Source organism: Arthrobacter sp. TB 23 (assembly GCF_000294595.1).
In the GTDB taxonomy this organism is placed as follows: domain Bacteria; phylum Actinomycetota; class Actinomycetes; order Actinomycetales; family Micrococcaceae; genus Arthrobacter_D.
Map to the genome: position 1 here is coordinate 1 of NZ_ALPM01000070.1, position 49,351 is coordinate 49,351.

At 62.2% G+C, this 49,351-nt stretch carries 47 protein-coding genes, 1 other RNA gene and 1 riboswitch; of the genes, 35 read left to right on the forward strand and 13 right to left on the reverse strand.

Features of this window, described 5'->3' with window-relative positions; all coding sequences use genetic code 11:
• Window positions 1-64: 64 nt before the first annotated feature.
• Window positions 65-313: a WhiB family transcriptional regulator gene (locus tag B384_RS20170; RefSeq protein ID WP_019483052.1), complete on the reverse strand. Its 249-nt coding sequence runs from the start codon at window positions 311-313 to the stop codon at window positions 65-67.
• Between the two features lie 423 nt (window positions 314-736).
• Between B384_RS20170 and B384_RS0110395 the strand changes: the two genes are divergently transcribed.
• The gene (locus tag B384_RS0110395) at window positions 737-1,177 is read left to right on the forward strand and encodes a hypothetical protein (protein WP_019483053.1); all 441 of its coding nucleotides are present in this window, start codon (window positions 737-739) and stop codon (window positions 1,175-1,177) included.
• Here the strand turns inward: B384_RS0110395 and B384_RS0110400 are convergent.
• Window positions 1,174-5,145, reverse strand: coding sequence for an FtsK/SpoIIIE domain-containing protein (locus B384_RS0110400; RefSeq protein WP_019483054.1), 3,972 nt, complete (start codon window positions 5,143-5,145; stop codon window positions 1,174-1,176). The genes B384_RS0110395 and B384_RS0110400 overlap by 4 nt on opposite strands.
• A 191-nt stretch (window positions 5,146-5,336) precedes the next feature.
• On the opposite strand from B384_RS0110400, the gene B384_RS0110405 reads away from it, so the two are divergent.
• From B384_RS0110405 to B384_RS0110445, 9 genes are all read left to right on the forward strand, one after another.
• Window positions 5,337-6,626 carry a nucleotide sugar dehydrogenase gene (locus B384_RS0110405; protein ID WP_019483055.1) on the forward strand — a complete coding sequence of 430 codons (1,290 nt, stop codon included), beginning with the start codon at window positions 5,337-5,339 and terminating at the stop codon, window positions 6,624-6,626.
• 39 nt (window positions 6,627-6,665) lie between these two features.
• Window positions 6,666-7,316: an acyltransferase gene (locus tag B384_RS18575; protein ID WP_019483056.1), complete on the forward strand. Its 651-nt coding sequence runs from the start codon at window positions 6,666-6,668 to the stop codon at window positions 7,314-7,316.
• Window positions 7,313-8,413 (forward strand): DegT/DnrJ/EryC1/StrS family aminotransferase, encoded by a 1,101-nt coding sequence (locus B384_RS0110415; protein WP_019483057.1) that lies wholly within the window; start codon window positions 7,313-7,315, stop codon window positions 8,411-8,413. The genes B384_RS18575 and B384_RS0110415 overlap by 4 nt, the downstream gene beginning before the upstream one ends.
• A gap of 2 nt (window positions 8,414-8,415) precedes the next feature.
• Entirely contained in the window at window positions 8,416-9,402 is a 987-nt protein-coding gene (locus B384_RS0110420; protein ID WP_019483058.1) for a Gfo/Idh/MocA family protein, read from the forward strand.
• A 2-nt stretch (window positions 9,403-9,404) separates the two neighbouring features.
• Window positions 9,405-10,547 carry a glycosyltransferase family 4 protein gene (locus tag B384_RS0110425; protein WP_026041111.1) on the forward strand — a complete coding sequence of 381 codons (1,143 nt, stop codon included), beginning with the start codon at window positions 9,405-9,407 and terminating at the stop codon, window positions 10,545-10,547.
• A 144-nt stretch (window positions 10,548-10,691) separates the two neighbouring features.
• Window positions 10,692-11,879: a UDP-galactopyranose mutase gene (gene glf, locus B384_RS0110430; RefSeq protein WP_019483060.1), complete on the forward strand. Its 1,188-nt coding sequence runs from the start codon at window positions 10,692-10,694 to the stop codon at window positions 11,877-11,879.
• Entirely contained in the window at window positions 11,876-13,876 is a 2,001-nt protein-coding gene (locus tag B384_RS0110435) for a glycosyltransferase (RefSeq protein WP_019483061.1), read from the forward strand. Before glf ends, B384_RS0110435 begins: the two co-directional genes overlap by 4 nt.
• A 3-nt stretch (window positions 13,877-13,879) precedes the next feature.
• Window positions 13,880-14,770: an ABC transporter permease gene (locus tag B384_RS0110440; RefSeq protein WP_019483062.1), complete on the forward strand. Its 891-nt coding sequence runs from the start codon at window positions 13,880-13,882 to the stop codon at window positions 14,768-14,770.
• Window positions 14,771-14,772: 2 nt separating this feature from the next.
• On the forward strand, window positions 14,773-15,498 hold the full coding sequence (locus B384_RS0110445) for an ABC transporter ATP-binding protein (RefSeq protein ID WP_019483063.1): 726 nt from the start codon (window positions 14,773-14,775) through the stop codon (window positions 15,496-15,498).
• Between the two features lie 10 nt (window positions 15,499-15,508).
• On the opposite strand, the gene B384_RS0110450 is transcribed toward B384_RS0110445, so the two are convergent.
• Window positions 15,509-17,470, reverse strand: a complete 1,962-nt coding sequence (locus B384_RS0110450; RefSeq protein WP_019483064.1) for a DUF6541 family protein — start codon at window positions 17,468-17,470, stop codon at window positions 15,509-15,511.
• Between the two features lie 22 nt (window positions 17,471-17,492).
• Window positions 17,493-18,647 (reverse strand): glycosyltransferase, encoded by a 1,155-nt coding sequence (locus B384_RS0110455; protein WP_019483065.1) that lies wholly within the window; start codon window positions 18,645-18,647, stop codon window positions 17,493-17,495.
• A 107-nt stretch (window positions 18,648-18,754) separates the two neighbouring features.
• Between B384_RS0110455 and B384_RS0110460 the strand changes: the two genes are divergently transcribed.
• The 4 genes from B384_RS0110460 to B384_RS0110475 all read left to right on the forward strand — a co-directional run bounded on the left by B384_RS0110460 (window position 18,755) and on the right by B384_RS0110475 (window position 22,880).
• Window positions 18,755-19,420 carry a glycosyltransferase family 2 protein gene (locus tag B384_RS0110460; protein ID WP_237715291.1) on the forward strand — a complete coding sequence of 222 codons (666 nt, stop codon included), beginning with the start codon at window positions 18,755-18,757 and terminating at the stop codon, window positions 19,418-19,420.
• A 5-nt stretch (window positions 19,421-19,425) separates the two neighbouring features.
• Window positions 19,426-19,833 (forward strand): DUF2304 domain-containing protein, encoded by a 408-nt coding sequence (locus B384_RS18580; protein ID WP_019483067.1) that lies wholly within the window; start codon window positions 19,426-19,428, stop codon window positions 19,831-19,833.
• Between the two features lie 232 nt (window positions 19,834-20,065).
• Window positions 20,066-21,646, forward strand: coding sequence for an ABC transporter ATP-binding protein (locus B384_RS0110470; protein WP_237715292.1), 1,581 nt, complete (start codon window positions 20,066-20,068; stop codon window positions 21,644-21,646).
• A gap of 49 nt (window positions 21,647-21,695) precedes the next feature.
• Window positions 21,696-22,880, forward strand: coding sequence for a hypothetical protein (locus B384_RS0110475; RefSeq protein WP_019483069.1), 1,185 nt, complete (start codon window positions 21,696-21,698; stop codon window positions 22,878-22,880).
• Window positions 22,881-22,968: 88 nt separating this feature from the next.
• Here B384_RS0110475 and B384_RS19740 read toward each other — a convergent pair whose 3' ends face one another.
• Window positions 22,969-24,921, reverse strand: a complete 1,953-nt coding sequence (locus tag B384_RS19740) for a GH25 family lysozyme (protein ID WP_019483070.1) — start codon at window positions 24,919-24,921, stop codon at window positions 22,969-22,971.
• A gap of 247 nt (window positions 24,922-25,168) precedes the next feature.
• Between B384_RS19740 and B384_RS0110485 the strand changes: the two genes are divergently transcribed.
• The 8 genes from B384_RS0110485 to B384_RS0110520 all read left to right on the forward strand — a co-directional run bounded on the left by B384_RS0110485 (window position 25,169) and on the right by B384_RS0110520 (window position 31,444).
• On the forward strand, window positions 25,169-26,395 hold the full coding sequence (locus tag B384_RS0110485; RefSeq protein WP_019483071.1) for a CpaF family protein: 1,227 nt from the start codon (window positions 25,169-25,171) through the stop codon (window positions 26,393-26,395).
• Window positions 26,392-27,249 (forward strand): type II secretion system F family protein, encoded by an 858-nt coding sequence (locus tag B384_RS0110490; RefSeq protein WP_019483072.1) that lies wholly within the window; start codon window positions 26,392-26,394, stop codon window positions 27,247-27,249. Before B384_RS0110485 ends, B384_RS0110490 begins: the two co-directional genes overlap by 4 nt.
• Entirely contained in the window at window positions 27,246-28,187 is a 942-nt protein-coding gene (locus B384_RS0110495) for a type II secretion system F family protein (protein WP_019483073.1), read from the forward strand. Before B384_RS0110490 ends, B384_RS0110495 begins: the two co-directional genes overlap by 4 nt.
• Before the next feature lie 83 nt (window positions 28,188-28,270).
• Entirely contained in the window at window positions 28,271-28,462 is a 192-nt protein-coding gene (locus tag B384_RS0110500; protein WP_237715293.1) for a hypothetical protein, read from the forward strand.
• Window positions 28,434-28,883, forward strand: a complete 450-nt coding sequence (locus B384_RS0110505; protein ID WP_026041115.1) for a TadE family protein — start codon at window positions 28,434-28,436, stop codon at window positions 28,881-28,883. The genes B384_RS0110500 and B384_RS0110505 overlap by 29 nt, the downstream gene beginning before the upstream one ends.
• Window positions 28,849-29,292, forward strand: coding sequence for a TadE/TadG family type IV pilus assembly protein (locus B384_RS0110510; protein ID WP_019483076.1), 444 nt, complete (start codon window positions 28,849-28,851; stop codon window positions 29,290-29,292). The genes B384_RS0110505 and B384_RS0110510 overlap by 35 nt, the downstream gene beginning before the upstream one ends.
• On the forward strand, window positions 29,289-29,765 hold the full coding sequence (locus B384_RS0110515) for a pilus assembly protein TadG-related protein (protein ID WP_019483077.1): 477 nt from the start codon (window positions 29,289-29,291) through the stop codon (window positions 29,763-29,765). Before B384_RS0110510 ends, B384_RS0110515 begins: the two co-directional genes overlap by 4 nt.
• A gap of 89 nt (window positions 29,766-29,854) precedes the next feature.
• Entirely contained in the window at window positions 29,855-31,444 is a 1,590-nt protein-coding gene (locus tag B384_RS0110520; RefSeq protein ID WP_035766995.1) for an FG-GAP-like repeat-containing protein, read from the forward strand.
• A 41-nt stretch (window positions 31,445-31,485) separates the two neighbouring features.
• Here the strand turns inward: B384_RS0110520 and B384_RS0110525 are convergent, their stop codons facing one another.
• Window positions 31,486-32,526 carry an NAD(P)-binding domain-containing protein gene (locus B384_RS0110525; RefSeq protein WP_019483078.1) on the reverse strand — a complete coding sequence of 347 codons (1,041 nt, stop codon included), beginning with the start codon at window positions 32,524-32,526 and terminating at the stop codon, window positions 31,486-31,488.
• A 221-nt stretch (window positions 32,527-32,747) separates the two neighbouring features.
• Between B384_RS0110525 and B384_RS0110530 the strand changes: the two genes are divergently transcribed.
• From B384_RS0110530 to B384_RS0110575, 11 genes are all read left to right on the forward strand, one after another.
• On the forward strand, window positions 32,748-33,878 hold the full coding sequence (locus tag B384_RS0110530) for a carboxylate-amine ligase (RefSeq protein ID WP_019483079.1): 1,131 nt from the start codon (window positions 32,748-32,750) through the stop codon (window positions 33,876-33,878).
• Between the two features lie 57 nt (window positions 33,879-33,935).
• On the forward strand, window positions 33,936-35,054 hold the full coding sequence (gene prfB / locus B384_RS0110535; RefSeq protein WP_019483080.1) for a peptide chain release factor 2: 1,119 nt from the start codon (window positions 33,936-33,938) through the stop codon (window positions 35,052-35,054).
• A gap of 159 nt (window positions 35,055-35,213) precedes the next feature.
• A complete protein-coding gene (gene ftsE, locus B384_RS18590) occupies window positions 35,214-35,918 on the forward strand; it encodes a cell division ATP-binding protein FtsE (protein WP_019483081.1) in 705 nt (234 codons plus the stop codon).
• Complete coding sequence (gene ftsX / locus B384_RS0110545; RefSeq protein WP_019483082.1) at window positions 35,915-36,829, forward strand: permease-like cell division protein FtsX; 915 nt, start codon at window positions 35,915-35,917, stop codon at window positions 36,827-36,829. The genes ftsE and ftsX overlap by 4 nt, the downstream gene beginning before the upstream one ends.
• Before the next feature lie 28 nt (window positions 36,830-36,857).
• On the forward strand, window positions 36,858-38,369 hold the full coding sequence (locus B384_RS0110550) for a M23 family metallopeptidase (protein ID WP_019483083.1): 1,512 nt from the start codon (window positions 36,858-36,860) through the stop codon (window positions 38,367-38,369).
• Between the two features lie 87 nt (window positions 38,370-38,456).
• Window positions 38,457-38,930 carry an SsrA-binding protein SmpB gene (smpB, locus tag B384_RS0110555; protein WP_024476764.1) on the forward strand — a complete coding sequence of 158 codons (474 nt, stop codon included), beginning with the start codon at window positions 38,457-38,459 and terminating at the stop codon, window positions 38,928-38,930.
• Between the two features lie 3 nt (window positions 38,931-38,933).
• Window positions 38,934-39,305, forward strand: coding sequence for a hypothetical protein (locus B384_RS0110560; RefSeq protein WP_019483085.1), 372 nt, complete (start codon window positions 38,934-38,936; stop codon window positions 39,303-39,305).
• A gap of 101 nt (window positions 39,306-39,406) precedes the next feature.
• Window positions 39,407-39,777, forward strand: a transfer-messenger RNA (tmRNA) gene (ssrA, locus tag B384_RS20175).
• Window positions 39,778-39,881: 104 nt separating this feature from the next.
• Window positions 39,882-40,106 carry a hypothetical protein gene (locus B384_RS0110565; RefSeq protein WP_019483086.1) on the forward strand — a complete coding sequence of 75 codons (225 nt, stop codon included), beginning with the start codon at window positions 39,882-39,884 and terminating at the stop codon, window positions 40,104-40,106.
• 4 nt (window positions 40,107-40,110) lie between these two features.
• Window positions 40,111-41,838: an alpha-glucosidase gene (locus tag B384_RS0110570; RefSeq protein WP_019483087.1), complete on the forward strand. Its 1,728-nt coding sequence runs from the start codon at window positions 40,111-40,113 to the stop codon at window positions 41,836-41,838.
• A 22-nt stretch (window positions 41,839-41,860) separates the two neighbouring features.
• On the forward strand, window positions 41,861-42,352 hold the full coding sequence (locus B384_RS0110575) for a YdeI/OmpD-associated family protein (RefSeq protein ID WP_019483088.1): 492 nt from the start codon (window positions 41,861-41,863) through the stop codon (window positions 42,350-42,352).
• Here the strand turns inward: B384_RS0110575 and B384_RS0110580 are convergent.
• Complete coding sequence (locus B384_RS0110580; protein ID WP_019483089.1) at window positions 42,349-43,449, reverse strand: carboxylate-amine ligase; 1,101 nt, start codon at window positions 43,447-43,449, stop codon at window positions 42,349-42,351. The genes B384_RS0110575 and B384_RS0110580 overlap by 4 nt on opposite strands.
• Window positions 43,450-43,582: 133 nt before the next feature.
• Window positions 43,583-43,654: riboswitch (Fluoride riboswitch) on the forward strand.
• A 23-nt stretch (window positions 43,655-43,677) separates the two neighbouring features.
• Here B384_RS0110580 and B384_RS18595 point away from each other — a divergent pair.
• On the forward strand, window positions 43,678-44,169 hold the full coding sequence (locus tag B384_RS18595; RefSeq protein ID WP_019483090.1) for a fluoride efflux transporter FluC: 492 nt from the start codon (window positions 43,678-43,680) through the stop codon (window positions 44,167-44,169).
• On the forward strand, window positions 44,166-44,552 hold the full coding sequence (crcB, locus tag B384_RS0110590; RefSeq protein WP_019483091.1) for a fluoride efflux transporter CrcB: 387 nt from the start codon (window positions 44,166-44,168) through the stop codon (window positions 44,550-44,552). The genes B384_RS18595 and crcB overlap by 4 nt, the downstream gene beginning before the upstream one ends.
• On the opposite strand, the gene B384_RS0110595 is transcribed toward crcB, so the two are convergent.
• From B384_RS0110595 to B384_RS0110620, 6 genes are all read right to left on the reverse strand, one after another.
• Entirely contained in the window at window positions 44,549-45,289 is a 741-nt protein-coding gene (locus B384_RS0110595) for a metal-dependent transcriptional regulator (RefSeq protein ID WP_035766998.1), read from the reverse strand. The two genes, crcB and B384_RS0110595, sit on opposite strands and share 4 nt — an antisense overlap.
• Before the next feature lies 1 nt (window position 45,290).
• Entirely contained in the window at window positions 45,291-46,220 is a 930-nt protein-coding gene (locus B384_RS0110600) for a metal ABC transporter permease (RefSeq protein ID WP_019483093.1), read from the reverse strand.
• 8 nt (window positions 46,221-46,228) lie between these two features.
• The gene (locus tag B384_RS0110605; protein ID WP_019483094.1) at window positions 46,229-47,038 is read right to left on the reverse strand and encodes a metal ABC transporter ATP-binding protein; all 810 of its coding nucleotides are present in this window, start codon (window positions 47,036-47,038) and stop codon (window positions 46,229-46,231) included.
• Window positions 47,035-47,943 (reverse strand): metal ABC transporter solute-binding protein, Zn/Mn family, encoded by a 909-nt coding sequence (locus B384_RS0110610; RefSeq protein ID WP_019483095.1) that lies wholly within the window; start codon window positions 47,941-47,943, stop codon window positions 47,035-47,037. Before B384_RS0110610 ends, B384_RS0110605 begins: the two co-directional genes overlap by 4 nt.
• 49 nt (window positions 47,944-47,992) lie before the next feature.
• Entirely contained in the window at window positions 47,993-48,541 is a 549-nt protein-coding gene (locus B384_RS18600) for a class I SAM-dependent methyltransferase (RefSeq protein ID WP_337459702.1), read from the reverse strand.
• A 297-nt stretch (window positions 48,542-48,838) separates the two neighbouring features.
• Window positions 48,839-49,351 (reverse strand): aminotransferase class V-fold PLP-dependent enzyme (locus tag B384_RS0110620; protein ID WP_035767000.1); only part of this gene is annotated, 513 nt, incomplete at its 5' end.

Sequence of the window (49,351 nt, forward strand, 5' to 3'; positions counted from 1 at the left end):
CCCCGGGGGTGGCGATCCGTTCCTATTACCTAATGCTGGTCAGCGTTCGTGGCCCCGACGGCAGTTAGGACGCGCGACGAGCCCGGGCGGCGCGACGTTTGAGAGCGCGGCGCTCATCTTCACTCAGTCCACCCCAAACACCGGCATCCTGTCCCGATTCGATAGCCCACTGAAGGCAGGTGTCAACCACCTGACAACGACGGCAAACGCTTTTGGCTTCTTCGATCTGAAGAAGGGCAGGCCCAGTATTTCCGACCGGGAAGAACAGCTCCGGGTCCTTGTCCAGACATGCAGCGCGGCTACGCCAATCCATGTACGATCACTTTCTCCTTCGGCGATCCGTGTTTGTGAAAACATTCACGAATGGCCACATAGTAAAGGGGCCAGTACGGCCCCCGGTTGCTTCTTCCTCAAGGCTGTCACGTTAAATCGAAGCAAACAAGAGGAAACAAGCGGTAAATTGTGCAATGTGGTGAGTTATACATCACAGCCATTAGCAGCTGGCACGGAAATCAATGCGTCGCTTTGATTCGACTATGTCGGGTGGCCGCCTCCGTGTCAAGACCTCGGATGCTCGGCAGGATCATCATGACTAGGCTTGAGAAACCACAAGCTTCGACGGCTGGACCAAAGAATTAGGGTGCAGAAATCGTCATGGCGATTGACTAGATGATATGGATACGTTTATGCAGAAATTGCAGCTAAAACGAACGACTTTCCCTCGGGTGACACCCTGATGGCGGGCGAAACTGGCGAGGCAACACCCGAACCTCTTCCCACCGGTGCTCGTCCGGCCGGAGCTAAAGTTATTGCTGCGATTCTGTTGGTGGAGGCGCTCGGACTGCTCGCCGCCGCTGGGTGGTACCTGTACGGGCTCCTCACCAGCACACCCACCTCGCTCGGCGGGGCAGTCTTCACCATGGTATTCCTCGTGGTGCTCGCGATCTGGCTACTGGCGGTCAGCTACAACCTCCTCCGCGGGTACCGCTGGACTAGATCCGCTGCGCTGGTGTTCCAACTCTTCATGATCGTGATCGCCATACCCACGCTGTCAGCCGGCGTCGTGATTGTGGGTGTGGCCCTGTTGCTACCGGCGGCGGCCGTCGTGCTGCTCCTGTTCACCAAACCAGTTGTCGCCCACACCACGCGTACGGCAGACAGCCCCAAGGTCCTTTAATCAGGGGGGAGCGCAACCTGGACCTCAAGTGGGTCACCGTGGCCCAGCTGAAACCCACGCCCCGGGGTGGGGCAATCATCACAGTCCAGTCGTACGCCGAAAAAATCTCCATCAGATGGTTGACGGGGGGAAAGGACCATTCCCGCCCGTGTCGATCGTGCCTGGGCTGCCAACGGGATTCTGGTGACCGCAGGGCCGTTCAGGGCCGTAAGAATGAGCCGATAGCCCGCCGCGACCAGCACAGCGAGATGGCGGTGCGTCTCGGGTGCGAGCCGATCGGCGTCATCAATCAGGAGAAGAGCATCGGATGGCTCATCACCGGCACGGTGGGCCAGGGCCAGGTCCCTCCAGAAGGAGTCCGGCTCGGCCTGCGAGCCCGGGCCCAGACATACCGTGCCGGTGGGTACCGACGCCGCGATGCGCTGGAGGAGGGTGGTGCGCCCTGAACCTGCGCTGCCCAGGACAAGGAACACCGAACCCCTCGTCGGCTCAAGGTAAACCACTCCCAGCTCGTCGCCGCCGACGCCGATTGGTACGCGCAGCGGACCCCCAACCGGGGCCCTGAACAGGTCGCCGGACGCGCGGATTACCGAGGGAATGGGCAGCACCCGGAAGGGCTGCGTCGTCGGCTGTGGCCCGGTGGCAGGGTTGACGGCGGGTCCGGTTATTCGTCCGAGGGCCACCTGTCCCAGGGCGCCCGCTGTGGTCCCGATCGGCCCCTGAGCCAGGCAGCGCCCTGGTAGATCTTCCGTCGGCGAATGGGCTGGCCACGTCAGAATCGTTTCTCGGCCCGCGCCCAGAGGAAAATACAATCGATTGGGAATTTGAGTAAAAAACTGGGAAGTTGTCAGCTCACGTCCGCCGGCAGCCACCAGGGTGATGCCAGCAGCGAGACCGTCCCGGGCAATGTCCTGCAGAAGTCCTTCGGCCCAAGCCCAACGACTGTTTCGGAGCGCTCCCGCCCAGCGACCCCACCCGGAAATCACCACAACCAGCCCAGGGTTGGGGGGAGTGCCGTCGTCGGACCCGGGGGAACGCGAAAGCCGGGTGATGACCTGCTCGGATATCAGCTTCAGAACGCGTGCAGCTCGCTTGAGCTCCTGCGGGCCGACATGCGCGCCTACCTGGGGCGCCGGGGCCGCCCACCCGAGGCTCCCATCGCCGTCCAGAAGATACAGGTGATGATCCGGTACCCGGTGCACCAGCTGATCCACGAGGTGTACCAGGGCATCGGTGGTCCCGCCAGGCGGGTAGCCGACCAATGCGAGATGTGATTGCTCAACAGGGGACCACAGGAGTTGACGTTGGGACTGCTGCTCCGGTAGATCGAGCAACCCCAACGGGACGGTGCCCGGGGGGCTGGGCGGGTCGGGAAGTGGTGGCACTATTGCGGGTAGCTCTGGCAGGACCGGATAGTGCAGCGGAGCGCCCGGTTTCATGGCCGTGGCAGCAGCCAGCACAGTCACCAGCCGTGTGGCCAGCTCGGGAGCTATGGGTGTGGGAATCACCGTCCGCTGGCCCTGCACCGGGGTGGGGCTTGCGGCCTCTGGCTGCCGGAGGTAGCTGGCCAGGGCGACAACTCCAGCGCCGGTCGCACCCTCGTTTCCGGGCGCTCCTGTTGATGCAGTCTGAAATTCGATCGGGTTCCCGGACCCCACTTTTAGAAGGGCTCGTCCCGGTGCATCCACTGGGATGGCGGCTGCTGCCGTGGATCCGATGAGATCGTGAGACTCAAGCGCTGATCCGACCCGGAGCGCCATGGTGGCGGTCACGTTGGCCCTGATATCCGGCGACAGGGCACCTTGAGGGCGTTGGGTTGCCATGATCAGGTGAATGCCCAGCGACCGCCCGAGGGTGGCAACGCGCATCAAATCTCCCATCGCACCGGGAACATCTTCCACGAGCATTCGAAACTCATCGATGACCAGAACCAGGCGGGGGAGCACTGGTCTGTCGGGGTCCGGCCACTCGCGGATATCACCGACGAGATACCGTGCGAAGAGTTGCTCCCGTCGCCTGATCTCTGCCAGCAAGGACTTGAGGGCCCGCGCCACTGCGGCCGCCGACAGATCGGTCAGCAGGCCCACGGCATGCGGCAGGTCGGAGAGTATCCGCAGCGCGGCACCACCCTTGAAGTCAATGAAGAGAAAGTTCACGTCGCTGGGACTGTGGTGGAGCGCAATGGAAAGAACCAGGGATCTGAGGAGCTCTGATTTTCCCGACCCCGTAGTCCCCGCAATGAGCAAGTGTGGTCCGTCCGAGACCAGGTCAAAGATCAGTGCACCCGCAGGGCTGGGGCCAATCGGCGCGGCGAGGCCCGGCCCGGGCCTGGCCCAGGTGCGGATCACCTGCTCGGGCGCGGTCGGTACGAGAAGGGCGAGGCTGGTCCGGCCAAACGGGATTGGGAACTCTTGGCCGATACCAGCCACTGCCGCAGGACAATCAGCGAACCCCCGGATCGCCCGCGCGCGGGCAAGCCTGCCGAACGACCGGTTACCCACCAGATCCGGGCGGAAACTGCTCGGATATCCTTCGGCCAGCAGATCGGCTTGACCGCAGCGAAGATCAATGCGCATCCCAGACCCGTCCGGCCCCGGGGGTAACTCCTCCCCAGGGCCGACCCCAAACCTGAAAATCGCAGCCAACCGTCCCCTCGGCGGATTCCAGAGGGCGCTCGATCCGAACAACAACACCGGTACCGGGAATTCGGCCCGGGAAAGTTCGGCGAGCGCCGTGTCCGTATCAGCCAGCACAATCCCAGGGAGAAAGCGTGCGTCCACCGGCAGTTCAACGTCGGTTCCAACACAGATCGCGGCACCGGGCGAATGGCTTAGCTGAAGCAGCAGAGATCGAGCCAGTCCCAGCAGGTGGAGTCCGGACCCCGAAATGCTGATCTCCGGCACAGGAAATGCTGTTCCATTCGAAGCTAGTTCAATAACCACCGGAACATCAGTCAAAAGCGGAGGAGCCCAAAATCCGCCAGCCGGCTTGACCACCAGGTTCGCGTGCTGGGTCCCCTCCCCAATCCTGACGAAAACCGGGATTCCGTCCATTCCGCGGCGTACTGCCTGATCGGGACAGGTTGATGCGACGGCCTGTAAGGCCAGCCAGCCGACGTCGCACACGGCCCGCCGTCGATCTCGGTCCTCCTCGGCTGCCCGGGCTAGGGCGGCAGCGAAACCACGGCGTGCACGGCGGCGCGCCACCAGCGGAGCCAAGCCGACCCCGGCCGACAACACGCTGAAGCCCAGAAAAAGCCACATCCCGGTGGTCAGGGCTAAACCGATTCCCAGAGCGAGCGGAACGAGGGCGGCAGCCACCATCGCCGGGTTTGCGGTGACAGAGCTCGGGCGCGCTACCTCGAGGGGCTCTGAAAGATGGGGAACCGGCTCGCCCGGCGGGGGCTGATCTACCAGTGAGAGACGGCAACGGCTACCCCCTAGTCTGATCCTGGATGTGACCGAGACAGTAGCTTCACTTACCAGCGAATCATCAACCCAGGTCCCATTGCCTGAGGAGACGTCCCGCAGTAGGACACGATTCCGTTCGACGGTCAGCAGCGCGTGGACCCGCGACACTTCAGGATCGTCAAGGACAATGTCAGTTCCCGAGCGTCCGACCGAGTACGTACCGCGGGTTAGCCCTACCAGCTGGCCAGCATCCGGCCCGGAACAGACGACAAAGACCAGGTGTGGCGGTAATGTTCCGCCCCGGGGCCGGTCCGGGCAGGGGACCGTGCCGCCTGCCACGACCACCGCCCCAGTCACCAGGGGTGCCACGCCGAGACTCAGATCCTCCAGCGACTGACCCGCGACGGTGCACGCACCAGTGTTGTAACCAGCGAACAGAGCATCTCGGAGCGCCAGGGCCGACCTAATCAGCGAGGTGTCAACGACCAGCTCAATCGTCCTGCCTTGTGGTGGCGCCGAAGGGCAGGGCGCCCAAACCAGTGTGAGGTGAAGCAGCATAGGCCCGGACCTTCGGCGGAATCCAACGATTTCTGTCACCGACGCTATCGGCCCAGGGCAGGCCGGGCGGCCTGACGAGGCGAAAAGTGGACAAACGCAGATCAGGCGTTTTTCCCTGTGTGCCTATAGGCTTGACTACTGGGTCCGGCTGGACATGTTCTTTACCTGCCACTAGAGAAGGTCATTGTTTCGTGAAGATTGCTGTTATTGCGCTTGGGAAAATCGGGCTTCCGCTCGCCGTGCAGTTCGCGTCCAAGGGCCACGAGGTGGTCGGCGTGGATGTGAACGCTCAGGTAGTTGGGTTGGTGAACCAGGCGGTTGAGCCGTTCCCGGGCGAAGCCCATTTGCAGGAGAAGCTTTCGGAGTTGGTTCCGGCGGGGAAGTTGCGGGCTACCACTGATTACGCGGATGCGGTGCCTGGTGCTGATGCTGTGGTGTTGGTGGTCCCGTTGTTTGTTGATGAGGATGCGAAGCCTGATTTCGGTTGGATGGATGCGGCGACGAATGAGCTGGCGAAGCATTTGACGCCTGGCACGTTGGTGTCGTTTGAGACGACTCTTCCGGTGGGTACGACCCGGACGCGGTGGAAGCCGATGCTTGAGGCTGGTTCAGGTTTGGTCGAGGGCGTGGATTTCCATTTGGTGTTCTCCCCAGAGCGGGTGCTGACTGGTCGGGTGTTCGAGGATTTGAGGAAGTACCCGAAGCTGGTGGGTGGGTTGTCCCCGGCCGGCGCGGCGACGGCTGTTGAGTTTTATGAGGCTGTCCTTGACTTTGATGACCGTCCCGATTTGCCTCGGGGGAATGGCGTCTGGGATTTGGGTTCCGCTGAAGCGTCGGAGCTGTCGAAGCTGGCTGAGACCACGTACCGGGATGTGAATATCGGGTTGGCCAATCAGTTTGCCCGGTTCGCGGCGACGACCGGGATTGATATTTATCAGGTGATCGATGCGTCGAACTCGCAGCCGTATAGCCACATCCATCAGCCAGGTATCGCGGTGGGCGGTCACTGCATTCCGGTGTATCCGCGGTTGTATCTGTGGAATGACCCTGACGCGACGGTGGTCCGTGCCGCGCGTGAGGCTAATGCTGGTATGCCGGATTACACGATTGGGCTTCTGGAGGGCGCGTATGGCGACCTTCAGGGTGCACGGGTGGTGGTGCTTGGCGCCGCGTACCGCGGTGAAGTGAAGGAGACAGCGTTTTCCGGGGTGTTCGCTGCCGTTGATGCGCTCAAGGCCCGTGGAGCTACCGCGTTGGTGCATGATCCGATGTACACGGATGAGGAACTTCAGCGTCTGGGTTTCGAGGCGTACCACCTGGGTGAGCCGATCGATGCCGCCGTGGTGCAGGCCAACCATAAGTCGTATGCGTCGTTGGGCCCGGCTGATCTTCCTGGGGTGAAGGCATTCATTGATGGGCGTCGGGTGAGTTCGGCTGAGCACTGGGACGGTGTGCTGTACCGGGTCATCGGCAAGGCCTGATCCTTTGCGACACGCGCTTCATAACGGAAGAAGGACTCGATGAGTTTCATAGCTGACGGCGCTGATGTGTCCGCCCAGGCCACCCTGGGTGAGGGCACCAAGGTGTGGCACCTGGCGCAGGTACGTGAGGACGCGGTCCTGGGGGAGAACTGCATCGTGGGCCGGGGCGCGTATATCGGAACCGGTGTCCAGGTTGGCGCGAATTCGAAAATCCAGAACTACGCGCTCGTCTACGAGCCGGCGTCGTTGGGTCATGGGGTGTTCATCGGCCCGGCGGTGGTGCTGACCAATGACACATATCCGCGGTCGGTGTCGCCGGATGGTGAACTCAAGAGCGCCCACGACTGGACACCGGTCGGCGTCACCATCGGCGACGGCGCGTCGATTGGCGCCCGCGCCGTCTGTGTGGCACCGGTGACGATCGGTGAGTGGGCCACTGTGGCCGCAGGCGCCGTCGTGACCAAGGATGTTCCGGCATATGCCCTGATGGTGGGGGTCCCGGCGAAACGGGTCGGCTGGGTCGGTAAGGCCGGCCACCCGCTGCGCAACGAAGCGGGTACCTGGGTGTGCCCGGCCACCGGAGAAAAGTACGAAGAAACCACAGCAGCAGTGGGTTCAACAGTAGTGGGTTCAACAGCAGCGGGTTCAACAGCGAGTTCAATACTGAAACCAGTAGGGGTAGAGGCATGAGTAAAGGGTTCATTCCGGCAGCGAAGCCGATTGTAGGGGACGACGAGCGGGCAGCGGTGGATGCGGTACTGCTTTCAGGGATGCTCGCGCAGGGCGCCGAGGTGGCGTCCTTCGAGACCGAGTTCTCCGACGTCCTGTTAGACGGTCGGGCGGCTGTGGCAGTGAATTCCGGGACGTCCGGGCTGCACCTGGGATTGTTGGCTGCGGGGGTGGGCCCGGGGGATGAGGTGATTGTGCCGTCCTTCACATTCGCCGCGACCGCCAACTCGGTGGCCCTGACCGGTGCGACACCGGTCTTCGCTGATATTGAACTGGATCATTACTGCCTGGACATTGCCCACGTGGAGTCGCTGATCACCGACCGCACCAAGGGCATCATGCCGGTGCACCTGTACGGGCACCCCGCAAATATCGTTCAGTTCCGGGCCCTGGCCGATAAGCATTCAATCGGTTTGTTCGAAGACGCGGCGCAGGCTCATGGTGCGGGCCTGGACGGCCGGAAAGTGGGCACGTTCGGTGACTTCGCGATGTTCTCGCTGTATCCGACGAAAAACATGACCTCGGGTGAGGGTGGCATGGTGTCCACCGGCGACGCGACCATCGAACGGAACCTGAGGTTGCTGCGTAACCAGGGGATGGAACGCCAGTATGAGAACGAGCTGGTGGGCTTCAACGCCCGGATGACCAACCTGCATGCTGCAATCGGGCGGGTCCAGTTGACCAAGGTGATGGGTTGGACGGCTCAGCGCAAAGCTAATGCCGCGTTCCTGGATGCGAATCTCACCGGGGTCGCCACCCCTGCCGTGGCTCCGGGAGCCGAGCACGTCTACCACCAGTACACGGTGCGGGTCGATGGCGGCGCTGCTGCCCGGGACAAGCTCGCCTCCGCGTTGAAGGAGGACTACCAGATCGGTTCGGGAGTGTATTACCCGATCCCGAACCACCGTCTGCCGTCCTTCATGCGTGAAGAGGACCTGCCCAACACGGAGATCGCGGCCCAGGAAGTGCTATCCCTGCCGGTGCACCCGTCGCTGGACCAGGAAGACCTGGAACGCATCGTTGAAGCGGTCAACGCGTTGACCACGGCAGGAGCCTGAGCATGGTTGATCTGAAAGTCGGTTTGATCGGGCTCGGCATGATGGGACGCCATCACGCCCGGGTGATCCGGGAAGTTGAAGGCCTCGAACTCGTCGCTGTCGCTGATGCGTTCGGTGACCCGCACGGTGTCGCCGGGTCCCTGCCGGTCTGCGGCTCGGTCGAAGAGCTCATCAACCAGGGCATCGACATGGCTGTGTGCGCGGTCCCGACTGGTCTCCATGAGGAAGTCGGGTTGGCGTTGGCGGCCGCGGGCATCCACACCATGGTCGAGAAGCCCATCGCGTCGACCATCGACGGCGGGCAACGCCTCGTGGACGCGTTTGAAGAGCGCAATCTGGTCGGAGCGGTCGGCCACATCGAGCGGTTCAACCCTGCGTTGCAGTCACTGCGGGCCAGGATTGAGAACGGCGACCTGGGGGAGGTCTACCAGATCGCCACCCGCCGTCAGGGCCCGTTCCCGTCCCGCATCGCCGATGTCGGCGTCGTGAAGGACCTCGGCACCCACGACATTGATCTGACCGCCTGGCTCGCGCAGTCACCCTTCGCATCAGTCTCCGCGCTGACCAGCACCCGATCCGGTCGCCCGCACGAGGACATGGTCACCGCGTCGTGCCAGCTGAAAAACGGCGTGATCACCTCCCACCTGGTGAACTGGCTCTCCCCGATGAAGGAACGCCTCACCGTGGTCACGGGGGAAAAGGGAGCGTTCGTCGCTGATACCCTCACCGCCGACCTGACATTCTTCGAAAACGGCACCATCAACACCGAATGGGAAGCCGTTTCCAACTTCAGGGGAGTCTCCGAAGGCAACATCACCCGCCTCGCCCTGACCAAACGCGAACCCCTCAGATCCGAACACGAGGCCTTCAGGGACGCCGTGCTGGGCACCTCCAACAACATCGTCACCATGCGCGAAGGACTCAACACCCTCCGTGTAGCAGAGGCCATCATCGAATCGGCCACCACCGGCACAACGATAAAGCTCTAGGTATGCCGCTTAGAGTCCTTGTCGCAACGCGTATCTATGCCCCGGAGACGGGTGCTGCCGCTTTTCGGCTGGCGGCAATGGTCAAAGCACTGGAAGGCCGGGGACATCGAGTAACCGTGCTGACGACGTCAGCGCCCGGGTCGCGAAAATCCTCGCCGACCGTCCGGCGGTGGCCGGTCCTGCGTGATAAGTCTGGGGCGGTGCGCGGCTATGTCCAGTACGCCAGCTTCGACATTCCGCTGTTCTTCCGACTGCTTACTGCACCGGCCTTTGACCTCATTGTGGTGGAGCCCCCGCCCACCACCGGTGTGGTGGTCAGAATTGCCGCCGCACTACGCCGGCGCCCTTTTGTCTACTTCGCCGCCGATGTCAGTTCGGTAGCCGCGGAAGGTATTGGCGTGTCGCCGGCAGTGGTGCGGGTCCTCCGCGCCGTTGAGCGCTGGACCCTGTCAGGGGCCCGAAGGATCCTCACTGTGTCCGAGGGAGTCTCTACGGCAGTTGCCTCCCTGATTGGTCCATCGGACCGGATTATCAATGTGGGGACGGGCGTCGACACGGAGCAGTTCACCAGCGACGGACCAACCGGCACTGACAAGGGCAGGTACTTCGTCTATGCAGGAACCATGTCCGAGATCCAGGGCGCCGGTGTTTTCGTTGATGGGTTCATCGCGATCGCCAAGGAGTTCCCTGACGTTCGGCTCGTGATGCTGGGACAGGGAGTTGAAGGTGATGCTCTCCGTGAGCGTGCCCAGGCGGCTGCCGCGCCGATCGAATTCAGAGGGAACGTCGACGGCGGTCAGGTGTCGGCAGCGCTTAGGGGCAGCGTTGCCGGGCTCGCTTCGGTGAGACCGTCTCGAGGGTACGATTTCGCGTTCGCCACCAAGGCGCTAGTCAGCTTAAGCTGCGGTACGCCGGTCATCTACGCGGGAGTTGGACCGCTGAAGGACATCATCGCCGACGAGGGACTCGGCGTGAGCGTCGAATGGGATGCCGCTGAGGTGGCTGCTGCGATGAGGGCGGCTCTAACCTGGCCGCAGGACCCCGCCGAACGGCAGCGCATTTCACAATGGGTTGAGGAAAACTACTCGTTGACCGGCGTGGGCGCGAAGGCCGCGGCTGTCATCGAGGTCGCCGCCCGCGACTGACCGGGCTCGGCTGGATGGCGACACGATGGCTGCTCTGCCCTGTCCCACGTTGCCCAAATACAGGGCGCAACCCGATTCTCCGGTAATCTTGTGCAGGCAGAGCGCTGAGTAGCCGGCGCTGCCCCCAACAATTCAGGAGTGTTTGTGAACGTTGACCTCGTTGTCGTAGGGTCGGGCTTTTTCGGCCTGACCATTGCTGAACGGGCGGCCACCGAGCTCGGCCTGAAGGTAGCGGTCATTGACCGTCGCCACCATATTGGCGGTAACGCCTACAGCGAGAAGGAAGCGCAAACGGGTATTGAGGTCCACCGTTACGGTGCACACCTTTTTCACACCTCCAACGAGCGGGTCTGGGACTACGTGAGCCGGTTCACCGAGTTCACCAACTATGTCCACAAGGTGTACTCGAGCCATCAGGGCGAGGTCTACCCAATGCCCATTAACCTGGGCACGATCAACCAATTCTTCAGGTCTTCATACGGGCCAGCCGAAGCGAGGGCATTGATTCAGGAGCAGGCTGGGGAACTGGCGGGGACCGACCCGCAGAACCTTAACGACAAGGGCATCCAGCTCATTGGTCGTCCGCTTTACGAGGCGTTCATCAAGCACTACACAGGCAAACAATGGCAGACCGATCCCCGGGACCTGCCCGCCGAGATCATCTCCCGGCTCCCGGTCCGCTACACCTACGACAACCGGTACTTCAACGACAAGTACGAGGGCCTGCCCGTAGACGGGTACACGGCCTGGATCGAACGGATGGCAGACCATCCCAACATTCAGGTGCAGCTCAACACCGACTTCTTCGATGACAATCACGAGTTCTCCCGGGCAGCCACCCTGGGCCAGGTTCCAGTGATCTATACCGGGCCGGTCGACCGCTATTTCGACTACGCCGAAGGCGACCTGTCGTGGCGAACCATCGACTTGGAAGAAGAAGTTCTCCCGATCGAAGACTTCCAGGGCTGCTCAGTGATGAACTACCCGGATGAAGACATCGCCTACACCCGGATCCATGAGTTCCGCCATTTCCACCCCGAGCGGGACTACACCAAGGACGCGACTGTCATCATGCGCGAGTTCTCCCGGTTTGCGCAGAAAGACGACGAGCCGTACTACCCAGTGAACACCAGCGATGACCGCGCCAAGCTGAGCGCCTACCGCGACCTCGCCAAGGGTGAGAAATCGGTGCTGTTCGGTGGCCGGCTGGGCACCTACAAGTACCTTGACATGCACATGGCAATCGGCTCAGCGCTGTCCATGTACGACAACAAACTCAAGCCGCACTTCACGGGCGGCACCAAGCTCGAAAGCGGAGGGGTAGACGCATGAGCGATGCCGTCATCACAACCACCGACGAAGCCGGGGAACCCCGCTGGCAAACCCTGCAGCGCGTCGTCCTGCCCAACCAGAGTGACCTGGATACCGCTTCGCTCTACATGGATACGGGAAGTGCGCTCAGCGTGCAGCTCAACACCATGGACGGCAGCGTGTCGCCCCAGGGCGGCGGATCGGCGCGCAGCGGCGATGCGAAGGAAATTCACGCCGAGGACTTCAAGTCCCGCCGCTCAACACTGGTGAGGTCCGGGGAGCGTGTCTCTTTCGGCACTTACTTCAACGCCTTCCCCGCCAGCTACTGGCGGCGCTGGACCACAGTCCAGTCGGTACGACTCAGCGTCGCCACTACCGGCGATGGCGGAATCAGCGTCTACAAATCCAACGCGCGTGGTTCCCTCCAGCACGTGGAAACCAAACGGGTCACCGACACGTCAGTGACGACATTCGAGCTGTCCCTTGCCCCCTTCGGAGACGGAGGATGGTACTGGTTTGACCTCGTGGCCGGGTCCGGCAGTTTGGTCCTGGACGAAGCCGAGTGGCAGGCACCGCATTCAGTCGGAACCCAGGGCTCGATCACCCTTGAGATCACCACGCTGAACAAACCTGACTTCTGTCTCAATAACCTCTCGATCCTGGCAGACCACCCCGAGTCGTTGGCACCCCTCAAGGAAATTCTGGTAGTCGACCAGGGGACCCAGAAGGTTGCAGATCAGCCTGGTTTCGCCGAGGTAGAGGCAGCCCTCCGGGGGAAACTGCGAATCATTAACCAGGCCAACCTGGGCGGCTCAGGCGGTTTTGCCCGTGGCATGTACGAGGCGGTGGAGAACGGTAGCGATTACGCCCTGCTGCTTGACGACGACGTTGTCATTGAGCCTGAAAGCATTGCTCGGTTGCTGACGTTTGCCGATCATTGCAAAACCCCGACCATCGTCGGCGGGCACATGTTCGACCTTTACAACCGGACCGTTCTCCACACTTTTGGTGAGACGGTGAACCCGTGGCGGTTCCAGCCGGACCAGCCAGTGGAAGGGCAGGTTCTGGGTCATGACTTTGTTCGCTCCAACCTCCGTCATACGCCCTGGCTCCATCGTCGGGTCGATGTGGACTACAACGGCTGGTGGATGTGCCTGATCCCAACAACAGTCATCCGCGACATTGGCCTCTCGCTGCCAGTGTTCATCAAGTGGGACGACGCCGAGTACGGCCTGCGTGCCAAGGCCGCCGGTTACCCGACGGTGTCCATGCCTGGTTCAGCGGTGTGGCATGTGTCATGGATCGACAAGGATGACCTAGTGGGCTGGCAGGCCTACTTCCACACCCGCAACCGGATGATCGCCGCGCTAATCCACAGCCCGTATGAGCATGGCGGACGCGTGGTACGCGAATCCGGGTACATGGACATCAAGCACCTGATCTCCATGCAGTACTACACGGCGCGAGGCAGGATCATGGCTCTCCAGGACATCCTGAAGGGACCGGAGCAGCTCCACGAGGTGCTCCCAACCAAGCTCACCGACATCCGGGGGATGTCCAAAGACTTCCCCGATTCCCAGTTCAAAACTGACCCCGATGCCTTCCCGGGCGCGCGGATGGACAAGCCACCGAGGCAAGGGCAGGGCTTCCAGGCTCCCTCCTACGCAACGCTGGTGCCCTGGGCGGCGAAGACGATCGTCCGCCAACTGAGTAAGCCGGTGCAGGACTCAAGCCGGGAGCGGCCGCAGGCTTTCGTGGCGCACCAGGACAACAAGTGGTGGCGGATGTCGCAGTACGACAGCGCCGTTGTCTCAAACGCCGAAGGCAGCGGAGCGTCCTGGTACCAGAGGGATCCCAAAAAGCTACGGGCCATGCTCACTGAAGCGGGTCGGCTGAACGCGGAGATCCTTCGGAGCTGGCCCCAGTTAAGCGCCAGGTACAAGGCAGCTGCCGAGGAGATCACATCCTTCGAGGCCTGGAAAAAGACCTTCGAAGAAAACTCCGAGAAGAGCGGATAGCGGTTGAGCACCAGCGAACTCACCACGCCCGGTCTGGGTGCTGGTCTCCGCGACGTCCTGCGGTCCCGCTTCCTTCTGAAGCTTCTGGTCGCCAAGGAACTGAAGGTCAGATACCGTGGCTCCGTATTGGGGATCCTCTGGTCGTACGTCAAGCCAGGAGTGCAGTTCCTGGTGTTCTGGTTTGCGCTAGGGGTTTTCCTTGGGATGAACCGCAACACCGAGAATTATGCCATTTACCTGTTCTCGGGCATCGTGCTGATCAACTTCTTCAATGAGGCGCTGGGCAACGCCTCCCGGTCAGTGGTGGGCAACGGCGGATTGATCAAGAAGATCTACCTTCCCCGCGAACTGTTCCCGGTAGCGTCGGTCTGGGTGTCGGCGGTGCATTTCCTTCCGCAACTGCTGGTGCTGCTGGTGGCCTGCCTGTTCGCTGGCTGGACCCCGGGCTTCTTCCAGCTTTTTGCTGCGGTGGTTGGTTTCACCATTGTCGCGTTGCTGGCCACCGGTCTGGGATTGTTCTTCGGTGCCGCCAATGTGTACTTCAGGGACAGCGAGAACTTCGTCGACATGCTCCTGATGATCGCCACCTGGGCGTCACCCGTGCTCTACACCTGGACCATGGTCCGGGATGGCCTGGCAACGGCATTCTCGGCAGGAACGGCGTCGGTGCTGCTCGTGATCTATCAGGCTAATCCGTTGACCATTGCAGTTGAACTGTTTCACTTTGCCTTCTGGCTTCCCACCACATCAGAGATCACCGATCCGTTGATTGCTGCACCGCCGAACCTGCTCGACATGTGGCTCCCGATCGGACTGGGGACTGCCCTTCTGGTGACCATTTTCGGCCAATGGACCTTCCGGCGGCTTGAGGGCCGCTTCGCCCAGGAGTTGTGACAATGACGACTGCAATTGAAGTACGCGGCATTTCCAAACAGTTCGTGTTGCGGCACACCCGCTCCATCAAGGAGGCGTTCGTCTGGCTGGTCAAGGGACGGAAGGGCGACCTGTCCCAGAAGTTTCACGCCCTCGACGACGTTTCGCTCGAGGTGCTCCAGGGCGAGTCCGTCGCCCTGTTGGGGCTTAACGGCTCAGGCAAATCGACGCTGCTGAAGCACATCTCCGGGGTCATGCTCCCGGACAGCGGCACGGTGCGGACCAGAGGCCGGGTAGCAGGGCTGATCGAGGTCGGCGCCGGATTCCACCCCGATCTCAGCGGCCGTGACAACGTTTACCTCAACGGCGCTATCCTCGGGATGACCGAGGAGCAGATCGACGACCTCTTCGACTTGATAGTCGACTTTTCGGAAATTGGTCAGTTCATCGACACCGAGGTGAAGTTTTACTCCTCAGGCATGTACCTTCGCCTTGCCTTCTCTGTCGCAGTGCACACCAATCCTGAAGTCTTCCTTGTCGACGAAATTCTGGCGGTCGGGGATGAGCCATTCCAGAAGAAGTGTATTGCGAAGATTATGGAGCTCGCTGAGGCAGGCAAAACACTGGTTGTCGTCAGCCATGACCTGGATCTGGTGGCGCAGGTCTGCGAGCGGGGAGTGCTGCTTGAACACGGACGAATCGTGATGGATGCGCCCGTTGCTGATGTGGTGTCGAGGATGCGCAACTGAGCCGGATGTCCTAGCGGCAGGCGGTGATTTCGTAGAGCCTTGCTGGTCCCTCGCGGTCGATTAGTTCTACCCCCGGGGCATTGGCGAGGTTGTCCAAGCCTGGGTAGGGGTGCGATCCATCGTGCAGCTCGTCATCGCCGAAGTCCAACGCATAGAACGCCCCCAGCTCTTGAACGGCCGGACACACCTCCGGAGAAGTGGCTGCCTCATCCAACCGGTTCATAAGCAGTTCCGCATCTCCTGTAGCTCGGCTCGACGCGTGGGTAAGAAGCACGTTCCGGTCCCCCAGGGCGTACGCCAGAGAAGCCCCGGTCCAGGGGTTTCCAACCACGAGGGCGTCCTCGGGAACTGACTGGTGCAGCCGTTCGATGAGTGCGAGTTCATCGCTGGTGATCAGCTCCGAGGTGCGGTCCAGGACGTACTCCCCGCGGGCCTTGGCCTGGGCATTCTCAACTGCCTGTCCCTGGCCGAGAAACCCGATCGCGGTGCACCCGATGATGATGATCGCCCAACTGGCTAACTGTTGGATCCGCCAGTTGGTCGTCCGGCGAACGAACGCCGAAAGAATGGCAGCCCCGCCCAACACTGCGAGGGGGATAGCAGCTACCGGCAGAAGGGCAGCCAATCGGTTGCTGTCGTTGTACCAGAGACCGGTGAAGAAATGACGGAGTTCGCCTTGTTCGACGCTGGACACGTTGACATACAGCAGGGCGCTGGTGACATAGATCCCGAGCACCCACCAGTACTTCCGGGCGTTAATGGTGGCCGCTAGCCCCACCAGGGTCAGTACGAGCATGATCCAGTTGATTTCACCGCGCATCGGCGCAATGGCGAGAGCTTCGCCGACGGCGTGAGTGGTGCTCAGGAACGGCGCCCAGAGGGAATTCTGCAGTGACGGGCGGAAGGATATCCAGAAATAGTAGGTGAACCCCAGATAGGCGATAAACAGTGCGGGGGGTGCGATGTGCCGATACCACGGTGCACCCTGGCGGACCAGCTGCCGGGTAGTGCGCCACAGCACCAGGGCGGCGAGCGGTACGACGAACAGGAAGAGAGCGATCATGGTGCTCGGGTGAGCGAGAGCAATAGCCGGCAAGACTGCGAGGAGGCCCATTCCGGCAAGTAATCGGCCGTTCAACGGGTCCTGGACTGCCCCCAGCATCATGCCGGCGAGCCCTATTCCCACCGGAAGAAGGGCGATAGACAGCAAATAGGGGTAGAGAACGCCGAAATCCACCATCAGGTAAGGGAACGTAGGGTAAGCCGCTGCCAGGGCGCCGGTGAGCAAGATCGGGAGGGGCTTCATGCCGGCGATCCGGGTCACCATGAACAGTGCTGACAGGGGCCAGACAACGGCGCCGATGGCGATATTTGCTGCGTTTACTGCCACAGCAATCGACGCGCCCGTAGTCAGGGCCACCAGGGAGATCAGGTTATGCCATGCCGCGGGGTAAAAGCTAAGCCCAGTGCCCCCGTTGGTGAGGTTGCCTAGCGTTAGGGAGGATCCCGACCCCGTATCAAGAATGTACCGAAGTGCGTTCAGATGGAAAATGTTGTCATAGGACTGCGAGATGTTTTCCGGGGCAATGAACATCTGGGTGAAGCGCACCCCAATGATGACTGCGGGAACGAGGACGGCCACAGAGCACAGGGCGCCGGTGATCACTCCGGGGCGGGTTGGCCGATAAATGACCATTAACGACTCACCGCGGTAACGCTGCCAAAGGAACCGGGTCAGGAGACCGCCAGCGGCGGTCAGAACTGTCATACCGATCAGCACGGCCGGTGACCAAGTGATGGAAAGGAAGGGAGCGAGGATTGCGCCGACCGATGCCAGGGACACGGAGATGGGGGCCGCGAGAGCCACCGAGGTGAACCCGCGGGCACCGCAGGCCCTCGCCACCAGGAACCCTGGCACCATCAGGATGACGAGAGTCATCAGGATGATCGGGGCTGCCTGCCACCAACTCATCGGTACTTCACCTTTTCCTGGGTCATCGCGCCTGGGGCCGCGAGGCTGTAAGCCGCTGCACCATGGCCCGAATCACTGCTTCGTCTGTTGCGCTGCTCAACTCCGGAGCCGCAGAGTGGGCGTTCCGCTTGTACTGGTTGACTTCCCGCTCTGTGAGCGCGGACAAGGTCCGGGTCAAGTCTTCGGCCGTGAAGCCCTGCGTTACTGCCCCGAGCTGATGGTCCTCGATTAGTTTAGACGTCTCCGGTGATGGGCTGAAAACGATGGCGAGGCGCGCCTGGACAAAGTCGAAGAATTTGTTGGGGAGCATGAAAGCGTGGTTGGTGGTTCGGGGTGGCAGGCTGAACACCCCGACGTCGTACCCGTTGAGGGTGGCAGGCAGGGCGTCCGGAGCAACAGCATCGTGAAAAATGATCCGGTCCTGAGTTCCGGCGGCCGCGCGAAGCGTCTCCCAATATTTTCCGCCGTCGCGAGCCTTCACCAGGTAAAGGTCAAGGCTGAACCGGTCATCAAGGGCTTTGACTGCCTCGATCATCGCCTCAAGGTTCCGGCCGGGCACCGCTGCTCCGCTGTGGACCAGGCGGATTTTGCCGGGCACCATTTCCGACGGTTCCAGGTGACGCAGAGGACCGGAGTTGCGCACCACCTCGACGTCGCATCCGAACCGTTCACGGTAGAGGCGGGCGATCGAGTCGTTGACGGTAATCACCCCGGCTGAGCGCGGCAGATACGTCCGGCACACCCACGTCATGTAGGGCTTCACCAGAAGCTTCCAGGAAAGCACGTGGGATCTCTCCTCTGGTGCCCACTCATGCATGTCCCCGAGGACCGGCGCGCCGCCTGCAACAAGGTGGGCCAGCGGCAAGGCGCGCGCCTCGTTTGCGACCACCAGATCGAACTGCAGATTGCCGATTAGATCGCGGGCTTGCTGAACTGCTGGCGCCTGTAAGCCGGCCGCGGTGAAACGTCGCAGGGCGAGTCCAAGTACTCCCGGGATGGTCTGTGGCAGGGACGGAAGTGCCGAGTCGACCTCTAGATGAGTCGTCGACCCGGGGGGCGCCGAGCCGTAGCTGACCGTTGTTACGGAACCGGACGCCGCAAGCGTCTGAACCTGCCGCAGAACCCTGGAATCAGCGTTGATGTCCGAGAAAGAGATGCAGAGGATACGGAGGGTCATGACCGCAAGCCTAACGGTTCGACCTTGGTTAGCTGCCCCGGAAGGCGGCGTACCCTCGCCGGTGAGGCTGAGGATCTGGCTAAGGAAGGTATGGAATACTTACCTCTGTGAGTCGCTCCTGGGTCGTCATACCAATGTATAACGAAGCCACCGTTGTAGGTGGCGTTATCAAAGGACTCCTCCCATATTTTCCCCACGTTGTCTGCATCGATGATGGCAGCACTGATGGGTCACCTGAAGCCGCAGCGGCGGCGGGCGCCGTCGTCGTCCGCCACCCCTTCAACCTGGGTCAGGGCGCCGCCCTCCAGACCGGCCTTGAGTACGCGTTGCAGGATCCCGCACTCGACGCGGTCATCACGTTCGACGCCGATAACCAGCACCGGGTGCAGGACGCGCAGGAAATGCTCGCCAGGGTCCACTCGGGGGAGCTCGAAGTAGTGCTTGGATCACGGTTCCTGGACGGCCGCACCAAGATCTCGCCGCTCAAACGGCTGGTGTTGCGCACTGTGGCGTTCCAGTCGAGGATGTCAACGGGCCTTGAGCTCACCGACGCCCATAACGGTCTCCGTGTGATCAATGCCGAAGTGGCCCGCAGGATCCACCTGAAACAAAACCGGATGGCCCACGCCTCCGAACTCATCCACCAGCTGGCTGAAATCAAGCCACGGCTGGCAGAACATCCAGTTGAGATCATTTATACGGACTATTCCAAAGCCAAAGGCCAGTCCTTACTCAACGGTGTCAACATACTTGCCGATCTCTTCTTCAGGTGAACCCAATGCTCTTTATTGTTCAGATTGTCTTAGTCCTTGCTGTGATCCTCGGCTCACTGGTGCTGATGCGCGGCGGCGCCAATGCCAGTCACTTGGCGATCCGCAGGATCCTGCTGCTGGGCTTCGCCTTTGTTGCAGCGCTGTCCATTTTCCTGCCCGAGTTGCTGACCGGTGTTGCGAACCTTTTTGGTATCGGGCGCGGTACCGACCTTGTCCTGTACGGATTCATCGTCTGTTTCATGGTCTTCATGGCATCGTCCGCCCAGCGGAACCGCCACATGGAAGAGTCACTCACCAGACTCGCCCGGCGGGTTGCGCTGGATGAAACGCCGAAAGTCTGGGAGTCGGAGACGGGAAAGCCAGGCTTGCCTGGAGCCCAGTCAGACGATCCTCCGCGGACCCAACTAAGCTAATCTTGCGGGAGCCATGAAATCACTTATCAGTATTAATCGTCAGCTTTTGGCGGTTTTGCCTCCCAGCGCACGCCGGTTCCTCCTCCGTTACGCGATCCTTTCTTCGCTGCTGTCACTCATCGATGTGGTGGCTCTCGGGCTCCTTGCCATCGTCATGTCGAGCATCATTACCGGCACTCCGGTTGACCTGGGGCCGCTCGGCCGAATTGAGGAGGTCAGCCACTACATTGCCGTGCTCGCTACCTTCTGCACTTTGGTAATTATCAAGAGCGGACTGAATATCGCCCTCCTGCGCTATGCGACGTCGCGATTCGCATCCCACGAGGTAGCCATCGGTGACCGGCTTCTTGCCGCCTACATGCGCGCCCCTTGGGTGGATCGCCTCAAGCGAAACTCCGCCGAGCTGGTTCGATCGGTCGATTCAGGCGTTTCGATCACCGTCTCCGGTGTCTTGATGCCTTCGATGGGCTTGGCCGGCGAGATTGTGTCGGTGATTGCGGTAATCAGCGTGCTGCTCGTGAGTAACTGGATCACCGCCGTCACTGCGATCATCTACCTTGGCCTCATAGCTCTTGTCTTGGCCCGGGTGATATCTGGCCGGGCGGTTGCCAACGGCCGCCGCAACAGGCAGTTCTCTTTTAGGACGGTCCGCCTCCTGACTGAAGCGGTCGGTGCTCTGAAGGAAGTCACCCTGCGCGGCTCGTCGCCGGACGTCGAGAGGGCTGTTCACAACAACCGTATTCATTCGTCGAAGGCCAGGGCGTTGGCCATCTTCCTCGGACAGGTTCCTCGCTTCATCCTGGAAGCCGGTCTGATCGGCGGTTTCATGCTGGTTGGCGCGGTGGGCATGCTGACTAGCCCGGCCAGCGTCGATCCTGTGACCAATGCCTTGGCGGCGATCGCACTGTTCGGCGTCGCGGGATTCAGGATTATTCCATCACTTACGCGGTTTCAGGCGATCATGTCGATGGTGCACTCGAGTTCGCCGTTTGCTGAGCAAGTGCTGTCTGATATCAAGGAAGCAGAAGCCAGCGCGAAGGATCAGGAAGAGGAAGACCAGTCGGAACTCCCGCAGGGGGTCCCCGATGTGGTGCTTACCGATGTTTCGTTCACCTACCCCGGAGCCGAAGCCCCCGCGTTGAGTGGGGTCAATATGACAATTCCCTCCGGTGCGCGCATCGCCGTCGTCGGGTCCTCCGGTGCTGGAAAGTCAACCTTGATCGACCTGTTATTGGGTCTTTTGCTACCTAGCTCCGGGCAGGTATTGGTTGGAGGCGTGCCGATGCGCGAGGTGTTGCACTCCTGGCGCTCTCGTGTGGGTTACGTACCGCAGGAGGTTTCACTTTTTGACGCGTCAATCGCCCAAAACGTTGCGCTGACGTGGGATCCCGATCAGGTGGACGAGGACAGGGTTCGGCGGGCGCTGGAACGGGCGCAATTGCTCGAAACTGTAGAGAAGCGTCCTGACGGAATCCTGGGGACCGTTGGCGAACGCGGCATGGCGCTGTCAGGCGGTCAACGGCAACGGTTGGGGATTGCACGCGGGCTCTACGCCGATCCGGCGGTGCTGGTGATGGATGAAGCTACGAGCGCTCTCGACACGGCAACCGAGGCCGCCGTCACACAGGCGGTCCGCAATCTGGCTGGCAGCGTCACGACGATCACGGTCGCGCATCGGTTGTCCACCATCAGAGACAGCGACGTGATTTTCTTTTTCGCCGACGGCAGGTTGGCTGCCCAGGGAACCTTTGCCGAAGTCATCGCGCAGATGCCAGATTTTGCCGAGCAAGCCGCCCTGGCCGGACTGACGTAGCCGCTAGCCATCAACCTTTTTTCAACACACTGAACTCTGGAGTAGAACCATGACCGATGGAACCTTTCCCGGCGGCCGTCCCCGTATTCTCGTTCTTTCCTTCTCGCCCATCCACCGGGATCCACGAGTCCTACGACAGATCCAGTTTTTCAGCCAGTTCGCAGACGTCCTTTCGTGCGGGTACGGAGCCGCTCCGGAAGGGGTGGTCGAGCACATCGAGATTCCGATCGAATTCAAACCGTGGCGCCCAGACTTCAAAAGCGCCGCTGCCCTCCTGGCAGCACGCTTCTATGAGCGACTGTATTTCGATTCCGACCGGGTGAAGCATGTTCTCAGGAACATTCCTGCGGGCAGCATGGACGTGATCGTCGCAAACGACGCGCTTGCGGTACCCGCCGCTGTGGCGCTGCGCCCGCGCAAAGGTATCCACGCGGACCTACATGAGTACGCACCACGCCAAGGGGAGGACAAGCTGCAATGGAGACTGCTGGTCGCTCCGTTTATGGACTGGGCCTGCCGTAAGTACGTCACCAAAGCAGACTCCGTCTCGACGGTAGCCAAAGGAATTGCCGAGGAGTACGCCCGGGTCTACGGCATCGCTGAACCATCAGTTGTCCCGAATGCGGCGTGGTACCAGCCCACCCTTGCGCCAACACCCGTCGGGGCACCTCTCCGATTGGTACACACCGGTGTCGCCGGTCGTGGTCGGAAAATCGAAGTGATGCTTGACGCCGTCGCTCGCGCCAATGAGCTCCAGCCCGGCACCGCCACCCTCGATTTGTTCCTGGTAGCAGGAGAGCAGAGCTACATTGACGAGTTGACCGTAAAGGCAGACGCAGTCGCTGACGGTGCCGTCAACGTTCTGCCTCCCGTGAGTTTCAGTCAGATAGTTCCGTTGCTGCATGGGTACGACATCGGCATCTTCCTCTGCCCGCCCAGTACATTTAACCTGCTACACGCGCTGCCAAACAAGCTATTCGAGTTTGTGCAGGCACGGTTGGGAATCCTAATTGGTCCGTCGCCTGAAATGGTGCAGGTTGTCGAGAAGCACGATCTGGGGTGGGTGGCCAATGGGTTCGACGCCGAATCGTCTGCCCGCTTGCTCATCGGTCTGACCCCCGAGCAGGTTGCAGCCAAGAAGCGGGCGTCCGACAAAGCGGCAGAGTCACTCAGTGCGGAGAATGCCGCAAGCATCTGGATAGCAGCGGTAGAGAAGCTGATCAGCTCACGCTAGGGGCGGTCAGGGCTCTCGGCGTAGCCCTCCACGGCCAGCTCGCGAAAGGACAGGGCCGCGCTGGTCGTGGAGGGCAGGTTCCCGTGAATTAGTTCATTCTCACGCCAGCGGTGATGAAGTTGGACCACCCGTGACCGACCTGAGTGGAGCCTCCCCACTTTCCACCCGTAAGGACCGGGTAGTAGAACAGCTTGCCGTCATCGCGTTTCGCCACGATGCCTTTCGAGCCATTTCCCCAGAAATCCATTGTTGGGCTTAGCGTCACCATAGATCCCCAGCGCCAGCCAACAACTGGCCTGGAGACCGGAGCGAATCGCCCTGATCCAGATCCCTTATAGAGCACCAGCTGGGACTTGCTATCGCGGGCGAGTAGGTCCTGGTTGCCATCTCCGTCGTAGTCAATCATGACAATTGGCATGTTCTTGAAACCGTGCCCGATCTGAACCGGAGCGTTCAGGGCACCGTTACCAGTTTGGGTCCAGTGATGAATTGTTCCATCTGTCCGGATGCCCACCACCGATGGCCTGGATCCCCGTGTCCATTCGCCTGTGGTGATTCGCATGCTGTCCCAACCCGATGACGCGAGGACCTGCACGGGACTGAACCCGCCAGTGCGCTTGCCGAGGTAGACGCTCAACCGTCCGTTGGTCCACTGGGCAAGAATGTCCAGAACGCCGTCGTCATTCCAGTCGACTGTATGAATTGATCGAGTGCCTCCCCAGGCATGGCCAATCTGCTTCCGCGCACCATACTTGCCGCTGCCAGTCCCTGGATAGTTCCATAGGCGCCCGGCTGCGTCGATCGTCACCATATCTGACGTGGAATTGATCGATGGGCGCGATGTGGGTGCTGGTGCTGGTGCCGGGGCGGCGAGCGGTGTCGAGTTGCGGGTGAAGCTCGCAAGGGCCGAGGCGCTGCCGTTCCAGACGTTCCAGTCGCCGACCACTGGTCCCTCGCTGGTGTACTGCCAGAGGCTGTATTTGTTCCAGCCGGAGGGGAGGGTGCCCGCGCCCACATTGTTGTAGGAGGCGATGTGCAGCGGATGGTCCGTGAAGGCGGTGGAATTCCCGGTGCAGCGGTTCCACCAGTCGGTGGTGGTGTAGATCATGGGTACGCGACCGGTGCGGTCCAGCATGGTGTTCGAGAAGTCCCGGATCCAGTTGACCATCGCGGTGGTGCTCATGTTGTAGCAGGAGTTGCCGAGCGAGGAATAGGGGTTGTACTCGACGTCGAGCAGCGGGGGAAGGGTCTTGCCGTCGGCCGACCAACCGCCACCGTTGTTAATGAAGTAGTTGGCCTGCGCGGCTCCCGAGGAGATGCTTGGAATGGCGAAGTGGTAGGCGCCGCGGACCATGCCAGCGCTTGCCGAACCCGTGTACTGCTGGCTGTAGTAGGGGTTCTTGTAACTCGTCGCCTCGGTGGCCTTGGTGTAGGCGAACCGGGAACCCTGATTCCACGCCGCCGACCAGTTGACGTTGCCCTGGTAGCTGCTGACGTCAACGCCCAGTGTGCCTTGGGGGCGCCACAGGTTCACTGCCGCAGGATCGGTAGCTGCTGCAGGCGCGTCCGACAACGTTGACTGGTTCTGAAGCTCCCGGGCGGTTGGGATCTGCGGATCACCGGACTCGGCGATCCGCTCAGCGCCTTGCCCCAGGCTCGCACCATGGGGACCGATCAGTTTCGCAAGTGCTTCAGGATCCGCGGCTAATTCGGCAGCGGTAAGTTCTTCAGGTGCCACCTCGGCGGGCGCCACCTCTTCAGGTGCAACCTCGGCGGGCGCCACCTCAGCGGGCACCGGAGTCTCAGCCGCCGGATCAACGATCTGAGGGTCGACGATCTCCGGCTCGGCAGGAGCCGGCGTCGTGGGGCCATCAGGAGGACCAGCAGGTGTCGATTCGGGTGGCGTTGCGTCAGCCGGCGCCGAAATGGTCGGTTCTGGTGGGACGGGTTGCGGGGTGGCGATGGCTGGCACCGACCCAGCAGCTAGCGCTGCGGTAAGGAATACGGCGGCAAGGACAGTAGAGGCGCGAGAGTGGTTCACAGAAAAGTCTCCGAGTAATGCGAGCCCGAGGCGAGAGAGGGCGTCGTCCCCTCGAGGATAGCCCAATGTGACTGATGTGACTACAGATGCAGCTGTGATGGCAAGGGTGATCGTTATCCACAGCGTCCGACCAGGGGGTGGGCGAAGCCCCCTGTTTCCCCTATCCTGTAGTGCATTCACCGGTTACACCCACGGTCTCGGGCGTTCCGGCCCCAGAGGCCGGGCTGCCCTGTTTCAAGGGACTCCTATGGACGCCGTACGCATTATCGAGGATGAGGTTCGTGAGCTCATCCGCCGTCGTGGGCTAGACCCGGCCCGGCAGAGTGATGAGGTGTTGCGCCTGGTGCAGGCCGCCGTTGACGATTACGACGAGCGCACCATGCTCGGTACACTCCCACAACTCGGGCAGCGCGACGTGGCGCAGAAGTTCGTGTTCGACGCCGTCGCCGGTTTTGGCGCCTTGCAGCCGTTCTTCGATGACCCGACAGTCGAAGAGGTCTGGATCAACTCACCTACCGAGATTTTCGTTGCACGGTCCGGTGAATCAGAGTTGACCTCGCTGGTTTTGAGCGAGCAGCAAATCCACGACCTGGTCGAACGCATGCTCAAATCATCGGGCAGACGGCTCGACCTATCCTCTCCGTTTGTGGATGCGGCACTGCCTGATGGATCACGCCTCCATGTGGTCATCCCGGATGTGACGCGCCGTCATTGGTCAGTCAATATTCGAAAGTTCATTGCCAAAGCGACCCGGCTGGAACACCTCGTCGGGTTGGGGACCCTGTCTCCGCAAGCTGCCCGATTCCTCGACGCAGCGGTAGTGAGCGGGCTGAACATCCTGGTGTCGGGCGCCACCCAGGCCGGTAAAACAACCCTGCTGAACTGTCTCGGTTCGAGTATCGGCTCCCGGGAACGGGTGGTGACGGTCGAGGAGATCTTCGAACTCAAGCTTCCGCTGCGAGACGTGGTGGGGATGCAATGCCGACCACCCAATTTGGAAGGACAGGGGGAGATTCCGCTCCGGAGACTGGTCAAAGAAGCGCTTCGGATGCGTCCCGACCGGCTGATCGTGGGTGAGGTTCGTGAGGCGGAAAGCCTTGACATGCTGGTCGCCCTTAATTCCGGGCTGCCGGGGATGTGTAGCGTGCATGCCAACAGTGCCCATGACGCAGTGACTAAGATCTGCACTCTTCCCTTGCTGGCCGGCGACAACATCTCTAGTGCTTTTGTGGTGCCCACGGTGGCGTCATGCATCGATCTCGTGGTTCACTGCGAACGCTTTCGAGACGGACGCAGGAGGGTCACTGAAATTCTGTCCCTCGGCAGGCGGGTGGAAAACGGCATCATCGAATCATCGACCGTGTTTCAAAGAGTCGACGGTGACCTCGTTGTCACAGCGTCCGCCATGCCCTCCGAAGAAAAATTCGCCAGTGCAGGTTTCCAGATTGCCCGCCTCCTGGAACCAGCGACATGACTACGGTCATCGGGGCAGGACTCGGAACGGGTCTGTTCATGATCTGGTGGTCCTTCTGGGCTGAACCCCGCAAAAGTCAGCAGACTACTCGCCGAAACCGCCGAGTTGACGACCTGCTGCTGCGCGCGGGTATCGAAGCTGTCTCAGCGGGAGGCCTGATTGCCACGTCACTGGGCATCGGAGGGGTGGTCTTCCTTGCGGTGCTCGTCCTCACAGGGTCTCCTCCGATCGCGGCCTGCTTCGGACTGTTCGGTTCGCTGCTACCCGTGGGCGTCGTCAGGTGGCGCGCGCGTCGTCGGGCGGCTTCACTCAGAGAACTCTGGCCCGACGTCGTCGATCACTTGCGATCAGCCATCCGCGCGGGGCTGTCCCTGCCCGAAGCCATCAGCCAACTGGGCGAGAAGGGTCCTACAGAGCTGCGTCATGCCTTCACCGCGTTCAGCGACGACTACCGCGCGGGCGCCCGGTTCGATGATGCCCTGGAGCGGTTGAAAGCCAGGCTCGCTGATCCGGTCGCAGATCGCATCATCGAGGCGCTGAGAATGACTCGGGATGTAGGTGGCTCCGACCTTGGACGGCTGTTGGGCACGCTCGCGGAATTTCTGCGGGATAGCGCCCGGACGCGAAGCGAACTGGAAGCCCGCCAGTCCTGGACCATCAATGCTGCGCGGCTGGCCGTTGCTGCCCCCTGGCTCGTGCTGATGTTGCTCGCTACCCGCCCCGAAGCGGTAAGAGCCTATAACACCGCCACGGGTGCCGGAGTGCTAATTGGCGGTCTGGTGGTTTCGGTGGTCTGCTACCGGATTATGCTCCGGATCGGCGCCTTGCCCCAGGACGAACGGGTACTGCGATGATGGACCACCAGGCACTGGCCATCCTGATGGGCGGCTCCCTCGGGGCTGGTCTTTGGCTCATTCTGGTGCGGGTCCCCTTCTTTCGACCAGCACGATTCGTTGACCGTGTAGCACCGCAGCTGAAATCAGTGGACGTTCGTTCCCGGCTACTGGATGGACCGCCGTCATCAGTGAGCCCATTTGGGCCAATCGAGCGCATCGCACGGCCGGTACTGGACGACGTCGTCCGCTGGCTGGGCCGGTTCAACCCGGCGTCCGCAGCCCTCGCGAGACGCCTATCGCAGGCGGGTCAGGAACAACAGGTGGCCGACTTCCGGGCCGAGCAAATACTGTGGGCAGCTTTCGGCCTTTGCACATCCACTTTCCTGATGGTATCCCTGGCAATGTCGGGCAGCATCGGCCCGCTTCCCGCTGTAGCCATCGTGATCGGGTGCACGGTGGGAGGCTACGTGTTGCGGGACTACTTCCTGTCGGTCCAGATTCGGAGAAGGGAAGCTAGGATGCTGGCCGAGTTCCCGAGCCTGGCCGAGCTAATGGCCCTCGCGGTCAGCGCAGGCGAAAGCGCGACGGGTGCCCTCGAGCGGATCTGTCGAACATCTAACGGGGAGCTTTCCCGGGAGTTCGAGCGGGTGCTCGCGGAAACCCGAGCAGGGTCGCCGCTAATGACTGCTCTGCAGGATTTTTCGAACCGGACCAGGCTGACACCACTGGTGCGTTTTGTGGATGGCATCACTGTCGCTGTGCAGCGTGGAACTCCGCTCGCCGATGTTCTCCGGGCGCAGGCGCAGGACGTCCGTGATGTATCCAAACGCGAGTTGATGGAAGCAGCCGGGAAGAAGGAGATCGCCATGATGATCCCCCTGGTTTTTGGGGTGCTTCCCCTGACGGTCCTTTTTGCCGTGTACCCAGGCATCGCACTCATCAGCCTTGGCCTGTAATCCAACCACCAGTGTCGACGGAAGAGGAAAAAGTGAAACTGAACCGAATCATTTACCGGATCCTGCAAGCTCTTCACCTGTACCTGGCGCTCGCGCTCACCCGGCTGGTGAGAACGGTGAACAACGCAGCGGATGACCCGCCCGAGCGAGGAGATGTTCCCGGCTGGGTGATGATCACCCTAATGTCCGCGGTACTGGTAGCAGCGCTGCTCGCTCTGGCCGGTCCGGCATTGGAGAACCTTTTCAATGACGCGATCAGTCGCGTCAGCCCCTGATCGGCCACCGGTGAGGAGGGAACCGGACGGTAATACCAGCCACGAGCGTGGGGCAGCGGTGGTGGACTTCGCACTGATCGGGGGACTCCTGACCGTCATTTTCGTTGCGGTCATCCAGCTCACCCTGGTGCTTCACGTCCGGAACACCCTGATTGATGCGGCGTCGTCAGGGGCACGCTACGGAACGCTGGCTGATCGGACCGCAGCCGACGCGCAACAGCGAACTGGAGTCATCATCTCCACTGCACTCAGCGATGGATATGCCGAGCAAATCTCCGTCGACGAAATCAACCAGAACGGATTGTCGCTGCTGGCGGTGACCGTCCGGGCGCCACTGCCAGTGATCGGCCTGATCGGTCCCGCGGGAGTGTTGGAGGTGACTGGTCATGCGGTGCTGCCACGCGAGCCCACCGACAGCTGAACAGGAGAGGGGGAGCGCCGTCGTCGAATTTGTCTTCCTCGGACTCGTTTTGCTGGTGCCGGTGATCTACTTTGTCCTGACCATTGGTCGGTTGCAGGCGGGTTCCTTCGCCGTGGTCGGGGCCGCTGATCAGGCAGCCAAAATTTACGTCACCGAGGAATCGCTGCCTGAGGCGACCTCTCAGGCGCATCAGGCAGCGATCCTCGTCCTGAATGATTTCGGTTTCGACGCGTCGGAAGCGGAGATCGAGGTGAACTGCAACGGCGAATGCCTCACCCCCGGTTCAGGAGTGACGGTCGGTGTCCGGCTCGGCATCAACTTGCCGTTCATGCCGCCCGGACACAGCGTCGACGATTCGGTAGTGGTCGTCGACTCGTCGGCGACACAACTGGTGGAACGGTTCAGATGACCCGCCCCAAGTTCCCTTCGGTCCGGGAAATTCATGCTTCCGGACCCGAGGAGGGGCAGGTCATAGTCATGGTGATCGGATACCTGCTTTTATCCCTGTTAATTCTGACCGTGGTGCTCGCCGCATCGGCTGTTTACCTCGACCGGCAAAAGCTATTGTCAGTTGCCGACGGCGCGGCCCTGACCGCCGCCGACACCTTCAGACTGGCCGAGCCACTTCCGGGTGCGGAGGCACCCCTGCCAGCACTGGATGCCACGCTGGTCCGGACAACAGTGCAGGAGTACCTTCACCTGACCGGTGCCAGCGCACGCTTCGACGGGCTGACGATGGACCCGGGGACCGGAGCACCTGACAACAGGACGGCCCAGGTGGTGTTGACTGCGGTTGTCCATCCACCCGTCGTGAACTTTCTCGTACCGGAGGGGATCCCCATCGCCGTGACCGCCGAGGCCCGCTCCGAGTTGACCCGCTGAGCCTTCGGAACGATCAAATTGGCCGGAATTTGACCCATCCCAAACCCCTGATCGGCGGTAAAATGATCTAGTTGGATGAGGTGGTTCACATGATGGCTCGCTCGCTCAGACGGATGGCATTGGCGATTGGAACGTCGCTGGCGCTTCTCTTCGGCTTCGTGACAGTTGCACCCCCTGCGCAGGCCGCCCCCCTTTACGGTCACGATATCTCCTGGCCCCAATGCCCACCAGCGGCCGGCGGTTTCGGCCTGCCCATGCCGCCGACGTCAACCCAGTTCGTCGTTATCGGACTCACCAAGGGTCTGCCCTTCACCGAAAACCCATGCCTGGCAAGTCAGGTCACCTGGACCAAAACCAATAACAAGTCGACCCACGGCTACGCAATGGCAGGGTTTCCCACTGCTGCCCAGTTGAATACCTATGGTGCGCGGGGGCCGTGGGCGAGCAGTACCCGTGCGGGTCGGCTATCGAACGTGGGGTACTCGGAAGCACGGTTCGCCGTCGCCAGCATGAACCGGATCGGCTTCCGGCCACCGGTGGTGTGGATCGACGTCGAACCCCGGCCAGCCCAGCCGTGGCCCACCAGCACCACGGCGCAGCAACGCGACAACCGGCTCATCATCGAGGGACTGATGCGCGGGCTCCGCGATGCGGGCTTCTCCTACGGCCTCTACTCCTATGCCTCGGGGTGGGCGGAGATCACCGGATCCTGGCGACTTCCCGGGGTGCCGGTGTGGGCGACGGCCGGGAGGCTCGACTATCCCACCGAGGCCCTGGACCGCTGCCGGCAGCCGAGTTTCTCCGGCGGGCGCGTCTATCTCTCCCAGTGGTACGACGACACCCGGGACTACAACCTGACCTGCGAGCCCTACGCCTTCACACCCCTGGCCATCCCCGCATCGACGCTGTCCCGTTCCACCGCCGACTTCAACGGTGACTGGAACAACGACATCCTGGCTCGCGTCACAGCTACCGGTGATCTCCGGATGTACCGCGGAAAGGGAGATGGCACTGCGTGGAGTGGTGTCCGGATCGGCGTGGGCTGGGCTCCAATAAACGCCCTTGAAACCCCGGGAGACTTCAACGGTGACGGTCCCGCTGATGTGCTTGCCCGGGAGGCGGCTACCGGGTATCTGTGGCTGTACCGGGGGAATGGTGTCGGAGGTTGGCTGCCACGCATCCGGGTGGGCCATGGCTGGAATGTGTTCAATTCGATTGTGGGGCCAGGGGATTTCAACGGAGACCAGTTTGTGGATGTTCTCGCCCGGGAACGGACCACCGGCTATCTCTGGCTGTATCGGGGGAATGGGTCCGGGGGGTGGCTGCCGAGAGTCCGGGTCGGCAGCGACTGGAACGCCTTCAACGCCATTGTAGGTCCCGGTGATTTCAATGGCGACGGCAGGGTAGATCTGCTGGCCCGCGACAAAGCGAACGGCTATTTGTGGCTGTATCCGGGGAACGGCACAGGGGGATGGCTGCCTCGCTCGAGGGTGGGGCACGGCTGGAACTCGATGACAGCGGTGATGAGCCCCGGCGACTTTAACGGGGATCGCACCGCCGATGTCCTTGCTCGTGACAGCCGGGGGATTCTGTGGCTGTATCCGGGCAACGGCTCAGGGGGCTGGCTGCCCCGAATGCAGGTGGGCACTGGGTGGAACGGACTGAACCTGATCTTCTGATGCCACGCCAGCCCTCAGGCTCCCCACCTCCCGCAGTCGCTTCACAGCGGCGACGGCGGCNNNNCGGCCGCCCTGCCCGCGCGGGTAGCGCCAAGTGTTGAGGCCGAGGCACCGTACCCCACCAACAGCACGCGTGGATCCTTGAGCACATGCACCCCTTTCATCCGGATTCCGCCCCCGGCCTCCCGTAATTTCAGCGGAGCGAGGTGGTCCAGTGCCGGACGGAACCCGGTGGCCCACAGGATGACATCCGCGCGGACTTCTGTCCCGTCTGCCAACAGGACGCCCTCTAGGGTGACAGCCCGCATCGGACCCACCGAGACGAGGATCCCTGCAGCTATCCCGTCCTGATATTGGCGGGTCAGTGGCAGACCAGTGGTCGACACCACGCTCGCAGGAGGGAGTCCGGCCGCCGTCCGTTCGTTGACCCGGGCTTCGACTTCCCTGCCCCATTCGGCATTGAACTCCCGCCCGGTGAAGGACGGCGGACGGCGAGTGACCCAGGACGTTGTGGCGCCGGCGTCGGCAAGTTGGAGCAGGAACTGGACCGCTGACGTCCCCGCCCCCACCACCACCACGTGCAGGCCACGGAAGTGCTGCGCAGATTGGAAATCGTGGGTATGAAGCTGGCTCCCCAGGAACAGCTCCCGGCCGGGGTAAAACGGCCAATAGGGCCGGTCCCAGGTCCCGGTGCCATTGATGATTAGCTCGGCATCCCAGCCGCCTGACCGGGTAACTACTCGCAATGGACCGGCTGGGGAGGGGGACACCACCTCGGTGACCGCCTCGGGGCGGTGTACCGGGAGGTCGAATTGCCTTTCATAGTCGCCGTAGTAGCGGCTGACCACCGACGACGCGGGCTCGGTCGGGTCGGGGATGCCAACCTCAAGGCCCGGCAGGTCGTGAATATTGTGGGCAGTGCCGAAGGTGAGTGACGGCCAGCGGTGACGCCAGGCGCCACCGGGGCCGTCATTGGCGTCCAGGACCACGAAGTCCTCATCGGGTTCAAGCCCTTGGCGCCGCAGATAGTATGCCGCGGACAGGCCAGCTTGCCCGGCTCCGATCACGACCGTCCTCAGCATTCTGCCCTCTCACTCGTGCGCGTGGTCTTCCACCGCTAAAACTGACCTCAGGCCTCGCTTATTCCACCCCCATCCACATCAAATGGCTCAAGGGGCGTCACGGTGCCGTGGCCGCGATTGACCCTTGACACCATTTTCAGATTTGAGGAACCTTCTGACTAAGCTCTCATCTTCGAATCCGAAGATGATTGGCAGAGCTGACGCCCAGAAGGGGGCAGGCAGTGCAGCCAGCAGACATCAACTCCACCGGTCCTGCGGTAAGAACTTTCGGTGTGGAAGAGGAACTGCTGCTCCTGGATGAACACACCGGCCGGCCGGCGCCGCTCGCGCCGCAGGTGTTGTCTGGCGTCGTACCCGCCGCCGACGACGTCAGCGAACTGACGCTGGAACTGCAGCAGCAACAACTGGAGGTCATCAGCAAGCCTTATTCCGCTCTGGGGGACCTGGCGGCAGCAATTCAGGCGGGCCGACGCCAGGCCGACCGCGCGGCCCAACAGGTCGGCGCGCGGGTCGCGGCGCTGGCCACCAGCATCCACCCGACGGCCCTCCGGCTGGCACCAGACAACCGGTACGCCCGGATGAGGGACCTCTATGGGCTTGCGCTCGCCGAACACCTGACCTGCGGATTTCATATCCACGTCTCGATTGAATCCTCCGACGAGGGGGTTGCCGTTCTGGACCGGATCCGGCTGTGGCTGCCCGTCCTGCTGGCACTCAGCACCAACTCTCCGTATTGGAACGGAGCGGACAGCGGCTACGCCAGCTACCGGTACCCCCTGAATTTGCGCTGGCCCACCTCGGGGACCTATGAGGCGTTTGGATCCGTGTCCTCGTACGAGAAGATGATCCGCGCCCGGCTGAATGACGGGGTCATCCTCGACGAAGGAATGGTCTACCTGGATGCGAGGCTCGCCCAGCGGCACCCAACGGTCGAGATCAGGGTCTGCGATGTCTGCCTTTTCAGTGCCGACGCCGTTCTGATTGCCGCCCTGGCGAGGGCCCTCGTGGAGGAAAGTGCCAGAGCCTGGCGGGCCGGTGAACCAGCACCCGGCGCCACGTCCGCCGATCTCCGGGCGGCGAGTTGGACGGCGAGCAGGTACGGGTTGGGTGGGCTTCTGGTGAACCCGGTCCTGGGCGGGCTGTGCGAGGCGGCCGACGCCGTGCACCTCCTCATTGAGCGGGTGCTTCCGGTACTGCGCGACTACGACGACGAAGCGACCGTGCTTCGGCTTCTGCACCAGATCGAGCGCCGGGGCACCGGCGCCGACTATCAGCGTGCCATGATGCGCGAAGGTGCCGATGCCCTCATCACCGATGCAGTGGAGCGGACCCAGCAGGGCCCGCTTGACTAGCAGCGGCGCCATCAGCCAGCGGCCGCCGTCAGCGCCATGACGTAGGCTGGTTCAATCATGGCAAACATCGATTTTCCCGCAGAAATCCGCGCGCTCCGCACCAAATACGCCAACATCGAGCAGGTTGCTGATGTTGAAGCGATCCGCACCGACATCGCGGAGCTGAGCGAACAGGCCGGTGAACCCAACCTGTGGGATGATCCTGCCGCCGCACAGAAGATCACGTCGAAACTTTCCCACCGCCAGTCGGCGCTTGAACGCCTCGAGACCCTCTACTCGCGGATCGAAGACCTCGAAGTGCTGGTGGAGCTGGCCCAGGACGAGGATGATGAGGCGTCCAGAGAAGAATCAGTGAAGGAACTTTCGTCCCTGAGCGCCTCCCTGGACCGGCTCGAAGTAGTGACCCTGCTGGCAGGCGAGTACGACGAGCGGGAGGCGGTAGTGAGCATCCGTTCCGGCGCGGGCGGAGTGGACGCCGCCGACTTCGCGGAAATGCTGCTCCGCATGTACCTGCGGTGGGCCGAACGCCACGGGTACCCCACCCAGGTCCTTGACACTTCCTATGCCGAAGAGGCCGGATTGAAGTCCGCCACGTTCGAGGTGAAGGCGCCGTACGCCTTCGGCACCCTGTCGGTGGAAGCCGGAACGCACCGCCTGGTCCGGATCAGCCCCTTTGACAACCAGGGTCGCCGCCAGACCTCTTTCGCGGCCGTCGAGGTGATTCCGCTGATTGAGCAAACCGACTCGGTGGAGATCCCCGACAACGAGATCAAAGTCGATGTTTTCCGGTCATCCGGGCCCGGCGGCCAATCGGTGAACACCACCGACTCGGCGGTGCGGCTGACCCATATCCCCACCGGGATTGTCGTGTCCATGCAGAACGAAAAATCCCAGCTCCAGAACCGGGCGGCTGCGCTCAGGGTCCTCCAATCCCGACTCCTGCTTCAGATGCAGGAACAGGAGAACGCCGAGAAGAAGGCAATGGCCGGCGATGTGAAGGCATCCTGGGGCGACCAGATGCGCTCCTATGTGCTCAACCCGTACCAGATGGTCAAGGATCTACGCACCGACCACGAGGTCGGTAACACCTCGGCAGTGTTCGACGGCGAGATCGACGACTTTATCGACGCTGGCATCAGGTGGCGGGCCAACAACAGGGCTGCACCGGCCGAATAGGCGGATTTGGGCGGCCTGCCGGCCCACCAAACGCTCTGCGACACACCGCGACGGTGAGCCAGCAAGGCGCAGCGGCGTGGCTATAGTCTAGTGGCCGGTACTTTCTTCCCCCCAGCAAATGCCCGTGCACTGGCAGTTTCATATGGGCGCAAAGTAGTCATGATTAGATTCGACACTGTCACCAAGGTCTACGACAACAACTCTCGACCCGCCCTCGACGCCGTAAGCCTCGAAGTCGATCGTGGAGAATTTGTCTTCCTGGTCGGGGCCTCGGGCTCCGGTAAATCAACGTTCATCCGGCTGGTCCTCAAAGAGGACCGGGTGTCCCGGGGTGCCGTCTACGTCGCAGGGCAAAACGTTGCCAACATCCCAAGCTGGCGGGTGCCCAAGCTGCGCCGCGGCATCGGTGTGGTGTTTCAGGACTTCCGGCTGCTACCCAACAAGACCGTCTTCGCAAATGTCGCCTTTGCCATGCAGGTGATTGGCAAGAGCCGTGCAGTGATCCGGGAGACAGTGCCCGACGTACTGCAGACAGTGGGCCTGGAGGGTAAAAACAACAGGATGCCCCATGAACTCTCAGGGGGCGAGCAGCAGCGCGTGGCCATTGCCCGCGCCATCGTGAACCGGCCCGGAATCCTGCTGGCCGACGAGCCCACCGGCAACCTGGACCCCACCACGTCGATGGGAATTATGAAAGTACTGGACCGCATCAACTCGAACGGCACCACAGTGGTGATGGCAACCCACGATGACGACATCGTGAACACCATGCGCAAAAGAGTGGTCGAGCTTCGCAACGGTTCAGTGGTGCGGGACGACGCGCAGGGCATCTACATTGGCGAGACCGAGGTGTCGGCGCAATGAGGTTCGCGTTTGTCCTCGGTGAGTTAGGGTCTGGTCTCCGCCGGAACCTTGCCATGGTGATCTCCATCGTTCTGGTCACCTTCATTTCCCTCACCTTCGTTGGGGCTGCGGGACTCCTTCAGCTACAGATCAACCAGATGAAGGGGTATTGGTACGACCGCGTTCAGGTGGCCGTATTCCTCTGCGTGGATAACTCCACCTCACCGAGCTGCGCGGCGGGACCCGTGTCCGACGAGCAACGGGATGATATCGAGGCCATCCTCGAATCCGATTCCTTCAGTGAATATGTTTCGACGGTCGAATACGAGTCACAGGAAGAAGCCCTGGGCCATTTCCAGGACCAGTTCGCGAATTCTCCAATTGTCGATTCGGTGACAGCCGACCAGCTCCCCGAATCATTCAGAGTCAATCTGGTTGACCCGGAAAAGTACGAGGTCATCAACGAAGCCTTCTCTTCGACCCCAGGTGTTGACGTTGTGAGCGACCAGCGGGAGTTACTGGAACGCCTCTTCACCTATATGAATGTCGCGTCGGCGATCGCCCTGACCATAGCGGGGGTGATGTTGCTCTGCGCCGTGTTGCTGGTGGCAACCACGATCAGGCTTTCTGCGTTTAGCCGCCGGCGGGAAACCGGAATCATGCGGTTGGTCGGCGCCAGCAAAGCGGTCATCCAACTCCCGTTCGTCCTGGAGGGAGTCATCGCGGCGGTGGTCGGCGGCCTGTTGGCAACCGGCACGCTGTGGGCGGTAGCCCACTTCGCCCTCAACGGCGTACTCGCCGAGATGTACCCGGAAACGGCCTTCATCTCCTCGACTGAGGTACTGCTCCTTGCACCCCTGCTCATCTTGCTGGGTGGAGTGCTGGCTGGGGTGTCATCACTCCTGACCCTCCGACGTTACTTGAGGGTTTAGAGTAATGACCAGGAACGAAAGAGAGCATATGCCTGCTGTAAATCCTTGGTCGACCAAGTCGGCCAAACAATCAGTCGTGACCAAGACCGTCGCTGGCACGTCGATTGCGGTGATTGTCGCGCTCGCCCTCGGGTTCAGCGCGCCGGTATTCGCCGATGAATTGGATAACCGCCAGAACGCCCTCGAGCAGGAAATCGAGGACGTGCAGCAATCAATTGAATACCTCGACGCCGATATTTCCGAAACGATTGCGCAGCTCCGTGTCTTCCAGGGCCAGCTGCCCGGCGCCCAGCAGGCCCTCGCCGACGCACAGGGCCGGGTCGAAACCGCCACCGGCCAGGTCACTGCACTCACTCAACGGGTCGATTTGGCCCAGGAGACCAGAAACAAGATCAGCGAACAGATGGATCTCGACCAGGAAGCGATGGGAGAGACCCGGGAGATGATCGGGCAGATCGCCACCCAGGCCTACAAAAATGGGGGAGTACCCTCAAACCTGTCCCTGCTCTTCGGCTCTGAGGGCACTGAAAGTCTCACCAATTCCATCGACATGGTGGACCAGGCACTACGGAGCCAGAACGCTGCCATGGACCAGTTGTCGCAGCAGAACGCGACCAATGTGAACTCGGAGGCACGTCTTGAGGCGGTCGAGGCGGAAATCCTCGACCTGAAAGCCCAGGCGGAACAGGCTCTCGCGGCCGAGCAGATAGCCCGTGATGATGCAGCGGCCGAGAAGAGCAAGGTGGACACCCTGGTCGCCGACACCTCGGCGTTGTCCGATGAGCTTAAAGAACAGAAGCCGGTCATTGAGGCTCAGCTCGCCGAGGTGGAATCCGCCCACGAGCAGGTCACCGCCGATATCGCCGCACGCCAGGCACGTCTGATTGAAGAGGCGCGGAAGCGGGAGGAAGCGCGGCTCAAGGCTGAGGCTGAAGAGCGGGCCCGCATCGAGAATGAACGCCGCGCAGCGGAGGCAGCAGCTGCTGCCGAAGCAGCCAACGCCGCTGCGGCTGCAGCGGCCGCAGCCGCGCAACGACCGGCGCCCAAGCCAGTCGCGCCTGAACCAATCGTCCCGGCCACGGTCAGGCCAATCGCGCCGATTCAATCCGGCAGTCCTTCAGCGTTCGGTCTCCGGGCACCTGTCAGCGGTCCCATTTCCTCAGGATTCGGCTGGCGTGCAACTCCGGTCGGCACCATCGACTTCAACGGGTCGGGCGGGTACACCCATACGGGCCTCGACTACGGTGTGGGCTGCGGTACCCCGCTCTACGCTCCCGCAGCAGGCGAAGTCTGGTTCGCTGATTCCAACGCGCTCTCCGGCGCCGGAAACCGTATCGTCCTGAACCATGGTGTGGTCCAGGGCAACGCGCTGGCGACCAACTACTACCACCTCTCCAGCTTCGACGTCTCGCCGGGGCAAAAGGTCAGCGCCGGTCAGCTGATCGGCCGCACCGGAACCACCGGCAACTCTTCCGGCTGTCACCTGCATTTTGAAACGGTGCTCAACGGCAGCCTGGTCGACCCGCTGGGCCTGCTGTAGTCACCGACGCCGTAGACTGAGGGGACAGCAAATCGGCCCCTAGGCGTGAGCCAGGAGCAAGACCCCCAGAGATGAAGGAGTTGTACCGTGCCCAAGGAAAGTGGCCGACAGGTAGTGGCCACCAATCGGAAGGCCCGGCACGATTACGAGGTGCTGGATACCTACGAGGCCGGCATCGCCCTGATGGGCACCGAGGTGAAGTCGCTCCGGGCCGGGCGGGCGTCCCTGGTGGACGGGTTCGCCATTTTTTACAATGACGAACTATGGCTCGAGGGCATCCACATTCCCGAGTACACGCAGGGCAGTTGGACCAATCACGCAGCCCGCCGCCGTCGCAAGCTATTGCTGCACCGGGACGAGCTGACCCGGATCTCCCAGCGCATCAGGGAAAGCGGATTCACCCTGGTGCCGCTTCAGTTGTACTTCCTGAATGGACGCGCGAAGGTCGAAATTGCTGTCGCACGCGGTAAACGGGATTACGACAAACGTCAGACCCTGCGGGAAAAACAAGACAACCGTGAAGCTCTGCGGGACATGCGCGACAAGAACCGGGGCAGCTAAGGTATGAGCGACGTTTTCTGGGATGCGCAGGAACCCAGGGAGGATCCCGACGTATCAGAACTGCGCTACCGTCGACCCTGGTGGGTCACGCTGGTTGCCCTGATCGATCTGCTGCTTTTGCTGGCAATCGTTCCGGTGGGCATTTTCGCATTGATCCCGTTCTTCTTCCTGATCTACCTGTATCTGGCCCAACTGATCATCTGGGTGGCGCCGTTGCTGGTACTCATGAACATCCTGGTGTTCTGGTGGAGTTTCAAGCGCAAGCAGGCAGCGACAACCGCCCTCGCCGCGCTGGGCCTCGCCTTCGTGGCCGTGTCGTTTGTGGTAGTCACCCTGTGGCAGTCGCCCATTGTCATGTTCGGGATTACCCTCTAGTCCAGACGGTGGGGCCGACCCGGGAATACATCGCTGGGAAGGGTGCGTTATACTGGTAGATCCGAAGCAATTCGGGGAGAAGCACATTGATAACTACACACGGGGATGACAGGTTTCGACGATGTTAGTCGCGACAGGGGAAGCGGGCCGAGGATTTACAAGGCTATCTCGTTAACGCTCCTTGTTAAAATATAAGTGCCGAACAAAAACGCACTGACTTCGCTCTCGCTGCCTAAGCAGTAAGACCAAGTCCGTCAGCCCGGGAATGCTCTCGTCCCGGATCCTGGCGTCATTTAGAGGGCCACTGCTCCTGAAACTTGTTACAGGTTTCCGGGGGACTCTTATGTAACTGAGCTTGGCAGCAGTCTGTTTGCAGAACTGCTGAAGCTGAGAAAAACCGACGCAAACTGCGCCCGGAGAAGCCCTGACTACACTGCATCGGACGCGGGTTCAATTCCCGCCATCTCCACGAAACAGCCCGACGGCTAAACGTCCCTACCCTTTGGGGGAGGGACGTTTTGTCGTTAACACCGGCAGTCGCGCTGGGGCACCGCCAGCCGGACGTAGACTGACGGTATGAACTGGACGGACGATCCACCACCCTGGCTTCCCCCCCTGCCGCCGCCCAATCGAGGTCGCTTCCTGGTCAACACCGGGCTGATTCTGGTGATCGGATCATTCATTTTCATTTTCTACATGAGCTTTGTCGGCGGAACCCACACCCTGTACACCCTGATTCCATTGGCAGTGGGATTGATCTGCCTCATTGTTGGAATGGTCCGCCGGAACGAAGGGCGCTAACCCCGTGAGCGAAGCGAAGACAGAGCCGACACCGAGTGAGCCGGCCTGGTGGACCGGCGCGGTGGTGTACCAGATCTATCCACGCAGCTTTGCCGACTCCGACGGCGACGGCGTCGGCGACCTGCCCGGCATCATCGGTAAACTCGACTATCTGGCTGAGCTGGGCGTGGATGTTCTCTGGCTCTCTCCGGTGTACCAGTCCCCGCACCACGACAACGGCTACGACATCAGCGATTACCGGCTCATCGATCCGGTATTCGGGGATCTTGAACAATTCGGGGAGCTCCTCGATGGAGTGCACCGCCGCGGTATGAAGCTCGTGATGGACCTGGTGGTCAATCACACCTCTCACGAACACGAGTGGTTCAGGGAGTCGTCCTCCTCACTCGATAACCCCAAACGGGACTGGTACTGGTGGCGGGACCCCCGCGACGGCTTCGCCGCTGGGGAGCAAGGGGCCGAACCGTCGAACTGGGGATCGGCGTTCAGCGGGCCCGCCTGGACCCTCCATCCAGAAACCGGGCAGTATTACCTGCACCTGTTCGCACCCCAGCAACCAGACCTGAACTGGGAGAACCCCGAAGTCCGGGCCGCCGTCTACGAAATGATGAACTGGTGGCTCGACCTCGGTGTCGATGGCTTCCGGATGGACGTCATCAACTACATTTCGAAGGATCAGACCCTCCCGGATGGGAGAGTGCCGGCTGGCGGCCTGTGGGGCGACGGTGCTCCGCACTTCATCTCCGGCCCGCGGATCCACGACTACCTCCAGGAAATGCACCGTGAGGTTTTCGCCGGAAGGACCGCTGAGCTGATCACCGTGGGAGAGATGCCCGGCGCAACAATCGAGGAGGCCCGGCTTTTCACTGATCCTGCCCGCCGCGAGCTGGACATGATTTTCCAGTTCGAGCATGTGGGCCTGGATTACGGGCCGGGCGGCAAATGGGATTACCGGGGGCTGAACCTGGGTGACCTGAAGGCCTCCTGGAACCGCTGGCAGACGGGATTGGCGGAGGCCGGGTGGAACAGCCTGTACCTGAACAACCATGACCAGCCGCGGCTGGTGTCACGGTTCGGGGATGACACCAGGTTCAGGTACGAGTCCGCGACCCTGTGGGCGACACTGCTCCATCTGCACAGGGGAACCCCTTACATCTATCAGGGCGAGGAACTTGGCATGACCAATGTGCCGTTCTCCTCAATCGATGATTTCCGGGACCTGGAATCCATCAACTACTTCTACGAGGCGACGGCTGTGCTGGGTTTGGACCCTGAACAAGTGCTGTCCTCGATCCGTGTCATGAGCCGCGACAACGCCAGGACACCAGTGCAGTGGTCGGACGCCACGCATGCAGGCTTCACCACGGGCGAGCCCTGGCTCAGCGTTAACCCGAACTACCCCACCATCAACGCCGAAGCGGACCGGGCTTCGGATCGCTCCATTTTTCGGCATTATCAGCGGCTGATCCGGCTGCGCCATGACAGCGTTGTGGTGAGGCTCGGGCGGTTTAACCTCCTCGAAGGCAACCACCCCACCCTGTACGCGTTCACCCGGACCCACGAGGGTGAAACTCTCACCGTGGTCGCGAACGTATCGGGGGAGAACCTGATCCTGCCGCAGGGCGCTGGCCAGGGAAAACGGCTACTGAGCAACTACCCGGACGGAGGCGCCGGTGACACTGGACGGTTGCGGCCGTGGGAGGCTCGGGTACTCCAGACTGCTCGGCCCTAGACGAGTTCGCTAAGCTTCTGGAATGGCCCACTTTCGAGACCCTGGCCCCATCGAGTTCGATGCCGTCATCCAGCGCTCAACCGTGGCTGGTTCGGCATCGTTTGTTCAGTTCCCCCATAGCGTGCCCGAAACGTTCGGTGCGAGCGGGAGGATCCCGGTCAGGGCCGCGTTCGACGGCATCGGTTACCGCGGTTCGCTGGTCACCTACAGTGACGGCCATCTGCTCCTGGTCCGATCGGATGTGCAAACGGAAATCGGCAAAACCACGGGCGATACGGTGAGGGTGTCGCTGACACTCGACACCAGCGAACGGGTCGTTGAACTTGCCGATGATGTGTCGGCAGCCCTCACGGCTGGCGGCGCAGAGGATGCATTTCGAGCCCTCTCCTATTCACGTCAGCGCGAGTATGCGCTGTGGATCGCGTCAGCGAAACGTCAGGCCACCCGTGAGGCGCGGATTAACAGGACACTGCAACGGTTGGCCGAGGGCAGGGCAAACCAGAAGCCGGGTTAGCGTTCGGCGGTCAACGCCGAGCTGTAGAGTTCCAACAGGGACGCCATGCCGCCGGTTTCCATGGCCTGGCGTTGGCGCTCGGCCCCCGTACCGCGTGCCCAGACCGTGTCCAGTCCCGCGGCAACCCACTCGGTATCGCCCTCCGTCTCGATAGCATCCGCCGTGTAGGCCAGCAGCCGGCCCATCTGTTCGCGTGCAGGAATCAAGGTTCCGGTTCCCAGATCGACCAGGTCTGCGGCGAGCCCGTGCCTGGCCGCCTGCCACATGGCGGCGTCGAGCAGCTCCGGGTCGGGATCCAGGAAAGGTAGTCCGGCTTCGGCGTCGCGGACCGCCGTCGACACGAGACCCCTGACCAGGGCAGCCAGCAGCACCGAGTCCTGGGCCTCCAGCTGGGCGTCGCCGGTCCGGACCTCCAGGGTGGGATACGCATCCGACAGGCGGGCCATCCAGGTCAGCACCCCGCGGTCGATGATTACTCCGGTCCCCACCAGTCGTTCGATGCGACGTTCATAGTCGGCCGCGTCGGCGAAGACTGGTGGGCATCCCTGAATCGGCCACCTACGGTAATGGATCACCCGCCAACTGGCGAAGCCGCTGTCCCGGTCCAGCCAATACGGCGAATTGGTGCTGAGGGCTGTGATGACCGGCAGCCATGGCCGGATCCGGTTGAGCGCCTGCACACCGCTCTCCTTGTCAGGGATTCCCACGTGCACATGAAGCCCGTTGACAAACTGATCCGCCACAATGCCTCGGGCGCTTTCACGCAGCTGGTGGTAGCGCTGGTTATCGGTCAGGGTGGGGTACGCCGATTCAATGCGTGGAGCGGTGGCCGAGCCGGTGGCCCGCACGCCAGCCTTCCGGGCGGCGGCCGAGATCCGGCGGCGGAAGTGCAGCAACGACTCTTCGGCCTCGGTCAGGGTATGACAGACAGGGGTGGCCGTCTCGATCTGGCAACTGAGGAGTTCACGCTGAACGTCCTCCGCCTCTATCGTGGGCGACTGTTCCAAAAGGGCTTGCACCTCGTTGGCCCGGTACACCGGCAACCCCGAGGCCGGGTCCAGCAGGAGGTACTCTTCTTCGATCCCCAGCGTTGTCATGTGGAACCTTTGGCTAGATGGGTGTGGGCAGATGGGGTGGAACAACTTGTGCTGATAGTGATCATTGCATCCTCGAATTGCTGACGGCTAATGCTGGACTGCCCACCGGGTCCAACTGGCAATCCGATATAGTCGAGGCTACGGCGATGGATCCCGCCGGGGCGTTGCCCGAACCGCCACCATGGCTGATGGTTCCTGCCTTTGACACTCGATAGAGGCAGGTGCGCTGTGTCCAAACCAGATCAGGGTGAGCCGTCCGCGGTCGTCATGGACCGGCCGCCCCACCGGAGCCTGACATTCATTGCCCTGGTGTTCGCCGGGGGTGTGGCCGGCACACTGTGCCGAGTCTGGCTGAATGGGCTGGTTCCATCCCCGCAGGACCTGCCGCTACCCACCCTGGCAATCAATCTGGGCGGGTCATTCCTGCTGGGCCTGTTACTGGAGGGCCTGCTACGTACCGGTCCGGACCGTGGCGGGTACCTGATGGTGCGGCTTCTGTTGGGAACAGGGTTCCTTGGGGGATTCACCACCTACAGTGCGTTTGCCCTGGAAGCCATCGTCTTGGCCGCAGACGGCGCCAGCGGGTTCGCCGCCGCGTACGTTGCAGTCAGTCTCCTGGGGGGAGTCCTGCTGAGTTTCGCCGGGATTGGCGTGGGTGCAGCGGTTGCCAGAGGTAGACAGGGCCGGCCTGACACCAGGTCGGAGATGGACCTCCCGTGAGTGTACTTTTGATCCTGCTGGTTGGTGTTGCAGGCGGCACCGGTGCCGTCGCGCGGTTCATGCTCGACGGCGCCATCCGGGCCCGGTTCGCGACGGCGATCCCCTGGAGCACCGTCGCCATCAACATCCTGGGCTCGGGGTTGCTGGGGCTGCTGGGCGGGCTGGCCCTCGGCGAGCAGGTCCCCCTGGCAGCAAAGCTCATCGTGGGCGTCGGATTTCTCGGCGGCTTCACCACGTTCAGCACCGCGAGTGTCGAAACGGCCAGGCTGATCCAGAGCGGCCAGTTGAGGAGTGCCGTCGTCAACGGGCTGGGGACAGCCACGTTGGCGCTCCTTGCCGCTGCGGCTGGCGTCGCCATCGGTGCGCTCCTGGTCGGGGGCTAGCGGACCGACGCTTCGGGCAGGCGGCATCCGGAATGAACCTGATCAGTCTCAATCCACAGCGAAGTCGTCAGCTCTTCGCCGAAATCGAAAGTCCTTGCGGTGCCCGTATCGCCGACGCTGACCACCAAGGGGCCTCCGAACGGTTTCCGCTGGAGGACCTGCACGGGGGAGTCAAGGGCAATGGATTCAGCGGCGAGGAACCGGAGCAGCTCCGGATTTGCGTCGCTGATCCGGGTGATACGGCCGCGGTGCCCGTCGTCGAGCTCCTCCAGCGCATGGGCGTTCGGCAGGGTGATCTTCCCGTCGGCGGTGGGGATCGGATCCCCGTGCGGGTCTCTCCCGGGATGCCCAAGCTTCCGGTCGAGGCGTTCGATGAACGTGTCGGAGACAGTGTGCTCCAACAGTTCCGCCTCGTCATGAACCTCGTCCCACCGATAGCCCAGCTCGTTCACCAGGAAGGTCTCCAGAAGACGGTGACGGCGTACCATCGTCAACGCCAGATGCAGCCCATCTGCGGTCAGCTCGACTGAGCTGTAGGGCTCATGGCTCACCAGGCCCAGATCCATCAGCTTGCGGACCATTTCCGATGCCGAGGAATTGGCTACTGACAGTCGGGCCGCAAGCTGCGAGGCGGTTATTGGCCGATCCTGCCATTCAGTGAAGGTATAGATGACCTTCACATAGTCCTGAACGCTCGTTGACCCGGCGCTAAGCGCCGAAGCTGTCCGTTGTGCCATCTCAGGTCTCACTTCCCGTGGGGACGCCAGTGGTGTTGATTCTCCGAGTCCGGGTGTGGTTTTCCTGTGAGGAGTAGCGGCGCAACCGACGTCGGCTTGCCGCCTGCCAGAGGACCCCGGTTCGCCGGGCAAAGAGATACACCAGGACGAAGACCAGCGACTGGGACAGCACCACGGCAGCACCGGTCGAGATGTCCAGGTAATAGCTGGCGTAGATGCCGGCGACCGACGCGGCCGCGGTGAGGCTCGAGGCGATAATCAGCATCCGGTCGAAGCTGCGGGTCAGCAGGAAGGCTGTGGCGCCGGGGGTGATGAGCATGGCCACCACCAGGATGATTCCCACCGCCTGCAGGCCGACGACGACGCTCAGCGCCAGGAGACCCAGCAGCAGGGTGGAGAGCGCCCGGGTATTCAGCCCGATCACGTGCGCATGCGTGCGGTCAAAGGCAAAGAGCGTGAGGTCGCGGCGTTTGTACAGGACGATGGCGAGGGTCAGCACGCCAAGGATGACCACCTGCCACAATTCCCCGTTGGTTACACCCAGCACGTTCCCAAAGAGAATATGCATCAGGTCAACCTGGGAGGGAGTACGGGACACAATTGCGAGCCCCAGGGCGAAAAGTCCGGTGAAAACCACCCCAATGACGGTGTCCGACTTGAGCTTGGTGGTCGACTTCACCAGACCGATCAGCGCAACCGCCCCGGCCCCGAACACGAAGGCGCCGATGGAGAAGGGGATGCCGATGATGTAGGCCAGGGCGACGCCTGGCAGCACCGCGTGGGAAACGGCGTCGCCCATCAGCGACCAGCCCATCAGGATGAGCCAGCAGGACAGCACCGACGCGACGACCGCCGCGCAGACAGTGACGATCAGGGCGCGGGTCAGGAAGCCGTATTGCAGCGGCTCGGTGAGGAAATTGAGGACTTCCATGGCGTGGTCTAACTTTCTTCGGGTGCGGGTCGGGGACGAGAGGCGCCACCTGCCGTGGGTAGCGGCCCGAACGCGAGCGCCAACAACTCATGGGTCAGCACTTCGGAGGGCGGTCCATGCGCGAGGACCCGGTTGTGCAGCAGTACCGCTTCGTCGCAGAGCTCGGGGATCCCGGCGAGGTCGTGGGTGGAGATGAGAGCGGTCCGTCCCTCGTCCCTGAGTTCCTGGAGCAGACTGACCAGCGTGGCTTCGCTGGTCCTGTCCACCCCCGCGAACGGTTCATCGAGGAGCAGTAGCTGCGCGTCCTGGGCGATGCTGCGGGCAACAAAGGCGCGCTTCTTCTGCCCGCCGGACAATTCGCCGATCTGCCGGTTGCGTTGCTGGGTCAGGCCGACCCGCTCCAGTGCGGCGTCGACCGCGTCGCGGTCCGCACGGCTGGCGCGGCGGGACGGCGGCATTCGGCCGTAGCGGCCCATCAGGACGACGTCGCCCACCGAGAGGGGGAAGGTCCAGTCGACGTCCTCGGATTGGGGGACATAGGCCACGAGGTTGCTACGCCGGGCGGTGCGCTGGTCTTTGCCGAAAATCGCAACGGCGCCGGACTGCGGCTGGACCAGCCCCATCAGGCATTTGAACAGGGTCGACTTGCCTGACCCGTTGACGCCGATCAGCCCGCAGATGCGCGCTTTCGCCAGGTTGAGGTCGACGTCGCTCAGTGCCCGCACCTCGTTGTAGCTGACGGTGAGGCCGGAGACAGAGATGGCCGCAACCGCCTCGGTTCCCAGCGTGACGGCCTGCGGTGGAACGGACGAGGTCATGGGGCCAGCCCTTCAGTAATTACTTTGATGTCGTACCTGAGGAGGTCGAGGAAGGTGGGAACCGGGCCTTGCGGACCGGACAGCGAATCGACGTACAGCGGCCCGGCCAGTTCCGCACCCGTGGCCAACGCAACCTGCTCCTGCGCCGACGGATTGACAGTCGATTCGCAGAAGACGGTCGGGACTTCGTTGGTTTGGACAAAACCGATCACCTCTCTGATCTGCCGCGGTGTGCCCTCAGCATCAGAGTTGACCGGCCAGATGAATGACTCGTCGAGTCCCGCGTCCCGCGCCAGATAGGAGAAGGCCCCCTCGCAGGTGACCAGGGCAGGGGTTGAGGTGTCGGCGAAGGCAGCGCGTAGCTCGTCAAGCATGGACTGCAGCTCGGCCTTGATACGGGATCCGTTGGCTTCAAAATCGTTGGCATGCGGTGGGCTCAGATCCGTCAGGGCCACCACGATGTTGTCAACGTAGATCTGCGCAGCGGCGGGGGACATCCAGGCATGGGGGTTAGGCAGTCCGTTGTAGGCGCCAGAGCGAATGTCGACCGGCTCGACGCCGTCGGAGAGGACCGCGCGCGGGGCATCCACCGAAAGCAGGAAGCGTTCAAACCAGCGCTCAAGGCCCAGACCGTTGTCGAGAATCAGATCGGCGTCCTGAGCGTTGACCAGGTCCGACGGCGTCGGGTCGTAGCCGTGGATTTCAGCGCCGATTTTGGTGATGGATTCAACCCTGACGTGCCCGCCGCCCACCTGATCTGCCAGATCCGCGAGCACAGTGAAGGTGGTCAGCACCAGCGGGCGGTCGTCGTCGTCGGCTGGCCTCGCCTGCACAGCCGGGCTGGCACCGCAGCCGGTGAGTGCCAGTACGAGAAGAAGCACCAGCGGAATGAAAAGTTTCGGCATACCTAAATCTAACTCATTGGCATGCCTTAGCAACAGTGTTCCGGTCTTCTTACAAGCGGTCTGCCCGCCAGGAATGGGTGAAGTACGGCAACTCCACCTGAGCATCGGCGGCGAATCCCAGATGTTCGTGGAGGTACCAGTCGAGGTTGGCCTCGACCCTGGCCCGAATCTCTGGACCCGCCCGACGGTAGTAACTTCTGGATTTGGCGAGGTCGACGATATCTGAGGTGCTCAGCGGCTGCGCCCACCGCGCCGATCGCTGTTCAAGCGCCCCGAACTCCCGTCCAATCGCCGGCCGATGATCCGGTTTGTAGACATCTCCGGCATGCATGATCCGGCTAAGCCGGTGCACCCACGGCAGAGAAACATCCAACTGATTCCAGATCAGTCCCAGGCGGCCGCCCGGTGTGAGGATCCGTGCAGCCTCCGTGGTGGCTGCCACCGGATCAACCCAGTGCCAGGCTTGCGCCATGGTTACCAGATTGACCGAGGAAGCTGGCAGGCCGGTGGCCTCGGCGGTCCCGACGACAGCGACCACAGCGGGGAGCTTGGTGCTAAGGACCCCCAGCATGTCCGCCGAGGGGTCGACGGCGGTCACCTTCAGCCCACACCTCACGAGTTCTGCGGTGAAGATTCCGGTGCCCGCGCCGACGTCGGCTGCGGCGGNGCGGACGCGCCGGTGGGAATCAGCCAGTCAACAATGTCGGTGGGATACCCGGGCCGGACCCGGTCGTACTGCGCACCGCCGTCCAGGTAGCCGCCGGCGAGGTGGACTCGCCGGGTGTCGTGCAGACGTGGGCCGCCGCGGGGCATCTGTGCGCTCCTGTTGTCGATGGGTGGGATTCAAGCCTATCCCGCACCGGTCAATCGCCTCCTGGCCCACCAGCTGCTGAGGCTAGTCCCTCGAGCACGGCGCAGCGCCCGCCGTCCCCGGCGTGTGGGGAGCCCACACCGGAAAGGTTCGTGTCTCGGCGGCCGGTACCCAGCGTTCCTCGTCCACTACATAATCTGCGGTGAGACCATCGGCCAGGAGGGACCGGAGGCCGCTCAGCAGCCGCTCGACGTCCGCGGGCTGGGATCCCAGACCCACGCTGGCCCGCAACGAACCCGACGGCAGCCCGAGCCGTTTGAGTAGGGGATGAGCGCAGAACTTGCCATCGCGGAGGCCCACCCCGTGTTCGGCAGACAAATACGCGGCGACAAGTCCGGCGTCGTAACCGGACACCGAAAAGTTCACCACCCCGATGGGGTCGGCACTGTCCGGGAAAAGCTGGTGCACTGTGACCCCCGGTAGCGTTTCGAGTCCGGAAGTCAACGCAGACCGGAGGGCCTGTTCATGGGTCAGCCAGGCATCCTCGTCCAGCGACGCGAGCACCTCGGCAGCATGCGCGAGGGCGGCGGCGCCCAC

Excerpts from the sequence above, each read along its gene's own strand:
- B384_RS0110510 (WP_019483076.1), top strand. The coding sequence starts at position 28,849 with ATGCGGTGCTGCCACGCGAGCCCACCGACAGCTGAACAGGAGAGGGGG.
- B384_RS0110420 (WP_019483058.1), top strand. The coding sequence starts at position 8,416 with ATGGTTGATCTGAAAGTCGGTTTGATCGGGCTCGGCATGATGGGACGC.
- B384_RS0110575 (WP_019483088.1), top strand. The coding sequence starts at position 41,861 with ATGGCCCACTTTCGAGACCCTGGCCCCATCGAGTTCGATGCCGTCATC.
- B384_RS0110495 (WP_019483073.1), top strand. The coding sequence starts at position 27,246 with ATGATGGACCACCAGGCACTGGCCATCCTGATGGGCGGCTCCCTCGGG.
- B384_RS0110515 (WP_019483077.1), top strand. The coding sequence starts at position 29,289 with ATGACCCGCCCCAAGTTCCCTTCGGTCCGGGAAATTCATGCTTCCGGA.
- B384_RS0110580 (WP_019483089.1), bottom strand. The coding sequence starts at position 43,449 with ATGACAACGCTGGGGATCGAAGAAGAGTACCTCCTGCTGGACCCGGCC.
- B384_RS0110610 (WP_019483095.1), bottom strand. The coding sequence starts at position 47,943 with ATGCCGAAACTTTTCATTCCGCTGGTGCTTCTTCTCGTACTGGCACTC.
- B384_RS0110435 (WP_019483061.1), top strand. The coding sequence starts at position 11,876 with ATGAGCGATGCCGTCATCACAACCACCGACGAAGCCGGGGAACCCCGC.
- B384_RS0110560 (WP_019483085.1), top strand. The coding sequence starts at position 38,934 with ATGAGCGACGTTTTCTGGGATGCGCAGGAACCCAGGGAGGATCCCGAC.
- B384_RS0110400 (WP_019483054.1), bottom strand. The coding sequence starts at position 5,145 with ATGCTGCTTCACCTCACACTGGTTTGGGCGCCCTGCCCTTCGGCGCCA.
- B384_RS0110475 (WP_019483069.1), top strand. The coding sequence starts at position 21,696 with ATGACCGATGGAACCTTTCCCGGCGGCCGTCCCCGTATTCTCGTTCTT.
- B384_RS0110490 (WP_019483072.1), top strand. The coding sequence starts at position 26,392 with ATGACTACGGTCATCGGGGCAGGACTCGGAACGGGTCTGTTCATGATC.
- B384_RS0110595 (WP_035766998.1), bottom strand. The coding sequence starts at position 45,289 with ATGGCACAACGGACAGCTTCGGCGCTTAGCGCCGGGTCAACGAGCGTT.
- B384_RS0110415 (WP_019483057.1), top strand. The coding sequence starts at position 7,313 with ATGAGTAAAGGGTTCATTCCGGCAGCGAAGCCGATTGTAGGGGACGAC.
- B384_RS0110605 (WP_019483094.1), bottom strand. The coding sequence starts at position 47,038 with ATGACCTCGTCCGTTCCACCGCAGGCCGTCACGCTGGGAACCGAGGCG.
- B384_RS0110600 (WP_019483093.1), bottom strand. The coding sequence starts at position 46,220 with ATGGAAGTCCTCAATTTCCTCACCGAGCCGCTGCAATACGGCTTCCTG.
- B384_RS0110395 (WP_019483053.1), top strand. The coding sequence starts at position 737 with ATGGCGGGCGAAACTGGCGAGGCAACACCCGAACCTCTTCCCACCGGT.
- ftsX (WP_019483082.1), top strand. The coding sequence starts at position 35,915 with ATGAGGTTCGCGTTTGTCCTCGGTGAGTTAGGGTCTGGTCTCCGCCGG.
- B384_RS18580 (WP_019483067.1), top strand. The coding sequence starts at position 19,426 with ATGCTCTTTATTGTTCAGATTGTCTTAGTCCTTGCTGTGATCCTCGGC.
- B384_RS0110505 (WP_026041115.1), top strand. The coding sequence starts at position 28,434 with ATGACGCGATCAGTCGCGTCAGCCCCTGATCGGCCACCGGTGAGGAGG.
- B384_RS0110445 (WP_019483063.1), top strand. The coding sequence starts at position 14,773 with ATGACGACTGCAATTGAAGTACGCGGCATTTCCAAACAGTTCGTGTTG.
- ftsE (WP_019483081.1), top strand. The coding sequence starts at position 35,214 with ATGATTAGATTCGACACTGTCACCAAGGTCTACGACAACAACTCTCGA.
- B384_RS20170 (WP_019483052.1), bottom strand. The coding sequence starts at position 313 with ATGGATTGGCGTAGCCGCGCTGCATGTCTGGACAAGGACCCGGAGCTG.
- B384_RS0110550 (WP_019483083.1), top strand. The coding sequence starts at position 36,858 with ATGCCTGCTGTAAATCCTTGGTCGACCAAGTCGGCCAAACAATCAGTC.
- B384_RS0110455 (WP_019483065.1), bottom strand. The coding sequence starts at position 18,647 with ATGACCCTCCGTATCCTCTGCATCTCTTTCTCGGACATCAACGCTGAT.
- B384_RS0110565 (WP_019483086.1), top strand. The coding sequence starts at position 39,882 with ATGAACTGGACGGACGATCCACCACCCTGGCTTCCCCCCCTGCCGCCG.
- B384_RS0110485 (WP_019483071.1), top strand. The coding sequence starts at position 25,169 with ATGGACGCCGTACGCATTATCGAGGATGAGGTTCGTGAGCTCATCCGC.
- prfB (WP_019483080.1), top strand. The coding sequence starts at position 33,936 with ATGGCAAACATCGATTTTCCCGCAGAAATCCGCGCGCTCCGCACCAAA.
- B384_RS0110425 (WP_026041111.1), top strand. The coding sequence starts at position 9,405 with ATGCCGCTTAGAGTCCTTGTCGCAACGCGTATCTATGCCCCGGAGACG.
- B384_RS0110520 (WP_035766995.1), top strand. The coding sequence starts at position 29,855 with ATGATGGCTCGCTCGCTCAGACGGATGGCATTGGCGATTGGAACGTCG.
- B384_RS0110450 (WP_019483064.1), bottom strand. The coding sequence starts at position 17,470 with ATGAGTTGGTGGCAGGCAGCCCCGATCATCCTGATGACTCTCGTCATC.
- B384_RS18575 (WP_019483056.1), top strand. The coding sequence starts at position 6,666 with ATGAGTTTCATAGCTGACGGCGCTGATGTGTCCGCCCAGGCCACCCTG.